Genomic DNA, 47,720 nt, shown 5'->3' on the forward strand with positions numbered 1-47,720 from the left:
GACCGATGTCGACCAGCGGCGACAGGCTGTCGCCGACGTCGTGGACGATGTCGACCCGCTCGACGCGGTAGCTCCCGGTGAACCCGTCGACGGAGACCTCGGCGGCGGCGACGCCGTACGCGAAGTACTTGAACGGCTCGCCCCGCACGGCGACCGGGTCCCACGACAGGCCCTCGGTCTTGTAGAAGCCGGCGGCCCAGAGCTGGACCCGGTCGAGGTACGCCGCGCGGACGACCTCCTCCCAGGTCGCGGTGGCCCCGAGCCGGTCCCGCACCGGCACGATCCGGGCGAGGATCTGCTCGCACGCGTCCTTGACCGCAGCGCCGTTGAGGTCGGCGCCGGCGCTGGCCGCGGTCGCAGAGGTGTTGGGCACCTTGTCGGTGCGGGTCGGCGCCAGCCGGATCCGCTCGATCGGCAGCCCCAGGGCGGTCGCGGCGACCTGCAGCATCTTGGTGTGGAGGCCCTGGCCCATCTCGGTGCCCCCGTGGTTGATCAGCACCGAGCCGTCCTTGTAGACGTGCACGAGCGCCCCGGCCTGGTTGAACGAGGTGAAGTTGAAGGAGATCCCGAACTTCACCGGCGTGATCGCCAGACCCCGCTTGCGGTGGGGGTTCTCGGCGTTGGCGCGCGCGATCTCGGCGCGGCGCCGCTCGAAGTCCGACGTCGCGAGCACCTGGTCCCAGGCGCGCCCGAGGCGCTCGGCGTGCCGCACCGGTTGGCCGTACGGCGTCGCCTGTCCCTCCGCGTAGAAGTTGCGGCGGCGCAGCTCGTGGGCCTCGATGCCCAGCGCCGGCGCGACCCGCCCGAGGATGTCCTCGATCACCAACATCCCCTGCGGCCCGCCGAACCCGCGGAACGCGGTCTGGGACGTCTTGTGGGTCTTCGCGACCCGGCCGTCGACGCGGAAGTGCGGGATCCAGTAGGCGTTGTCGACGTGGCAGAGCGCCCGCGACAGCACCGGTTCCGACAGGTCGAGGCTCCAACCGCCGTCGGAGGTGAGGGTCGCCTCGAGCGCCTGCAACAGCCCATCGTCGTCGAAGCCGACCTTCCACCTCGCGTGGAAGCCGTGCCGCTTGCCGGTGAGGGTCATGTCCTGCTGGCGGGTGAGCCGCACCCGCACCGGACGCCCGGTCACGCGGGCCCCGAGGGCGGCCACCGCCGCGAACCCGTGCGGCTGCATCTCCTTGCCGCCGAAGCCGCCGCCCATCCGCACGCACTGCACGGTGACCTGGTGGCTGGCCAGCCCGAGCACGTGCGCCACGATCTCCTGGGTCTCCGTCGGGTGCTGCGTGCTGGCTTGGATGAACACCTGGCCGTCGTCGTCGACGGTCGCGAGCGACGCGTGCGTCTCCAGGTAGAAGTGCTCCTGACCGGCGAAGTCGATCTCGCCCTCGAACACGTGGCTCGACGCCGCCAGCCCGGCCAGGACGTCTCCGCGCTCCAACCGCGGCCGCGCGCCCTGGAAGCTCTGCTGCTCGATCGCCTCGACCACGCTCACGATCGACGGCAGCGGCTCGTAGTCGACCTCGACCGCCGCCGCGCCGAGCCGCGCCGCCTCCAGCGACTCGCCCAGCACCCACGCGACCGCGTGACCGTGGTACATCACCTCGGTCGGGAACAGCGGCTCGTCGTGCTTGGTCCCGGCGTCGTTGACCCCCGGTACGTCGGCTCCGGTCAGCACCCGCACCACGCCGGGCACGTCGTAGGCCGGCTTCGGCTCGAGCCTGGTGACCATCGCGTGGGCGTGCGGCGCGCAGACCGGGTGCGCGTGCAGGAGGTACGGCGTGCGCAGGGCGATGTCGTCGGTGTAGAGCGCCCGACCCGTGACGTGGAGCGCCGCCGCCTCGTGGGGCCGGGCCTCGCCGACCACGGGCGTCTCGGGCCGCTCGGACAGGCGGCTCATGCGTCACCGCTCTCGAAGAACAGCTTCTCCAGCGACGTCTCGAGCATCGCCTCGCGATAGGCGGCACTCGCCCGATGGTCGTCGATCGGGGTGCCGGTGCGCGAGAGGATCGCGCCAGCCTCGGCCACGACGTCGGCCACCCAGCTGCGCCCGACCAGCGCCTCCTCGGCGGCCGTCGCCCGGATCGGCGTCGCCGCGACCCCGCCCAGCCCGATCGCCGCCCGGCTGACAACGCCGTCGACGACGTCGATCGCGAACGCGATCGCGACCGACGAGATGTCGTCGTACCGCCGCTTGGCGATCTTGTGGAAGCCGGTCAGCGACGCGAGCGGCAACGGGATCCGCACGCTCGCGATCAGCTCACCCGGCCGCAGCACGGTCTCGCGGTAGCCGGTGAAGTAGTCGACCAGCGGCACCGTCCGCTCCCCCGCGGCCGACACCAGGGTCAGCGTCGCGTCGAGCGCGAGCAGCGCCGGCGGCAGGTCGCCGATCGGCGAGGCCGTCCCGACGTTGCCGCCGATGGTGGCGCCGTTGCGGATCAGGCGGGAGGCGAACTGCGGGAACACCTCGTCCAGGAGCGGCACCGCGCCGTCCAGCCGGCGCTCGACCTCGGTCAGCGACAGGCCGGCGCCGATGTCGACGTACTCCTCGCCCCGGGTGAGCACGCGGAGCTCGGGCAGGTGGTCGACCGCGACCAGCAGGCCCGGCCGCGATCCCCGCAGGTTGACCTCGACGCCGAGGTCCGTCGCGCCGGCCAGGGGTACGGCGCCCGGCTCGCCCAGCAGCGCCAGCACCTCTGCGAGCTCGGCCGGCCGTGCGTATCCCGGCATCCGCACCGGCGTCACGGCGGGCGGCGGGGCGGTCGTCCGGAACGACAGGTGGTCACCGGGGGCCGGCGTGCGGAGCGCGTCGGCGGCGTCGACGATCGGGCGGTAGCCGGTGCAGCGGCACAGGTTGCCGGACAGGGCGTGCTCGTCGAAGACCCCGCTCTCGCAGCGCCCGGGACGGTAGTACTCGGCGGCCATGCTGCACACGAATCCCGGCGTGCAGTAGCCGCACTGCGAGCCGCCGCGGACGGCCAGCTCCTGCTGCACCGGGTGCAGGTTCTCCGGCCCTCCCAGCCCTTCGGACGTGACGACCTCCTGGTCGGCGAGCGCGGCGGCCGGGACCAGGCAGGCGTTGACGGCCGTCCACTCGGTCGGCGCATCGACGCCGGCGCGCGCCACCAGCACCGAGCAGGCACCGCACTCGCCCTCCGCGCAGCCCTCCTTGGCACCGGTCAGGCCGAGGCTGCGCAGCCAGTCGAGGGCCGACGTGGGCGGCTCGGCGCCGACCAGGCTGCGGGCCTCGCCGTTGACGGTGACCTGCGGCTGCTCCATGGGGTGAACGGTACGTCGCAGCGATCCCGCCGCGCAGCCGGTCAGGGTCGTCGGAATCTGCCTCGGCCGGTTTAACACGGCCGAAACCGGCGCCACCGAGTCACGAAACGGTCGTCTCCTAGCGTCCCTCGTCAGCAACACCCGTTGCGCCTCGGGACCGCCGCCCTCGCTCAGGAGAACGCATGTCACTCTCGTTCCAGCTCCGCCGTACCCGGCGGCCGGCCGCCGTCGCGCTGGCGGGCGCTCTCTCCCTCGGTCTGGCTGCGTGCGCCTCCGGCGACGATGACGACGAGGCCGCCGACGACGCGAGCCACGGCGAGCTGACCGTGCAGTACTCCTGGATCAAGAACGAGGAGTTCGCCGGCGAGTTCTACGCCGAGGAGCGCGGCTACTACGAGGACGCCGGCTTCTCCGAGGTGACGGCGGTGGCCGGGCCGAGCACCGGCGTGGCGGAGCTGCTCGAGGAGACCGTCGACGTCGCGCTCAGCGACGCCGCCTCGGTCGGTGCCGCGATCGCCGAGGAGGACGTGCCGCTGAAGATCATCGGCGCGACCTTCCAGAAGAACCCCTTCACGATCCTCTCGCTGAAGGACGGTGCCGACATCCAGACGCCGGAGGACCTCAAGGGCAAGAAGATCGGCGTCCAGTCGTCCAACGAGAACGTCTTCAACGCGCTGCTCAACGCCAACGGCATCTCGCGCGACGAGGTCGAGGTCGTGCCGGTGCAGTTCGACCCGACACCGCTCATCGAGGGCGAGGTCGACGGGTTCATGGCCTACCTCACCAACGAGGCGATCACCGTCGGCGCCCAGCAGGAGGTCACCAACCTGGCGTACGCCGAGAACGGCGTCCCCTACGTCGCGGAGACGTTCACCATCACCGACGCCTTCCTCGCCGAGAACCGCGAGGCGCTGAAGGACTTCCTCATCGCCGAGATCAAGGGCTGGACCGACGTCTTCCAGGAGCCGACCGCGGACACCGTCGACCTGGTCGAGAAGTTCTACAACGCGGGCGCGGAGGCCGGCGACATCAACAAGGACTTCGGGCCCCTGCCGCCGACGACCGGAGAGAGCCTGGAAGCGGAGAAGGAGCTGATCTCGACCGAGGAGACCGAGGCCAACGGCCTCTTCACGATCTCCGAGGACCTCCAGGCCGAGACCGTCGCGTCGCTGGCCGCTGCCGGTTGGGACGTGGCTGCGGACGACCTCTTCGACACCTCGCTCCTCGAGGAGATCTACGAGGAGAGCCCCGAGCTCAAGGACTACCTGCCGTGACCGATGGCTGCTGACCACCGGCTGGATGCCGGCGCCCCCGGCGCCCCTGGTGGCACCGGCATCCAGATCACCGGTCTCGGGAAGACGTTCCGGTCCCGCGGCCGCACCACGGTCGCCCTCGAGGACGCCCACCTGCACACCGATCGGGGCGAGTTCCTGGCGCTGCTCGGCCCCTCCGGCTGCGGCAAGTCCACGATCCTGCGCATCCTCGCCGATCTCGACGAGCCGACGACCGGTGAGGCGCTGGTCGACCTGAAGGCGCCCGCCGAGCTCCGGCGCAACAGCGAGCTGGGCATCGCCTTCCAGGACCACGCCCTCCTGCCGTGGCGCACGGTGCGGAGGAACATCCGGCTGCCGTTCGAGGTCGCGGGCCGCGACGTCGACAAGGCGTACGTCGAGGAGCTCATCGACCTCGTGGGCCTCCGCGGCTTCGAGGACGCCAAACCGGCGCAGCTCTCCGGCGGCATGCGGCAACGGGTCTCGATCGCTCGGGCCCTCGCCCTCAAGCCGTCGGTCCTGCTGCTCGACGAGCCGTTCGGTGCGCTCGACGACATGACCCGCCAGAACCTGAACCTCGAGCTGCTGCGGATCTGGACCGAGAAACCGGCCACCACGCTGCTGGTGACCCACGGCATCTCGGAGGCGATCTTCCTCGCCGACAGGGTCGCTGTGATGTCGCCGCGACCGGGGCGGATCAAGGCGATCATCGACGTCACCCTGCCTCGGCCGCGGACCCCCGAGATGATGCGGACACCGGAGTTCCACGCGCTGCAGGACCAGGCGGCCGAGCTGTTGTTCGGCGCCGACGGGCGCGCCGAGGCGGAGTCGTGACCCGGCGCCTCCCCGGCTGGCTCGCGAGCATCATCGGCGCGGTCGCCGTACTCGCGTTGTGGTGGGTGGTGTCGGCGGCCTTCTACCGCCCCGAGGTCGAGGGCGGCTACACGCCGCTGCCGTCACCGTGGGCGGTGTTCGGGACGTTGGCGCGCGACGGTCCCGGCGCGTACTGGACCTACTTCAACGTGACCATCACCGAGGCCTTCCGCGGCTTCCTCTGGGGCAACGGCCTCGCCCTGCTGCTCTCGTCGCTCGTCCTCGTCGTGCCGCGGTTGGAGCGACTGGTCGTCCAGGTCGCCGTGATCACCTACTGCCTGCCGATCGTCGCGATCGGCGGCATCGCGGTGATCGTGCTCGGCGGCGCGGAGAACCCGGGCGACCCGTCGTCGACGGCGATCTTCCTCGCCGCGATGTGCTGCTTCTTCACGACGGTCGTGGGCGCGCTGCTCGGCTTCAAGTCGGCCGACCAGGCGAGCCTCGACGTGGTCCGCGTGTACGGCGGCAACCGTCTCAGCCAGCTGACCAAGGTGCGCCTCGTGGCCGCCCTGCCCGCCATCCTCAACGCGCTGCAGATCGCCGTTCCCAGCGCGTTCCTGGGCGCCGTGCTGGGCGAGTACATGGGCAAGATCGACATCAGCGTCGGAACCCAGCTCATCAAGTTCCAGCAGGCGCTGGACTCCGAGCGGCTGTGGGCGCTGTTCCTCCTGAGCGCCCTCGTCGCGATGATCGGCTACGGGCTGGTCGGGCTGGTCGCCCGCTTCGTCACCCCGTGGGTCTCCGGGCGTCCGTCGTGAGCACCGTCGACGCGACCTCGACCAGGCGGGCCCTGCAGCGCCAGCGCCGCGCCACCGTCCTGAGGGTCATCGGTGAAGGGTCGCTGAATGCCGTCGTCACCCTGGTCGTGGTCGTGGCCCTCTGGGAGCTCCTGCTCCGGCTGGCCGACGTGTCCGACTTCGCGGCCAAGCGGCCCGGCGACGTCTGGAGCTTCCTGTTCGTCACCGAGCCAGGAGCCGCGGCCGACGACACCGCCGCGGCGCACCGCGAGCTGCTGGCGCCGCTGGTGATCGACACGATGCAGGACGCCGCGCTCGGCTTCGTCACCGGCATGGTGATCGCCACCGCGCTCGCGCTGGCATTCACCCTGTCCAAGACGGTCGAGGCCGGCGTACTGCCCTTTGCCCTGTTCCTCCGCAGCGTGCCCCTCGTCGCGATCGCGCCGGCGATCCTGCTGCTGACCGGCATCGGCACCACCCTGTCGGTCGCAGTCATCGGCTGCATCGTCGTGCTGTTCCCCGCGCTGGCATCGGTGATGTTCGGGCTCAGCAGGGCCAGCCGGGAGAGCCTCGACCTGGTCCACGTCTACGGTGGCGGCAGCCTCGCCGCGCTCGCCAAGGTCGCGATCCCGGGAGCGATGCCGTCGATCTTCGCGGCGGCACGGGTCTCGGTGCCGGGCGCGGTCACGGGCGCGATGCTCGCCGAGTGGCTCTCGACCGGCGCCGGGGTCGGCGGGAAGTTCGAAGCCTTCCGAGCCTCGGTGAAGTACGACGAGCTCTGGGCGGCGATCGCCCTCGTCACCTTCCTGACGCTCGTGCTCTACAACGTCGTACAACTGCTCGAGGGCCTGGTGCTCGCCCGGATGGGCATGGCAGACGCGCGGTAGCGACCTCGGTCAGACGCGGGCCAGGCGGCGCGTCACCCAGGCGACGAAGAGCTTCGCGTGCCGGACGTGCCACCCGATCGAGTGGTGCACCTTCTCCTGCTGTCGCACCGCGACCTCCCTCAGCCGAGCTGATATCTGTTACGACGCGCGAGCCGGACGATTGGTTGCATCGGACGGACTTATCGTCCCCGACGCTCGTTGCCCCGCCGGTAGTTGCCCGTCGCACGAGCGAGCAGCTCCTGGTCCTGGTCCTCGTCCTCCCCGAGCAACGAGACCAGCCGCTCCGCCCGCGTCCCGCCGACGGTGACCACCAGCCGTCCGCCCCGGCTGACCAGCACCCGCCCGTCCTTGGTCACGCGGTAGGAGAACGGGTCGTCTTCCAGTCCCATCCCCTGAGTCAACACCGCCGGCACAAGCACCCGCATGAGCCTCAGCGACCGGCGGGAGTCCGGTGGTCGAGGAGGTCGCGCAGCGACCGTCACGAGACCCCCGTCCCGTTGGTCGAGGAGGTCGCGCCGCGCCGGCCCTCCGGTGGTCGAGGAGGTCGCGCAGCGACCGTCACGAGACCCTGTCGCGGTGGTCGAGGAGGTCGCGCAGCGACCGTCACGAGACCCCCGTCCCGGTGGTCGAGGAGGTCGCGCCGCGCCGGCCCCCCCGCTGGTCGAGGAGGTCGCGCAGCGACCGTCACGAGACCCCCGGGCATGCCTGTGGCCCCGCCGGGGGGCGGGGTCCAGTGGTGTGGTGGTCAGGTTGGTGGTTCGGTCCAGCCGGGGTCGACCCAGTCGGGTGGATCCGGGTCGGGATCCACGGGTCGGGGTGGGTCGAGGGTTCGGGTGCCGGTGTGGCCGACGAGCCAGTGCTGTCCGTGGGGGCTGGACCACAGGTACGTCCCGGGTTGGACGACGACGTAGCGCCAGTAGCCGAAGGTCTTGGCCCGGTGATGTCGCCGACACAAAGGGACCAGGTTGCAGGGGCAGGTAGAGCCGCCGGTGGCGTGGGGATGCGCGTGGTCGAGGTCGCAGCGTTCGGCACGACGGACACAGTGCGGGGCGCGACAGGTGTGGTCGCGCAGCTCGACCCGGCGTCGGAGCCGGTCGGGGATCTCGTAGGAGTCGACCGGGACGTGATCGTTGAGGTCGATCACGGGTCGCACGATCACGGTGGTGCCGGGCTGTGCGCACCACAGGCGGATCTGCTCGGCCGGCACCGGGGTCTGGGTATTGCCCCACCGACCCACGGTGTTGCAGCCGGCGGCCGTACTGGCGGTGCCGGTGAGGGCGGTGTCGGTGAGGTGGACGAACAGCTCGACCTTCCGACCCGGCACGGTGCGCAGCTCACCGGTCTCCGGGTCGACGACCTCCAGGTCCAGTGACCGGTCGTGTCGTGCCAGCTCACCGGCGGCCATCGAGCGGCGCACGTCGAGGGACTCCGGGCAACCCAGCTGGCCCAGGACGGTGGCGTGGCGGGTGAGTGCCTGGTCGAGGTCCATCGCGTCGGCGGCATCGAGCACCCCGGAGATGTGGGTGACTCCCTGCCCGGCCTCGGGGGCGTGGATGGTGAAGTGCCGGTGATCGGCGCTCTCCTTGCGCCGTTCCTCCGCAGCCTCGGGGTCGAACCTGTCGATCGCCTCGGCCACGAGGCGTTCGACCTGGACCCAGGTGCAGGTCGGCAACGCGAAGGCCAGGTTACGGTCCACGAACCCCGCCGCGTCCGCGGAGAGGCTGCGGGTGAGCTCGGCGACCCGCAGCGCCTTCCACACCGGGACCTTCCCGGCGACGACGGCGTCGCGGACCCGCGGCAGGCGCCAGCCGCACTCGACGACCTTCCCGACATGGTCCCGGCCACCGTCCAACGACCGGCCCAGGGTCGCGACCAGCTCGGTCAACCCGAACTCGCTGACCAGCGGTGCCCCGGGGCCCGCGATCGGGATCCCGGTATCGACATAGGAGTCGCGGATCGTCGCCGCGCCCTCGAGATCGTCGACCACGTTCGCATCAGCCCACGCGATCACGTTGCGGAACTCCTCGACCTCGACCCGCTGCCGGGCCTGGACGCCGTCGGCGAGGTCGCGCAGCAGCTCGGCGGTGGACCGGCCGTCCGATCCTGCCACCCAAGCACCCCGTGTCTGTTCCATGGAGAACAGTGAACACGAGGGCTCCGACACAACCAAACGACCCGCGACTGCCTGTGGACAAGGCACGACGACCGACCTCGCGGGGTCTCGTGACGGTCGCTGCGCGACCTCCTCGACCACCGGAACGCAGCGACCTCCTCGACCACCGGCGCGAGGGGTCTCGTGACGGTCGCTGCGCGACCTCCTCGACCACCGAAGAGCAGCGTCCCTCCTCGACCGACCTCGCCGGGGGTCTCGTGACGGTCGCTGCGCGACCTCCTCGACCACCGATGGAGCGCAAGGTTCCGGCGCGGGGGTCTCGTGACGGTCGCTGCGCGACCTCCTCGACCACCGACCTCGCGGGTCTCGTGACGGTCGCTGCGCGACCTCCTCGACCACCGGCGGCGCGGGCGGCTATCGGACGACGGGGAGGGTGAGGGTCTGGCCCGGGCCGGAGGCGATGGTGACCGGGGTGGGCTCGAGTCCACCGCGGTAGTTGATCGAGCCTCCGGCGACGATCAACCGGATCCGGTGGCCGGGCTCGAACCGGTGCACGATCGCGGGCAGCCGCACGGTGAAGGGCTTGGTGACATCGGGGATCCGGACGGGCGCCTCGAGACCGCGGATCAGGCGGGCCTTGCCGTCGGGACCGACGTCGGCGACCTTCACGTAGACGACGAGCATGCCCGCCTCGCCGATCGCCTGGGTGACGGCGGCGCTCGGTGCGCTCACCTTCAGCCGCGCGACCGGCGTGCCGACGACGGAGACCGGAGCGGTGAGGGCCGGCGTCTGCCAGGAGGCGTACGTGCCGGGCAGGTCGGTGACCTCGTTGACGGGCTGGCTGCCGAGGTAGCCGCCCAGCACGTCGAGGGTGTTGATCCCGGTCGGCAACCCGGCCGCGGTCGTGAGGAACGACTGCGAGCCGGCCCGCGTCGTCGTACCGGTGACGAGGTCCCCACTCCCCGACAACCGGTAGACGCGGTCGCTGCCGACCGGGAAGGACGAGGCCGTTGCGTACGCCGGCGCGGCGTTGCCGTCGTAGCTCACCCAGTCGCGGAAGTAGGCGAACTCGGGTCCGGTCCCGACGTCGGAGTCCTTGAGGTAGTGGTCCATCCAGCGCACGATCCGCCCGGTCTCGTAGTGAGCCTTGGGGTCGAGGTCGGCGAGGTCGATCTCGCCGGGCGCAGCGGGACCGGAGTGACCCCACGAGTGCCAGATCATCTTGACGTCGGTGCCCTGCCTCTGCAGCGCCTGGTAGGTCGCGATCGCCTCGTTGAGGTTGAAGAGGGTGTCGTTCTCGCCCTGGGCGAGCAGCACGGGCACCTTGATCCGCGGGAGGTACGACGCGACCGACGCATGGCGGAGGGAAGCGACGTCACCGGCTTGCAGGTAGCCGGTGGCGCCGCCGGCCACGAGCGCGGGACACACGAAGTCCGCGAAGTTCGGGCAGGTCAGCAGGTCGGGCGGGACCTGTCCGTTCTGGAGGTCGCTGGTGAGCCCGACGGCCGACAGCCCGACGCCCCACCAGAGCTTGGCCGAGCCCGAGTGCGCGGTCGAGACGCCCCTGGTCTGGTCGGTGCCGTTCGGAGCCAGGCTGTAGCTGAGGTCGTTCCAGGTGATCAGCGGCACCAGGGTGTCGACCCGTGCGTCCATCGCCGCGGTCGCGAACTGGAACCCGCCGCCGTAGGAGCCGCCGAGCGTGCCGACCCGCGGATCGATCTTCCGCGCGATCCCGCGGTGGTCGACGCGGTCGTGCACGACGACGCCGAGGCGCGGGGCCGGCTGGGTGTAAGCTGCGTCGAGGTAGGCGATGCCACCGGCGCCGCCGAGATAGCTGACCAGCTGGCGGCCGGCCTTGCCGTCCCAGTCCGGGTCGTCGAGCGTGATCTTGCAGGAGGAGCCTCCGAAGCCGAGACCGGAGTACGACAGGACGACGTACCCACGACTGGCGAAGGCCTGCCCGATCCCCACCTGGTCGTCCTTGGACCCGCCGAACCCGTTGGTCGTGAGGATCGCGGGCACCCGGTTCGTCCTGGTCGCCCTGGTCGGCACGTAGACATCGCCGACGACGTCGCAGACCTGGTCGTCGTCGGGGCCGACGACCACCTTGAAGTGCAGCGTCGTGACCGTGTACGCCGGCGCGGCCGATGCCGGTCCGGAGCCGCTCGGGACCAGCGCCACCAGGGTCAGCAGCAGAACGAGCAGGACGGACAGCCGCAGATGACGCACGCAGGACAAACGACCCGGACGTGACCGCGGTTACGTCAGGTCGCGACGCATCAGCCAGCGCGGCCGGTGTCCGCTGTGCCCTGCGGTCTCGACGACGCGGGTGAAGCCGTGCTGCTCGAACAGCCGGGTCGTGCCGACGTAGCCCGAGATCACGTCGATGCGCTCGTCGCCGACCTCGGCCGGGTAGCCCTCGACCACCGCGGCCCCGTGGGTCGCGGCATGCGCCACCGCGCCGTCGAGCAGGTCGTGCATGAGGCCCCGTTTGCGGAAGCCCGCGCGGACGACGAAGCACACCGCCGACCACGGGTCGCGGTCGTCGACGTGCGGGATCGTGCGCGAGCGCATGAGTCGTCGGTACGACGTGCGCGGCGCGATCGAGCACCAGCCCGCAGGCTCGCCGTCGACGAATGCGAGCACGCCGGGCCCGGGCTCGCCGGCGCACTCCTCCTGCATGGCGCGGCGGCGGTCGTCCAGGCCGAGGGACGAGTTGCGGTAGGCCATGCAGAGGCAGCGGCTGCCCACAACAGCGGCGAAGTCGTCGTAGTGCCCGACGGCCGGGAGGATCTCCACGCTCACGTCTCTCACCGTAGGCAGCCGCGCCGACACCGGCGAGCGTCCGCACCCGCGGCACCGCGCGTCGTACGCTCCGCTCGTGACGTCCCGCACCCGAGCCGCGACGTACGCCCGCCGGCGCAAGCGGCGGATGGCCAGGGTCGAGCACGACCTGACCGACGTGCAGTGGGCGCAGCTGCGAGCCCAGTGGGGCGGCTGCGCCTACTGCGGCGCGGACGACCCGGCGCTCCAGAAGGACTGCGTCCTGCCGATCTCGCGCGGCGGCCGCTACACGCTGGCCAACGTGGTGCCGGCCTGCCGGTCGTGCAACGCCAGCAAGTGCAACCTGGAGGTCACCACCTGGATGCGCCGCAAGAAGCTGGACGAGCGCGCGTTCCTGGTGCGGCAGGCCGAGCTCGCCCGCCGGCTCATCGAGTAGCGCGGGGCTAGATGCTCAGCCCGACGTGCCGGTTGACGTCCTTGTAGAGCAGGTAGCGGAACCGCCCCGGCCCTCCGGCGTAGCAGGCCTGCGGGCAGAAGGCGCGCAGCCACATGAAGTCACCCGCCTCGACCTCGACCCAGTCCTGGTTGAGGAGGTACATCGCCTTGCCCTCGAGGACGTACAGGCCGTGCTCCATCACGTGCGTCTCCGGGAACGGGATCGTCCCGCCCGGCTCGAAGCTCACGATGTTGACGTGCATGTCGTGGCGCAGGTCCGAGGCGTCCACGAACCGCGTGGTCGACCACACGCCCCGGGTGTCGGGCATCGGGACCGCGGACACGTCCTGCTCCCGGGTGACGAAGGCGTCGGGGGCCTCGATCCCGTCGACACGTCGATAGCTCTTCCTGATCCAGTGGAAGGTCGCCGTGGTCTCCCCGGTGTTGCGCAGGGTCCAGAGGGCGCCGGGGGGCAGGTAGGCGTAGGAGCCCGGGCCCAGGGCGTGCGCCTCGCCGTCGATGGTCAGCGTCGGCGACCCGCCCACGACGAACAGCACCGCCTCGGCGTCGCTGTCGTCCTCCGGCCGGTCCGATCCGCCGCCCTCGGCGACCTCGACGACGTACTGGCTGAACGTCTCGGCGAACCCGGACAGCGGCCGCGCGAGCACCCACAGCCGGGTCTGCTCCCAGTGGGGGAGGTACGACGCGGTGATGTCACTGAGGGTCCGGGCCGGGATGACGGCGTACGCCTCGGTGAAGTGCGCCCGGTCGGTCGTGAGCGCGGACTGGGGCGGCAGTCCGCCTCGGGGAACGTAGTAGGTCATCGGACGCCTCTCCTCAGTAGCCGGCCCCGCGGAGCGTCGTCGGCTCCGAGCAGTATCGGTGCACCGCGCAGCCAGGTCTCGCGAACCACGCCGTCCAGCCGACGACCGGAGTACGCCGACACGGGGTTGCGGTGGTGCAGCGCGGCGACGTCGACCGTGAACTCGTCGTCCGGGGCGAAGCGCACGAGGTCGGCATCGGCACCGACCGCGATCCGTCCCTTGTGGCCCAGCCCCACGCGGTCGGCCGGCGCGGTGGCCATCCAGCGCACCACGTCGGCCAGGTCGTGGCCGCGGGCGCGGGCACCGGTCCACACCGCCGGGAGGCCGAGCTGGAGCGAGGCGATGCCGCCCCACGCGGCACCGAAGTCGCCGCCACCCCTGGCCTTGAGGTCGGCGGTGCACGGCGAGTGGTCGGAGACCACGAAGTCGATGTCGCCGGCGGCGAGCGCACCCCACAGCGCCTCGCGGTTGTCCGTCTCGCGGATGGGCGGACAGCACTTGAGCGCGGTCGCGCCGTCCGCGATCTCCTCGGCGGCGAAGGTCAGGTAGTGCGGACAGGTCTCGGCGGTCACGTCGACCCCGTCGGCACGCGCCGCCTGCAGCAGGGGCACCGCGTCGGAGCTGCTCAGGTGCACGACGTGCGCGCGGCCGCCGGTCGCCCTCGCCTGCTCGACGACCCAGTCGATCGCCACGTTCTCCGCGGCCCGCGGCCGCGAGGCCAGGAAGCCGGCGTAGCGCGGACCGTCGAGCGCGCTCTCGTCGATCAGGTCGCCGTCCTCGGCGTGCACGATCATCAACGCCCCCAGCTGCGCGGTCAGCTCCAGGTACTCCGCGAACTGGTCCAGCTCCAGGAACGGGAACTCCTCCACCCCGGACTCGATCAGGAAGCACTTGAAGCCGAAGACCCCTGCGTCGTGCAGGGCCTGCGCCTCCTGCCCGTTCCCCGGGACCGCGCCGCCCCAGAAGCCGACGTCGACCACGACCTGCCCCTCGGCCGCGGTCCGCTTCGCTTCCAGGCCGGCAAGGGTGGTCGTCGGCGGGATCGAGTTGAGCGGCATGTCCACGATCGTCGTCACGCCGCCGGCGGCGGCCGCCCTGGTCGCGCTGGCGAAGCCCTCCCACTCAGTGCGACCGGGCTCGTTGACGTGGACGTGGGTGTCGACCAGGCCCGGCAGCAGCACCTCGTCGTCGGCCAGGTCGACCGTGCGCAGCGCGTCGGGAGGCTCGTCGTACGGCGTGATCGCGGCGATCTGCTCCCCGCTCACCCCCACGCACGCGGCGGTCTCGGCCCCGTCGACGATCGCTCGTCGCGCCCGGAGGACCAGGTCGAGCATCAGCAGAAACCGGGCACGTGGAGCCACGCGTCGCCGGCCGGCGGGGCTCCGTCGCGGGTCACCTGCGCCTCGATGAGCCCGTAGGGCCGGTCCGCGGCGATGAAGACCTCGCCGTCGTTGGTCAGCCCGTCGACCTGGAAGCCGCTGAAGTCGACGAGGAAGTGGTGCTTGTTGGGGGCGGAGAACCTGATCTCGGCGATCTCCTCCCGGCTGTCGAGCACAGCGCTGCCCATCGCGTACAGCGTCTCCTGGAGGGCCCGCGAATAGGTGCCCGCGAAGGTCTCGAGGAGGGTCTGCAGCACCGCGGCATGGGAGGCGTTCCAGTCGATCCCGTCGACCACCGTGTGCCGCCACTTCGCGACGAGGGAGGTCGCCAGGATCCGGTCGTCGGCCTCCGGCAGCGTCGTGAACTCGTCCTTGAGGAAGCCTCGGAACTCCGAGTCCGTGGAGTTGAGCACCACCAGGTCCGAGATCCCGGAGAGGACCACCGTCCGCTCCCGACCGACGGTCACCACCGCGGTGCGGACCGCCCCGCCCCGGCGTACGAACGAGTGGTCGCCGATCCGGTCCCAGGCGTACTCCTCGATCCGCACCTGCGCGGTGTGCGCGGCGGGGCACGCGTCGAGGAGCCGCCGCCCCAGCGCCAGCCCGTAGTCCTCGATCGAGGAGATCCCGTGGAGCTTCGCGTAGGCGAACGCGGTGTTCTTCTGGGTGTCGGTCGGCAGCACGGCTGCCTGGTCGCCGGTGGCGTGTGCGTCCTCGAAGTCGCCGCGCAGCGAGGTCGACACGTTGAGGTCGCGGATCTCGTGGCGCGGGGTGTCGCGCACGATCCGGACCACGCGGTTCTCGGCCTTGCCGTACTGGTTGAGTCCCAGCTTGTTCGCCATCAGCTGCTCCTGGATCGGTTGAAGGACAGGGAGAAGAGCCGGTCGGCGTCGAGGCCGACGCCGTCGACGACCTCGGCTTCGTCGACGGCCCCGCTCTGCACGCCGCGCAGGAGGTACGACGCCAACGCGCGCGCAGTGGCCGGCTCGTCGGCGATCCCGTGCGTGGTGTTGTTCGTGTACGCCGCCAACCGCTGGAGCGCGCGGGGCAGGGCCTCCCGGTAGAAGGCGTACGTCGCGGCGTACCTGGTCGGCAGCTGACCCGGATGGAGGTCCCACCCCTGGTAGAAGCCCCGCTCCAGGGAGCGCCGCACCAGCCGGTGGTGGTTGGCCCACGCGGCGACCACGGCGTCCGCGTCGCCGACCGGCAGCAGGTTCGTCGAGCCGTCGCTCAGGTGGACGCCGGTGCCGGCGGCGGCTGCCTGCATCACCAGCTTCGCGTGGTCGGCCGCCGGGTGCTCCAGCGACTGGTGCTCGGCGACGATGCCGCAGGCGGCCGAGTAGTCGTAGGTGCCGAAGTGCAGACCCTTCAGCCGCGCTCCGCCGGCGTGCACCATCCGCGCCACCGTGGCGGTGCCGTCGGCCCCGAGCACCGACTGCGGCGTCTCGACCTGGATCTCGAACCGGAGCGCTCCCTCGGAGCGACCGAGCTCCTGCTCGAACCGTGCGCAGGTCTCGACCATCGCGTCGACCTGCTCGACGCGCGTCACCTTGGGAAGGGTGACCACCCAGTCCTCGAAGCTGACCCCCTGCTCGAGCAGGGTCGTGAGGAACGACGTCAGCGTCCGGACCGACCGGGTCCGGGTCGCCGCCTCGAAGCACTTGATCCGGATCCCACCGAAAGGCGCAGCGGTCCCGGCTCGCCGGCTCTCGGCCAGCGCCCGTGCGGCGCGCACCGCGTCGGCGTCCTCGTCGGCGTCGCTGCGGCCGACGTAGCCGTCCTCGAAGTCGATCCGGAGGTCCTCGACCGGCTCGCTGCCGAGCTTGAACCGGACCCGCTCCACGAGGCCGGCGTCGCCCACCAACGCGCCGAACCGGTCGGCGTGCTCGTCGACCAGCCGGAGCGCAGCCTCCCCGTACGACGGGACGAGGTCGGCGTCGTAGCGGTCAGCCGGCACGTAGACCGTGTGGACCGGCTGGCGTCCCGGCCGCTCGCCGGGGTACGACGCCGCCAGCTCGGCGTCGGTCGCGGCCAGCAGCTCGTCGAGCCGCGCCAGGAGGGTGCTCGCCAGGTCGTCGGCGGTCATGAGGCCTCGCGCTTCCGGGCCCGTCGACGCCGGTGCAGGATCGGCTCGGTGTAGCCGGACGGCTGGCCGAGCCCCTCGAACACGAGCTCGCGGGCGGCGAGGAACGCCTCGCCGTCGTACGACGGGCCCATCGGCTCGTAGCCCGGCCCCGCCTGCTGCTCGTCGACGACGTCGGCCATCCGGCGCAACGCCTCCTCGACCTGGTCCGGGGTCACGACGCCGTGGCGCAGCCAGTTGGCCACGTGCTGGCTGGAGATCCGGCAGGTCGCGCGGTCCTCCATCAGCGCGGTGCCGTGGATGTCGGGCACCTTCGAGCAGCCGACGCCCTCGTCGATCCACCGCTTCACGTAGCCGAGGATGCCCTGGAGGTTGTTGTCGATCTCCGCCAGCCGCTCCTCCTCCGACCACGAGGAGGCGTCGCCGATCGGCACCGTCAGCAGCTGCTCGAGCGTGGCACGGGACCGACCGGCCAGCTCGCGCTGCCGGGCCGCGACGTCGACCTCGTGGTAGTGGAGCGCGTGCAGGGTGGCGGCGGTGGGCGAGGGCACCCAGGCGCAGGTCGCGCCCGCCTTCGGGTGCCCCGACTTCTGCGCGACCATCGCGGCCATCTCGTCGGGCATCGCCCACATGCCCTTGCCGATCTGGGCGCGGCCGTGGAACCCGCACTCCAGGCCGATGTCGACGGAGCGGTCCTCGTAGGCCAGGATCCACGGCTGCGACTTCATGTCGCCCTTGCGGACCATCGGGCCGCCGAGCATCGACGTGTGCAGCTCGTCGCCCGTTCGGTCGAGGAAGCCGGTGTTGATGAACGCGACCCGGCCGCGCGCGGCATGGATGCAGGCCCTCAGGTTGGCGGAGGTACGCCGCTCCTCGTCCATGATGCCGAGCTTGATCGTGCCGCGGCCGAGCCCCAGCAGGTCCTCGGTGCGCGCGAACAGGTCGTCGGTGAACGCCACCTCGTCCGGCCCGTGCATCTTGGGCTTGACCGCGTACATCGAACCGGTCCGGGAGTTGCGGAGCGTGCCCCGGCCCTGCAGGTCGACCAGGCTGCACAGGGCGGTCACGATCGCGTCGAGGATCCCCTCGGGGACCTCCTCCCCCGCCTCGTCGAGCACTGCGTCGGTCGTCATCAGGTGCCCGACCTGCCGGACGAAGAGCAGCGACCGCCCGGGGAGCACCACCGGCCCGGCGGGTCCGTCGTACTCGCGGTCGGGGGCGAGCGTCCGGGTGAAGGTCTCACCGCTCTTCGCCACCTCGGCGCTGAGCGTGCCGCGGTTGACCAGGAGCCAGTTGCGGTAGGCCGCCACCTTGTCGGCGGCGTCGACCGCGGCGATCGAGTCCTCGAGGTCCAGGATCGTCGACACCGCCGCCTCGACCAGCAGGTCCTTGACCCCGGCGGCGTCGTCGGCGCCGATCGGGTGGTCGCGATCGACCTGGATCTCGACGTGCAGCCCGTGGTGGACGAGCAGGACGCCGTCGGGAGCCGCGGCACCGCCCCGGTGTCCGACGTACTGCCCCGGGTCGGCCAGGCCGGTCGTGCCGTCGGCGAGCTCGACCGAGAGCGCGCCGCTCTCGACGGAGTAGCGCCGCGCGTCGGCATGGCTCCCGGTCGCCAGCGGGAAGTGCGCGTCGAGGAACGCCCGCGCCCGCTTGATGACCTCGGCTCCGCGTCGCGGGTTGTACGACGCGCCGCGCTCGCACCCGTCGTCCTCCGACAGCACGTCGGTGCCGTACAGGGCGTCGTACAGCGAGCCCCACCGGGCGTTCGCCGCGTTGGCGGCGAACCGCGCGTTCAGCACCGGTACGACGAGCTGGGGGCCGGCGATCACCGCGACCTCGTCGTCGACGGGGCCGGTCTCGATCGTGAACGCGGGCGGCTCGTCGACCAGGTAGCCGATGTCGCGCAGCATCCGGAGGTAGGCCGCCTGGTCCCGGACCGGTCCGGGGTGGTCGGTGTGCCACTGGTCGAGGTGGCGCTGGAGCTCGTCGCGGTGGACCAACAGCTGCCGGTTGCGCGGAGTGAGGTCGGCGAGGATCTCCTCGACGCCGGCCCAGAAGACCCGCTCGTCGATGCCGGATCCGGGCAGCGCCTCGTCGCACACGAAGGCGTGGAGCTCCTCAGCGACCTGGAGCCCCCCGACCTGGATCCGATGCGGCATCAGCACAGACTAGGAGGTCCGGCCAGGCGGCGTCTCCGAACGGCGTCGCCGAACGGTCGGTCAGACCGGCTCGAGAGCAGGCTCCTCCGCGCGCTTCGGAAGGCGTTCGACCGAGATCACGATCGCGACGGCCACGACGATGATCAGCCCGCCGACCACCACGCTGCTCGTGATCGGCTCGGCGAGGATCAGCCAGCCGAGGAAGACCGCGACCACCGGGTTGATGTAGGCGTACGTCGCGACCAGGCCGATCGGGGCGTTGGACAGCAGCCACACGTAGGCGCTGAAGGCCAGCATCGAGCCGAAGATCACGAGGTAGGACCAGGCCAGCCAGGTCTGGGCGCCGTACTCCAGGGGTGCGGGGTCCTCACCGCGCGCGAGGCCGACCGCGATCATCATCACGCCGCCGGTCCACATCTCGTGGACGGTGAGCACGAAGGCGTTCTCGGGCAGGGTGAGCCGGGGCTGCACCCAGGACCCGAACGCCCAGAAGGCGCTCGCCGCGAGCACGAACGCCGCGCCGGTCAGCGTCCCGTGCCCCTCGTCACGGCCACCGAGCACCAGCCACGCCAGCCCGACGAACCCCAGCAGGACGCCGAGCACCGACCACATCCGCGGCCGGTCACCTCCGAGGAAGCGGTAGGCGACGACGAAGAGAGGTACGGCGGCGACGAGCAGCGCGGCCACCCCGCTGGGCGTGCCGATGCTCTCGCCGATCGCGACGAAGCCGTTGCCGAGCAGCGGCAGCATCAGCCCCAGCAGCGCGGCGCCCAGCAGCTCCGCGCGCGAGACCCGGACGTCGACGCCGCGCAGCGCGAGCAGCCCGCCGAGGAGCAGGCCCGCGAGGAGGAACCGGCTGCCCATCCCGGTCAGCGGCGGCATCTCCTCGACGACGACCCGGATCGCCAGGTAGGTGGAGCCCCACACGACGTACACGATCATGAGCGCGGCTGCGACCAGCCCGACCTTCGCCCCTGTGACCATCCGCTTCCCGCCTGCCGCCCGTGCCTGGATCCTCAAGGCCGCAACGGCGCTGCGCAATCCGATATTGCCGGCACCGGCCGGGTTGGCCGGGAGTCGACGGAATCTGGCAGTTCCTCGATCAAGCGTGGACGGCGGCCCGGGCTGCGAGCGCGAGGGTGCGGATCCGGTCGATGTCGGCGGGCGTGTAGACCCCGTTGACGCCCGAGATGGTGGCCAGCTTCATGCCGTGCTTGAGCCCGAGCCGGTAGATCTCCTTGACCTTCTCCCACTCGATGTTGCGGCCGACAGTGAAGCTCTCGTAGCGGCCTTCCAGCGCCAGGACGACGGTCTCCGCGAGGCACGCGTACGCGACGTTCTTCGGCAGCCCGATGTCGCGCATCTGCACGTCGCCGGGGAGCTCGATCTCACCGGACTCGATCACCAGCACGTCGGGGCGCTTGGCGACGTCCTCGGCGGACAGGTCGAGCGGCCGGGCGACGTCGGTGATGACGCACCCGGGCTTGACGGCCATGATGTCCAGGACCCGCTTCCCGGCTCCCGAGGTGGCCGTCACGATCAGGTCCATGTGGGGCAGCGCGTCGTCGGGCGTGGCCGAGATGTGCACCTCGGCGCCGGGGTGCTCCTGCTCGATCAGCATCTTGAGCGCCAGCAGCTTCGCGGACTCAGGAGACACCAACCAGAGCCTGGCCTCCGCGACCGCCAGCAGCCGGGCGCAGACCGAGCCGATCGCACCGGTGGCTCCGACGACCATCGCGTTGCCGCGGATCACGCCGCCGTCATCCACCTCGACGAGGCCGAGCTGGTGCAGCGCCTCGTGGGCCGCCCACAGGGCGCCCGACGCGCTGTAGCTGTTGCCGGTCGTGACGGGCAGCGGGGCTTGCCGCGCCACCGTCACGCCGGCGTCGCCGACGACCTTGGTGAAGGCGCCGAGGCCCATGATCTGTGCGCCGAGCTTGCGGGCGGTCTCGGCGGCTGCCAGCAGGCGCCGGTAGGTGAACTCGGGGCTGGGCGCCAGCATCTCGCGCGGGGTCCCCCCGACGGTGATCAGCCAGCCCTCGGCCTCCGCGCCGGTCGGCGAGGTGATGCCGGTGACGTGGCTGTAGGTGAACGGCGGGCTGTAGGCCACCGCCTTCTCCACCAGGTCCATCACGGGTCCGGGCGCGACCCGCGACACGGTGCGGAGCGGCTCGACGTTGCGCAGGTACTGCTGCGACAACGGGTGGATCACGAACGCGAAGCGGCTCTTGCGCTTGAAGCCGTTGGGGTAGAGCAGCCGCGGCTCCAGGCCCGCGGCGACGATCATGTCCAGCAGGTCGTCGTTGGTCAGCGTGCTGCCGCTCTGCACCGAGGCGATCATCAGGGCCTGCAGCGCGGCCGCGCTCACGGTGACGTCGAACGGCTGCGGCGTCATGTCCACGACCAGGTCGACGCCGCGGTCGCCGAGCTCGGACAACCGCTCCTCGGAGATCGCCGACGTGATCAGCGTCTTGCCGGCGAGGTCCTCGAGCCCGAAGCCGTCCAGCTCGTCGTACGTCGCCACCAGGACGTCGCACTCGCGGGCGGCTCGTCGCGCCAGGGCGCGGGAGGCCAGCCGTCCCGGTGTGCCGGCCTGGGTCCGGAGCCCGTCGGGGACCATCCGCAGGGGCAGCGCCGCCGCATCGCCGACGACGTCGGCGGCCAGCCCCAGGATCGGGTTGACGTGCAGCCGGCCCGGGAGGTCCAGCCGGAGCATCGGATCGGCGAACTCGATGTTCTGGGTGCGCTCGCGCAGGATGCGGGTGACCCGGTCGTGGTTCTGACCGCCCAGCACGACGGTCCTGGCATTGGTGAAGTAGCCCGGCATCTCGGTGTCCACCCGCCGGACCGCCCACTCCTGCAGCACCTCGAGCAGCTGGACGCCGTCGGTGACCGGGGTCGACCCGGCCACAGCCTGTGCGTCCCGCACGCCGGTGACCGCCAGCACGGCTGCCTCGGGCGCCCACTCCCGCACGAGCGTGCGGGCGGCGGCGACGTCGCCGCCGGTGCCGCGGCGGGCGATCCGGAACGGCTTCCCGAGGAAGGTGACCGTCGTGTCGTGGTCCCGTTCCGGGCCCATCAGGCTCACGTTGACGACCAGCTGCGTCGCGTCTGTCATGTCGCTCCCTCCGGTGTGCACGGCGCTAGACCATCGCCGCGGAGTCGAACTCGGGGTGCTCGACCATGAAGTCGAGCAGCCGGTCGGCGTACTCCTCGAAGCGCGGGCAGGAGACGCCCGTGCCGGCCAGGTCGGTCACCGTGTTGGTGGTGTCGTAGGTCGTGGGTGAGGCGAAGTAGTCGAGCGCCTCGACGGGCAGGCCCATCAGCCGCTCGGCCAGGGGCAGCGAGACCGCGGCGCGCGTGACCGACAACGGCAGCGGCACCCAGACCACCCGCTTGCCCAGTCGCCGGGCGAACGCGTCGACGAGCTCACGGGCCGTCGGCGGATCCGGGTCGGTGAGGGCGTAGGTCTTGCCCAGCGACTCCTCCAGCACCGACAACCGGTCCAGCGCGTCGATGACGAAGTCGCGCGGCACCAGGCAGAACCGCACCTGGTCCGGGTCGGCCACGGCCGGTACGACGGCGACCCGCGGCTGGCGCCGCAGGAACGTGGCCAGGAAGTACGGCCCGTCGTACTTCTGGGTCGCGCCGGTCGTGGAGTCACCGACCACGATGCCGGGCCGGTAGATCGTCGCCGGCAGTCCGTCCGCCATCGCCTTGCGCACGAGCAGCTCGGCGTCGTACTTGGTCGACTCGTAGTGGTTGCGGAAGTCCTGTCCGACGTCCAGCTCGTCCTCGCGGAACCTCCCGGCGTACCTCCCGCTGACGTAGCAGGTGCTGACGTAGTGCAGCCGTTCGAGGCGCGGGAGACCGCGGCAGAGGTCGAGGACCCGGTCCGTCCCGAGGACGTTCACCGAGCGCGCCGCCCGCTCACCCACGGCCAGGTCGTAGACCGCGGCCAGGTGCCACACCTCGGTGACGTCCGCGACCAGCGGCACGTCGGCCTCGTCCAGACCGAGCCCGGGGGCGGTGATGTCCCCCACCACGAGCCGAACCCGCCCGGCGACGTGCGGCTCGGCGGCCTCGATCTCCGCCAGCTTGTCCCTGGCCTGCGCCAGGTGCCGGTCCTGCACCACGCAGACCGCCTGCACTCCCGGCCGCCTGCCGAGCAGCCGGCCCAGCAGGGCCGAGCCCAGGAATCCGGGGAATCCGGTCATCAACAGCGCCGACATGGTCGCCCTCGCCTCCCTCGATCGCGTCCTTCCAGCCTTCCATCGCTGATCGTGGCGACCCAGGGCCGAACGTCCCGTCGGCTACCGACGAAAGACGCGGACCGGCTTCTCTTTCCGCCACCCCTTGACTACATACCCCTAGGGGGTATGGTGGAGCCATGACGAGCCACCACCACCACGCGCCGGCACCGACCGATCACCCGACCGATCACCACCCCGGCGGCGGCGCCGCCGCGCCCAGCCTCGACGGGGAGGCCGTGGAGTACACCTGCCCGATGCACCCCGAGATCCGGCGGCCCGGACCCGGTTCGTGCCCGATCTGTGGCATGGCGCTGGAGCCGGTCATGGTGACCGCCGACACCGGGCCGTCGCACGAGCTGGTCTCGATGACCCGCCGGTTCTGGGTCGGCGTCGTGCTCTCGATACCGGTCCTCGTGCTGGGCATGGGCGCGGACCTGCTGGAGTCGATCGAAGACCTGCTCTCCCCCGAGGCGTCGAGCTGGGCGCAGCTCGTGCTCGCCACCCCGGTGGTGCTGTGGGGCGGCTGGCCGTTCTTCCAACGCGGCTGGGCGTCGGTGCGCACCCGCAACCTCAACATGTTCACCCTGATCGCGATGGGCACCGGCGTGGCCTGGCTGTTCAGCGTGGTCGCGACGATCGCCCCCGACATCTTCCCGGACGCCTTCCGGATGGACGGCGCCGTCGACGTGTACTTCGAGGCCGCCGCCGTCATCACCACCCTCGTCCTGCTCGGACAGGTCCTCGAGCTGCGGGCACGGGAACAGACGTCGGGGGCGATCAAGGCGCTGCTCGACCTCAGCCCGAAGACCGCGCGACGGGTCCGCGACGACGGCAGCGACGAGGAGGTCTCCCTCGACGCGGTCCAGATCGGCGACCGGCTGCGGGTCCGTCCCGGCGAGAAGGTGCCGGTGGACGGCGTCGTCGAGGAGGGCAGGTCCTCCGTCGACGAGTCGCTGGTCACCGGGGAGTCCATGCCCGTGACCAAGACCGTGGGTGACGCCGTGATCGGCGGGGCCATCAACAGCACCGGTGGCTTCGTGATGCGCGCGGAGCGGGTCGGCCGCGACACGCTCCTGTCGCGGATCGTGGCCATGGTGGCGGAGGCACAACGATCTCGAGCCCCCATCCAGCGGGCGGCGGACCGGGTCGCAGGGGTCTTCGTGCCGGTCGTGATCGCCATCGCGGTGATCGCGTTCGTCGTGTGGGCCGTCGCGGGCCCCGACCCCCGACTCGCCCACGGCCTGGTGGTCGCCGTCGCGGTGCTCATCATCGCCTGCCCGTGCGCGCTCGGGCTGGCGACGCCGATGTCGATCATGGTCGGCGTCGGACGCGGTGCCCGGATGGGTGTGCTGATCAAGAACGCCGAGGCGCTCGAACAGCTGGAGAAGGTCGACACCCTGGTCGTGGACAAGACCGGGACGCTGACTGAGGGACGCCCGGCGGTGACCCAGGTCGTGCCGGCGATCGGCGCCGACGACGAGCCCTTCACGGACGCCGACGAGATCCTGCGCCTCGCAGCCGGCGTCGAGCGCGCCTCCGAGCACCCGCTCGCCGACGCGATCGTCGCCGCGGCGACCGAGAGAGGCATCCCGATCCCCGAGGTCAGCGACTTCGACTCCCCCGCGGGGCGCGGCGTCGTCGGCGTCGTCGAGGGCAAGCGGGTCCTGCTCGGCAACGCCACCTTCGCCGGAAGCCAGGGCGTCGACACGAGCGCGCTGGCCGACGAGGCGGATCGGCTGCGCAGCGACGGGGCGACCGCCATCTTCGTCGGCATCGACGGGCAGCCCGCCGGGATCGTCGCCATCGCCGACCCCGTGAAGGCCACCACCCTCGACGCGCTCACGGCGCTGCGCGAGGAGGGCGTCGAGGTCGTCATGCTCACCGGCGACAACCGGGTCACCGCCGACGCCGTCGCCCGCCGGCTCGGGGTCGACCGGGTCGAGGCCGAGGTCCTGCCCGACCACAAGGCCGACGTGGTCAAGCGGCTGCGCGCCGAGGGCCGCGTCGTGGCCATGGCCGGGGACGGCGTCAACGACGCGCCCGCGCTGGCTGCCGCCGACGTCGGCATCGCCATGGGCACCGGCACCGACGTGGCGATCGAGTCCGCCGAAGTCACCCTGCTCAACGGAGAGCTCACCGGCATCGTCCACGCCCGGCGCCTCTCGGCAAGGACGATGGCGAACATCCGGCAGAACCTGGTCTTCGCCTTCATGTACAACGCCGCCGGCATCCCCATCGCGGCCGGAGTGCTCTACCCGGTGACCGGGATGCTGCTCTCGCCGATGATCGCCGCCGCGGCGATGGCCCTGTCCTCGGTCAGCGTCATCGGCAACGCCCTACGGCTGCGCACCCAGAACATCGGCTGAGCCGGGCAGGGCAATTCGCCTGCAGCCCGGCCCTCGGATGCGGCATCGTGGTCAGCGACCCGATGCGATGAGGACTCGACGATGCTCCCACTCACCCGTCCTGCAGCACGAGCGGCGCTCGCCACGCTGGCCCTGACGACCGCCGTCACCGCGCTCACTGTCACCCAGCCCCGCCCAGATGCTGCCGCGGCAGCCTCACCGGTCGCGGGCACCAGCGCAGCGGCGGAGAACCGCGCCCGCCGCGCGTTCGCGACGATGCCGTTGTCGTTCGAGGCCAACCGCGGCCAGGTCGACGCCGAGGTGGACTACCTGGCCCGCGGCGACGGGTTCACCCTGTTCCTGACCCAGCAGGGAGCGGTGTTCGACCTGGGCGCTCCGGAGTCGCGGTCGGGCGCTGCGGAGCGGTCTGCGCCCGCCGCGGCCGTCGTCCTGGATCCGGTGGGCGCCCGCTCTCGGCCGCACCTCGAAGGGCGTCGCCAGCAGCGGGCGACCTCCAGCTACTTCCTCGGGGACGACCCCGGCCAGTGGCGCCGAGGGGTTCCCACCTTCGGCAGGGTCCGCTATCGCGACCTCTACCCCGGCATCGACATGGTGTTCCGCGGCAACCGCTCAGGGGCGGAGTACGACTTCGTCGTGGCTCCCGGCAGCGACCCCGCCCGGATCGGCTACCGCCTCCGCGGAGCGGACGCGCTGCGCCTGGACGACGGCGACCTGGTCGCGACGACGGCCGTCGGTGATTTCGTGCACCACGCCCCGATCACCTACCAGGTGGTCGACGGGCAACGGCGGGCGGTGGAGTCCCGGTTCCGGCTCGTCGACGGCGTGGTCGGCTTCGACCTCGGATCGTACGACCAGACCCTGCCCTTGGTGATCGACCCGGAGACCGACGTCGACTACGCGACGTACCTGGGTGGCAGCGGCCGGGAGAACGGCGCTGCGATCGCCGTCGACGGCGGCGACGTCTACGTCACCGGCTACACGGAATCGCCGGACTTCCCGACGACGGCGGGGGCCTACGACACCACACGGAGTGCAGCGAGCGACGTCTTCCTCACCCGCATCTCTCCCGACGGCGCCGGGTCGGCGGACCTGGTCTACTCGGCCCTGCTGGGCGGCGACGGACCCGCCCCGCTCGACGACGTGGGCCTCGGCCTCACCGTCGCCGGAGGCGACGCCTACCTGACAGGGAGTACGGCGTCCGCGGACTTCCCCACGACGGCCGGGGCCTTCGACACCTCGCTCGGCGGCGACCGTGACGCCTTCCTGGTCCGGATCTCCCCCGACGCTGCCGGGGCGGCCGACCTCGGGTACTCCACGTTCCTCGGCGGGAGCGGCTCCGAGACCGCCTCCGCGATCGCGGTGCAGGGCGGCGACGCCTACCTGACGGGCTCGACCAGCGGCGCGGGCTTCCCCCTCACCCCGGGGGCCTACGACACCACCGCGACGGGGGGCGACGCCTTCGTGACTCGGATCTCCCCCGACGGCGGCGGAGCGGCGGACCTCGTCTACTCCACGTTCCTCGGCGGGGGTGGCCAGGACACCGGCAGGTCGATCGCGGTGGCAGCCGGCGACGCGTACGTCACGGGCGAGACGACCTCGACGAACTTCCCGACCACCGCGGGCGCGTACGACCGCACCGCCAACGGTCTTGACGACGCTTTCGTGGCCCGGGTCTCCCCCGACGGGGCGGGGCCGGCCGACCTGGTCTACGCCACGCTTCTCGGCGGTGGTCGCAACGAGACCGGCCGCGGGATCGCCGTGGACGGGAGCGACGTCTATGTCACGGGCCGGACCAGCTCGACGGGGTTCCCCACCACGGACGGCGCCCAAGACCCGTCGTACAACGGCGACGGCGACGCCTACCTGGCCCGGATCTCGCCCGACGGAGCGGGCCAGGCCGACCTGACCTACGCCACGTTCCTGGGCGGTGGCCTGGGCGACGAGGGCCAGGGGATCGCTGTGGACGCGGGCGACGCCTACGTCCTCGCCACCGCCGGCATCGACTACAAGTACGGCGGGAGCAGTGTCCTCGTGGCTCGGATCTCGCCCGACGGCGGCGGGGCGTCGGACCTGCTCCACACCTCGAGCCTCGGCATCGAGGACACCAGAGCCGGAGGGATCGCGGTCACAGGAGGGACGGCCTACGTGACCGGCACGACGTACGACGAGTTCTTCGACCTCACACCCGGCGCCTACGACACCGTCCTCGGCGGGGCGTCCGACGCCTTCGTGTCGGTGATCGACCTCTCCACCGACGAATGGGTCTGGCCCGACGGGCTCATCCGGCGGGCGAACCGGCCCGACCGCGGAGACGACCTGTACTACGGCCAGGGAGACCAGACGGTGTCCGCCCCGGTCCGTCGGGGCGACCGGCGCGTCTTCTGGATCACCGCGCAGAACGACGACAACGCCCCCGACAGCCTCACGATCACGGCCGCAGGCGGGGCTGCCGCCAGGTGGGTCATCCGCTACTACCGCGCGGGCGTCGACATCACCGACCAGGTGAGTGCCGACGGCTACCAGACCCAGAACCTGGCTCCCGGCGAGCAGGAGCTGATCAAGCTCACCATCAAGGCGCGGGCCACCGCACGACTGAACCGGGTGAAGCGGGTGCCGGTCGTGCTCAGGTCGACCAGCGCCCCTGCGTTCTACGACAGGGTGGAGGCGGCCGTCACGGCCAAGCGGAGGTAGCGGATCGCGGCGCCTCGAGCAGAGGGGCGCGACGTCTCCTCAACCCGCGGGATGCGTCGGTGCCCAGTTGCCGTGGAACCCGGCCGGCACCCGGCCGGGCAGGTGCACGGTGGCGACGTCCTCGAGGGTCTGCGCGTCCAGCACCTGCAGGTCGCTGACCCCGCGTGCCTTGTCGAACACATAACCCATCAGCACGCCGTCGTCCTCGGCCGTGCCGCCGGGCGTCGGGACGAAGCAGAACTCACTGGCCTGTCGCCCCCTCCCGAGCGCGCGCGATTGCGTGGTGCCGGCCACGAGATCGTGCTTCACGACGGCGTCGCCCGGAGCGGGCCCGGAGAGCTCGATCGCATAGCCGAAGCGGTGCCGCCGCCCGGTCAGCCTCTCGTCGATGCGTGGGAACTCCTGTGACCGCTCGTCGAACCGGTCTTCTCGGACCTTGCCCGACGTGAGGTCGAGCACGAAGCGGGTGAGCGTGGCGGCACCCTCGTTGGGCCCGGTGAGGTCGGTGGCGAACATCCGGTCGTGCCGCACCACGTCGACGACGACGGTGTCGCCCTCCTCGTAGGCGTTCACGGTGTGGAAGACGTAGCAGGGGTCGATCTCGAACCAGCGGACGTCCGAGCCGTCGCCGTCCCGCGGGAGGAGGCCGATCCGCGCCGGGTAGGCGGGGTTCCAGGTGTACGGCAGCGTGCCCGCAGCAGCGAAGCGGCTCCGGGCCATGCGGGCGACGAGCGGCTCGGGAACGGGGTTCCGGCCGATGACCCGCGACAGCAGCGCTCCCGCCGGCCGACGGAGCATGCGGGGCAGCTCGGCCGCCACCATCGAGGCGTCGAAGGTGACCGGCAGATCGAGGACCACGGCGTACCGCTCGGTCAGCGCGAAGTCGTGGATCATCGGACTGCCGGTGACCTCGACAGGGACCGAGCGCCGGATGCGGCCCTCGACGTCGAGGACGGTGTAGTCGACCCGGTTCCCGCGGGTCCACGAGTACGACAGGGCGTGCAGCTCACCCGTCGCGGGGTCCTCGTGCGGGTGGGCGGAGTAGCCCCCGGCCAGGGTGCCCCGGAAGTCACAGGCACCGACGGTGTCGAGCTCGGCGGTGAGCTCGTACTGGGAGGCTCCGGCCTCGACCAGCGCGAAGGTGCGGCCGGCGTGCTCGATCACGTTGGTGTTGGCGGCGAAGTCGAAGCGACCGGGCGCGGAGCGCTGCTCCTCGCCGAGGGCTTCGCTGACGGCGGCAGACCGGACCCAGCGGTTGCGGTACCAGGCCGCACGGCCGTCGCGCAGCCGCACGCCGTGGACCATTCCGTCGCCCAGGAACCAGTGGTAGCGGTCGCCCGGGTCGATGACCGGGTTCGGCCCGATCCGCAGGTAGCGCCCGTCGAGGTGGTCGGGGAGAGCGCCGGTGATCGACAGGTCGGTGGCGGTCAGCTCCTCGTGGACGGGAGCGAAGTTGTCGGTGAGATAGCGGTTGGCCATGGCGTCTCCTCATAACGCTGTTATGGATGACCATAACGCCGTTATGGAAGAATGGCAACGTGCATCAGCAGGAGGCTGGAACCGAACTCACCGACGTACGACGGCGCCTGATCGAGGCCGCCGCCCGCCTCCTCGGCGAGGAGGGGCCGTCCGCGCTGTCCACCCGGCGGCTCGCCCGCGAGACCGGGACCTCGACGATGGCCGTCTACACCCACTTCGGGGGGATGGCCGCTCTGGTCAGCGCGGTCGCAGCCGAGGGCTTCCGGCGACTGATCGCACGCGTTGCCGAGGTCGAGCCGAGCGACGACCCGGTTGGCGACTTCAAGCGGATGGCGGTGGCGTACCGAGCCAACGCGCTGGACAACCGCTACCTCTACGCCGTCATGTTCGGGTCGGCGTCGCTGGGCGGCTACCGTCTCGACGCGACCGCCACGGAGGTCGGGGAGGAGGCATTCACCCAGCTCCGCGATGCCGTCGCCAGGGCGATGGACCTCGGAGCGCTGCGGGACGGCGACCCGTCGGCGGTAGCCGGCCAGTTCTGGAGCGCGCTGCACGGCTACGTGATGCTCGAGCTCGCCGGTTACCACCAGGTCACCGACGACCCGGAGCATGACGTTCTCTGGCCGATGCTCGCCCACCTGCTGACCGATCTCAGCCACTGACCCCTGCCGAGTCGTCCGGGCGGGCAGCCGTTGGTCAGGAACGGGCTCCGCGTGACTTCTTGCGGACCGCTGGACGGTCAAGGCTAGTCCGAGCTCCGACCTAGACCTTCGATCTTCGCGCATCTGGCGGACAGGTCGCGGATGCTCTGCCAGACAGCTGCTCGGGGCGCGTCGATTTTGAGTGCGTGGATGTATTCGTCGAGACGTTGTGGGCGATCTCGGAGGTAGGTGACTGCGTTGTTGAGGCTCTCGCCGACCGTCTTGCCGTAGGCATCGACTGCCTTGCGCGCGCCGGCCTTCAGGGCGGTGGTGTCGGGTTTCATCATGGCCAGGTCGATCAGGTCGCGGCTGAACGTCGACGTGTCTGCCCAGCGGTCGTCGTTGGCGAGCAGCTTGGTTGCGACCTGGTCGGTTCGCGTCAGGATCCGTAACCCGCAGATCTCATCGTCCGGGGCGGGAGTGTCGAGGTCGATGCGGCCTTCATGGATGATCTCGAACTTGATCGCAATCCCCGCAACGAGCACCGAGGTCCTGATGCCGTAACCGTCAACAGAGGGTGTTCGACCCAGGTCCAGTTCGCGGGTGGCCAGAGCGTCGAGCCCGTGGTCCCTGACCATCTGGCGCAGCGCGCGGTAGGACTGCGGGTCGGAGACCAGGAAGTCGATGTCAACCGATTCGCGGAACTCGCCGTTGGCAAGGACGATCGCGGTCCCGCCTCCGAACCAGCAGTTGTGCTCTGCCAGGAGCGGTGCGTCGAGGATCGACAGCGCCTCGGCCACCTGTTGATGGTGCAGACGCCTAAACAAGGAGCCTCCCGTTGCTGTAGGTGTCCGCGAGGTGCTGGATGAACGCCTTCTCGTGATCGGTGAGGGCTTCCTGGTTGAGGTGTCGCCAGCCGCGTTCGTAGAGGTTGAGTGCCTCCGTCTCGGTGATGGTGGTGCCGGCGTCGGTCTGCCATGCCAGCGTGCGCAGGCCGGGGTAGTCGCCGACCGTGATCGTCGCCGGTTCTGCTGCTGGAGCGTCGAGGATCGGGACGACGAGGTGAAGCCCGAGTGCGGCTGCAACGTTGACGTAGGCGCCGATCGTGACCGAGGGGTTGCCTGCCTCGATCCTGTGCATGGTGACACGCGAAACGCCAGCAGCTTCGGCACAGGCGACTACGGTGACGCCGAGGGCCTTTCGGCGGTCGCGCAGCCGGGCGCCTAGGCGTTCGAGGTCCGCCTGTTGCTCGGGGCTCGTGTACGGGCTAGGGGCTGGCATGTTTCTCATTTTAGTCATTCGGTCCATCAAGTCAATAATGAGAAACGCTTCACGCGATCTCACAGTCAAGCGGACCCGCCCAGCGCGCCGTGCCCGCTGACGATCTCGTCCACGCGGGACGAAGCCCCAGTGGTCCCGGTCGTGTCGACCGTGTCGCCATCGCGCATTCCGACCGTCTCGTGTAGCCGGATGGCGAAGCCCACTGCGCCGCCGGAGACACGCTCTCGGCTTGACCTCACTACCCCCAGAAGATCGGGTCGCCGCTGGTCTCGATGTGGTCGAGGAGCGCCTGGATGTTCTTGGTCGGGCGCTTGCGCTTGTACTCGTGGAACTTCAGGTTTCGATCGCGCCAGTAGATCGCCCATTGGCCGGTCGACTTCGTGTAGCGCAGGCGCGCGATCGGGAACCGCGTGTGCTCGCCGACGCCGTCCCACGGCGGGCGCACCTCCACGATGTCGACGTGGCGGTCGGAGACGTCCGCCTCGACCTTCAGCTCGTCCCACAGGTTCTCGGGCACCCGCTCCCGCGCCCAGGAGCGAATGCGGTGCAGGTCAGTCTCTGGAAGTGCCATCACACCAGTCCATAGCGCATAACCTACGAGGCATCATGAACCTCGGGGACGACGCCAACCGCCTTGCCGCGGAGGCGCGTGCCCGCGTGTTGATCGACCGCCAGCTCACCGACGCGGGCTGGTCGGTGCAGGACAGCAGGTCGCTCAACCTGTTCGCGGCCCAGGGCGTCGCGCGCCGCGAGACAACGATGGCGACCGGGCACGGTCGAGCCGACTACCTGCTCTACGTCGACCAACGGGTCGTCGGGGTGATCGAGGCCAAGCCAGAGGGCACTCCCCTGTCGGGTGTCGAGTGGCAGTCCGCGATGTACGCCGACGGGCTCCCGGCGGACGTCAGGTTGGCGGCCCAGACCAAGGACGGTCGGCTCCCCTTTGTCTTCGAGGCCAGCGGCACCGAGACCCACTTCACGAACGGCTTCGACCCCGAGCCGCGCGCCCGCCGGATCTTCAACTTCCCCAAGGCGGCCACCCTCGCCAAGACCCTGCGGGGAAAGGACGAGGAACACCCCACCTGGCGGGGCAAGGTCACCGCGATGCCACCGCTGGACACCACTCCCCTACGGCCAGCGCAGATCGAGGCGATCAACGGCGTCGAACAGAGCCTGCGCGAGCAGCGCTACGACCGGAGCCTCGTGCAGATGGCGACGGGCGCGGGCAAGACCTACGCGGCGGTGACGCTGTCCTACCGGCTGCTGAAGTTCGGCGGCTTCGACCGGATTCTCTTCCTTGTCGACCGCAACAACCTGGCCAAGCAGACGATGGCCGAGTTCGAGAACTACCGCACCCCCGACGACGGCCGCCGCTTCACCGAGCTCTACAACGTCAACCGCCTCAACCGCGGCCCCATGCCGGAGTCGACGGCTCTCGCGATCTCCACCATCCAGCGCGTCTTCAAGGCGCTGCGCAACGAGGAGGTCGGTGAGAGCGACGACCCCGGGCTGGACGGCTGGGTGCCAGACACCCCGGTCACCGTCGCCTACAACGCCGACATCCCGCCGGAGACGTTCGACCTGATCGTTGTCGACGAGGCCCATCGTTCGATCTACGGCCAGTGGCGTGGCGTCCTGGAGTACTTCGACGCCCATGTCGTCGGCCTCACCGCGACCCCCGGCAAGCAGACCTTCGGGTTCTTCAAGCAGAACCTCGTCTCGGAGTACACCTATCCCCAGTCGGTGGCCGACAACGTCAACGTCGACTTCGACATCTACCGGATCAAGACCCAGATCAGCGACCAGGGCTCGACGATCGAGGCCGGCACGGTCGTGCCGAAGGTCGACCGTCGCACCCGGGCCCAGCGCTACGAGGCGCTGGACGAGGACCTCGAGTACACCAGCGGCCAGCTCGACCGTGCGGTGACCGCGACCGACCAGATCCGCACCGTGCTGGAGACCTTCCGGGACAAGCTCTTCATCGAGATCTTCCCGGGACGGTCGACTGTGCCGAAGACCCTCATCTTCGCCAAGGACGACGCCCACGCCGAGGAGATCGTCACCCAGGTACGCGAAGTGTTCGGCAAGGGCAACGACTTCGCCGCCAAGATCACCTACACCGCCCGCAACGCAGACCAGCAGCTCGCCGCCTTCCGCACGAGCCCGGCTCTCCGGATCGCGGTCACCGTCGACATGATCGCCACCGGGACCGACGTGAAGCCACTGGAGTGCGTCTTCTTCATGCGCGATGTCCGCTCGCCGCAGTACTTCGAGCAGATGAAGGGGCGCGGCGCGCGCACCATCCCGTCAGCCGACTTCCAGGCAGTCACCCCCGACGCCAAGCAGAAGACCCGCTTCGTGCTCATCGACGCCATCGGGGTCACGGAGCACGACTTCGTCGAGCCGCCGCTCAACCGAGAGAAGTCCGTCAGCCTCCAGAAGCTCCTGGAGAAGGCCGCCAACCTCACCATCACCGAGGACGAGACGGCGACCCTCGCATCACGGCTCGCCGCCCTGGAGCACCAGTTGACTCCTGAGGAGCGCGTCGAGCTCGACGCCGTCGCCGGCGGGTCTGTGCGGAAGGTCGTGCGCCACCTCGTCGACGCCGTCGATCCCGACCATCAAGCCGAAGCAATCGAGGGTGCCGAGGACCCGGACGCGGTCCGTCAGCAGCTGATCATCGACGCCGTGAAGCCACTCGCATCGAACCCTGACCTGCGGGCTCGCATCCTCGAGCTCCGCCGCGTCCACGACCGGGTGGTCGACGAGGTCTCCGCCGACGTGCTGCTCGACGCGTACGGCGTGGTCGACACCAGCAAGGCCACATCCGTCGTCGAGTCCTGGCGCGCCTACCTCGACGAGCACCGCGCCGAGATCACCGCGATCCAGCTCCTCACCGAAGCCAAGGAACGGCGGATCTCCTTCAGCGACATCAAGGAGCTCGCGGACCGCATCGCCCGCCCGCCCTACAACTGGACGCCCGACATCATCTGGAACGCATACGTCGCCCTCAATCCCGATTACCGACCCTCGGTGGTCGAGGAGGGCGTGCAGCGCCCGCCTCGAGACCACCACCGCACGTTGACCGACCTCGTCTCTCTGGTCCGCTTCACCATCGGGGTCGACGACAAGCTCGTCCCCTACACGGAGCGGGTCCATGCGAGGTACGCCGCCTGGTTGGCGCAGCAGGAGCAGGCCGGCGTGACGTTCACGGAGGCGGAGCGCTGGTGGCTCGACAACGTGGTCGAGGTCATCGCCAACTCCGCCGGTATCCGCACCGAAGACCTGGACGACGCACCCTTTCTCGAGCGCGGTGGCACCGACGGCGCCCTTCGCGACCTCGGCGACCGCGCCGCCGACCTCATCGACGAACTGAACTCGGAGCTGACAGCATGACGTGGCCCACCATGCCACTCGGGACTCTCGCAGCCTTCGCGATGGGACAGGCGCCGCCCGGTGCAGAGACCAACACCGACGGCATTGGCACTCCCTTCTATCGGTCGGGCGAGTTCGGGGACCTCAGGCCGACAACACGCATCTGGACGACGAAGCCGCTACGGATGGGAAAGCGAGACGATGTCTTCATCTGCGTCGTCGGGGCAAACAGCGGCGAGGTGAATCTTGGCGTCAACGGAGCGATCGGCCGAAGTGTCGCTGCGATCAGTCCGGGTGATGGTCTCGATCAACGATTCCTGTATCACTTGCTGACATCTCTTACAGATGGCCTCCGCAAAGGCGCACAAGGCAGCGCCCAAGGCGTCATCACCAAGAGAACGCTTGCGGAGATTCCCGTACCACTGCCACCCCTCGACGAGCAGCGTCGCGTCGTCGATCTCCTCGAAGACCACCTCTCCCGCCTCGATGCTGCCGAGACCTCCGTACGGGACGGGCTTCGGCGCACGGCCACGCTGAGGAAGGCGCACCTTCGGGGGACCTTCGACGAAGAAGGTGCCGAAATGCGTCCGCTCCTCGATGTCGCGTCGATAGCAAACGGGCAAACGCCCAAGGGGCTCGCCGATGTCCTGACGTCCGGGCCGACCGACGATGCCGTGCCCTTCTTCAAGGTTGGTGACATGAACGCCGCCGACGGTCGGTGGATGAACGACGCGCGCTTCTTCGTCTCACGCGAATCAGCCGAGCATCTCGGGCTACATGTTCGTGGGGCAGGCACTGTGCTCATCCCGAAGCGGGGCGGCGCCATTGCCACGAACAAGAAGCGAATTCTGGCGTCCGCCGCAGCGTACGACCTAAATACGATGGGCCTGGTGCCCAACGACAGCCTCGACTCCTCGTACCTGTGGCACTGGCTCCAGACGGTTGATCTCGGCCGCATTGCGGATGGCTCGAACGTCCCGCAGATCAACGCGACGCAGATCCGTGAACTACGGCTTCCGGTGCCCGACCTGCAGACCCAGGTCGCCGCGGCCAGGCGCCTCGACGAGATTGACGAGAGCCTGTCGAGGCTAGCCGTGGAGTTGGAATCTGTCCGACTTCGCGGAAGGGGCTTGCGCCGAGCGTTGCTCTCCGCCGCATTCTCGGGGCGCCTCATCGGCGCCGAGTCCGATCTGTCGTCGGCCGAGGAGATGATCAACGCATGAGAGCCGGAGACGAGCTGCTCGGAGCAGTCTTCAACAAGGACCACCGATATGTGATCCCGATCTTCCAGCGCCCGTACGTATGGGACGAGGAGGAGAACTGGATTCCCCTGTGGGAGGACATCCGCAAGGCCGCCGAATCCGCGGAGACACAGTCCGAGGAGGGTGACGACGAGGACACTCAGGAGTACTTCCTTGGCGCCCTCGTGACCCAGCATCGCAGCCCCATCCCGCGACGCACGCCCACCTCAATGGTGATCGACGGGCAGCAGCGCATGACGACCTTCCAGGTGTTCCTGGCCGCCGCTCGGCGCGTGGCCTTGGAGTTCGGAGCAGTACATGCCGCCGACAGCTTCGCGGCCCTGGTGCGTAACCGTGTAAGCGCCGACAGCGACCATCCAGAGGACCAGCTCAAGGTCGCACCGCTCGCCCATGACTTGCGCGGCTTCGAATGGGCCGTGCGCGAACCCGACGACGTGTCTCCGCCGCCGAGCGCCGGCCACAAGCTCGTTCGAGCGTCTCTCTGGTTCGAGGACGCAGTCCGCGACTGGGTCAAGGAATCTTCGTCGGCCAACGACCGACTCGACTTCCTCCACTTCGCCGTCGAGAACCGCATCAAGGTGGTCAGCATCTTCCTCGACGCGAAAGACGACCCGCAGATCATCTTCGAAGCCCTCAACCACCGCGGCGTCCGCCTGGACGCTGCCGACCTCGTCAAGAACCTGCTCTTCCAGATGCTCGACCGCCAAGGTGATCACCACCTAGAGCATGAGCTGTTGAACGACCACTGGTCCGTGCTCGATAGCGGGCATTGGCGTGAGGAGGTGACCACAGGCCGCATCAAGCGAGTGCGGGTCGACATCCTCCTGGCCTACTGGCTGAGCGCGCAGCGCGGCGAAGAATCCTCGGTCGAGCACCTCTTCGAGGACTTCAAGCGCTGGATGCGTGCATCACAGGCGAGAGCCGCCGACGTCATCCGAGATATCCGCGTCTACGCCGACACGATGGACCGGTTGCAGCGACTTCCGATGAGTTCCCCGGTCGCACAGGCTCTCGACCGATTGGACGCCACGAAGACCACCACGCCCTGGCCTCTGATCCTGTTCCTGCATGCCTCGTCCGAGATCCCCGAGGATCAGGCCATCATCGGCACGCTCGCGATCGACTCGTTCCTCATGCGCCGTGCGATCTGTCGCATGACCACCAAGGACTACAACCGGTTGTTCGGCACCCTCCTGGGCGCGATCAAGGCCGGCGATGTCACCCGCGCCGGAGACCTGCTCGTCGCGGGTCTGGCGAGCCAGACAGCCGACAGCCGGATCTGGCCGGACGACGCAGCGTTCATCAGCGGGCTGATGAACAGCAACCTCTACAACGATCTCGTGCGAGCCCGCCTACGCACCCTGTTGGTAGGGCTGGAGAACCACCTGCTCACAAGCCGGGCGGAGCCCACCCTGCCTCACCGAGCAGCCAGCAAGGCCCTGACGATCGAACACGTCATGCCGGTGAAATGGGAGGAGAATTGGTCGCTGCCGGAGGGCGTTCCAGGATCGGGGATCGAGCGGCGCAACCACTCGATCCACCGTCTCGGCAACCTGACCCTGGCCACGCAGAGCCTGAACTCAACTCTGAGCAACCAGGCCTGGAGCAAGAAGCGGCATACGCTCCAGACCTATAGCCTCGCCCGGTTGACGACCGGGTCGATCCTGACCTTCCCCGACGGCGTCGACAACTTCACCCAGGACGAATGGGTCTCGGCCTGGGACGAGGACCGGATCGGTCTCCGGGAGCTGGCTCTGATCAGGTGCGCGCTCGCTGCCTGGCCCCGGCCGAGTGAGCCGGATGCCGACTTCGTCGACCTGGAGGCCTTCCATGCAACGGAGACGAGCCGGGCCGCGGAGGAACGGACACGAACGGACAACCTTGTGCACGGCGATCTGATGCCGCTGATCGTGCGCGGGCTCGTGGTCCCCGGAGACCGGCTGCGCCATAAGAAGGTGCGATCCGGCGCGGAGTTCCATGCCACAGTGACCGGCTCTGGCGGCCTGGACACCTCGGCAGGCCACTTCCGTGCCCCGTCATCTGCGCTGACCAAGCTTGTCGGCAGTTCTCGCAATGGCTGGACTGATTGGACGCATGTCCCCACCGGGAAGACGCTCGCCGAGCTTCGAGAGATGCTGCGCGACTCCCTACGGGATGGAGCAAGGAATGACGGAGGCGCTAATGGATGAAACGACGTTCGCCATGGAGGGATACACGATCGACCTGGATGAACTCTATCGAGCGATGTACGCGCAATCCGTACTCGAGGGCGGCATCCGCGTCTTCCACGGCAACAGCAACGACGTACGCGCAGTAAAGCGGCTTCTCCATGACCTCTTCGATGTCCCGGTGCGCGACACGATGCATCCCGTGAACAACCGCATCCGCAAAGAGGCGGAGATCCGGATGGCGGCTCTGGGCTGGGCGACCAAGGACCCCGGGCATTCGGCCCGCTACGAGCTCCACCGAAAGCTGTGACCGTGACGATGTCAGACTCTCGCCGCCTCGTCGACAAGCTCTGGTCCTACTGCAACGTCCTGCGCGATGACGGCGTGGGCGTCATCGAGTACACCGAGCAGCTGACCTACCTGCTGTTCCTCAAGATGGCCCACGAGCGGGCCACCCGGAGGCTGAACCCGCAACAGATCGTGCCGCCGGAGTACTCGTGGCAGAAGCTCCTCGACGCCGAAGGTACCGAGCTGGAGGTCACCTACACCCAGATCCTCGTCGGGCTCGCGCAGCAGCCGGGGACGCTCGGGACGATCTTCCGGAAGGCCCAGAACCGGATCCAGGACCCGGCCAAGCTCAAGCGACTCATCGTCGACCTCATCGACCAGGAGAACTGGTCGGCTTCCGGCACCGACCTCAAGGGAGACGCCTACGAGGAACTGCTCTCCAAGGGCGCTTCCGATAAGGGATCTGGCGCAGGCCAATACTTCACACCCCGCGAGTTGATCCGGGCGATCGTCGACGTCATCGACCCCAGGCCCACTGACACGGTCGTCGACCCTGCCTGCGGCACCGGTGGCTTTCTTTTGGTCGCCCATGAGCACGCCTCCCGCGACGCCGCGAGCCTTACGCCGACCGAGCGCGAGCACCTCCGCGATGAATTCGTCTCCGGCTACGAACTGGTCGACGGCACCGCTCGGCTGGCTGCGATGAACCTGCTGCTGCACGGTATCGGGACGCCGGACGGCGAATCTCTCATCGACGTACGCGACTCCCTGATCGCCGACCCCGGCCAGCGCTGGTCCGTGGTGCTCACGAACCCGCCCTTCGGCCGCAAGTCGTCGCTCACCATGGTCGGCGCGGACGGACGGGCCGTGCGTGAAGATCGCGACATCGAGCGCCAGGACTTCGTCGTGACGACGTCCAACAAGCAGCTCAACTTCCTGCAGCACATCATGACCGTCCTGGACATTAACGGTCGCGCAGCGGTCGTCCTGCCCGACAACGTGCTGTTCGAGGGTGGTGCCGGCGAGACGCTACGCCGCAAGCTGCTCGCGGACTTCGATCTGCACACGATGATCCGGCTCCCCACCGGCATCTGGTACGCACCCGGGGTGAAGGCGAACGTGCTCTTCTTCGACAAGAAGCCGGCGGCCGAGCAGCCTTGGACCCAGAAGCTGTGGGTCTACGACTTCCGGACCAACATGCACTTCACTCTCAAGCAGAACCCGCTGCGCCGGGCAGACCTCGATGACTTCGTGACGTCGTACCTGTCCGGCAAGGACCGCGCGGAGCGGGTGGAGTCCGAGCGGTGGAAGTCCTTTGACTACGACGAGCTCGTTGCGCGCGACAAGGCCAACCTCGACATCACCTGGCTGCGAGACGAATCACTCGAGGACACCGACAACCTGCCGGCACCCGAGGTCATCGCCCGCGAGATCGTCGAGGACCTGACCGCTGCGCTCGTCGAGTTCGAGGCCGTCGCCGCCGCACTCGAAGCCTCTACCGCCGACCCCTGATCTACTGCTACTGCCCGATCCCGCGGCTGTACCGGTCACACGTTGAAGCGGAACTCCACCACGTCGCCGTCCTGCATGACGTAGTCCTTGCCCTCCATCCGGACCTTGCCGGCTTCGCGGGCCTTGAGGACCGAGCCCATCTCCATGAGGTCGTCGAAGGAGATGATCTCGGCCTTGATGAACCCCTTCTGGAAGTCGGTGTGGATCACACCGGCGGCCTCAGGGGCAGTCGCGCCCTTCTTGATCTCCCACGCGCGGACCTCCTTGGGGCCGGCGGTGAGGTAGGTCTGCAGGCCGAGGGTGTCGAAGCCGACCCGGGCCAGTACGTCGAGACCGGGCTCGGTGATGCCGACCTCGGTCAGCAGCTCGCGGGCCTCGTCGTCGTCGAGCTCGACCAGCTCGGACTCCAGCTTGGCGTCCAGGAAGATCGCCTCGGCCGGGGCGACGAGGGCGCGCATCCGGTCCTTGAGCTCCTCGTCCGCGAGCTCGTCGGTGTCGCAGTTGAAGACGTAGATGTAGGGCTTCGCGGTCAGCAGCGAGAGCTCACGGATCAGGTGGCGGTCGATCGAGGTCGCGGTGACCGGCGTACCGGCCTCCAGCGCGGTCTTCGCCTCCCGCGCGGCCGCCAGCACCGGCACCAGGTCCTTGTCCTTGCGCGACTCCTTCTCGAGCCGCGTGATCGCCTTGTCGACGGTCTCGAGGTCGGCCAGGATCAGCTCGGTCTGGATGGTGGAGATGTCGCTGCCGGGGTCGACCTTGCCGTCGACGTGGGTGACGTCGTCGTCGCGGAAGACCCGGGTCACCTGGCAGATCGCGTGCGACTCGCGGATGTGGGCGAGGAACTTGTTGCCCAGGCCCTCTCCCTGCGAGGCGCCGCGGACGATGCCGGCGATGTCGACGAACTGCACCGTCGCGGGCAGCAGCTTCTGCGAGCCGTAGATCTTCGCGAGCCGCGGAAGCCGGTCGTCAGGAACCCCGACCACGCCGACGTTGGGCTCGATCGTCGCGAACGGGTAGTTCGCCGCGAGCACGTCGTTCTTGGTCAACGCGTTGAAAAGGGTCGACTTGCCCGCATTGGGGAGACCGACGATGCCGATGGTGAGAGCCACGGGCGGGCAGTCTACGAGGGAGTACGGCGCTGCCGTGAATCACTGACCACCCGTAATGCGGTCGCCCGGCTTCGGTCCGCGGGGCAGAGTGGGCCCATGGCGATGAGAGTCAACAACATGACCTTCGACTGCGGCGACGCCCGCGCGCTCGCGGAGTTCTGGGCCCAGCTCTTCGGTTGGATCGTCTTCTACGACGACGACCCCGAGGTGCTGGTCGCGCCGCACTTCCCGAGCGAGGGCCCGGCACTGCTCTTCATCCCGGTCCCGGAGGGCAAGACGGCGAAGAACCGGCTGCACCTCGACGTCCAGCCGACCGATCGCACGCGGGACGAGGCGGTCGACCAGGCGCTGTCTCTCGGCGCCACTCTCGTCGGTGACTTCCGGAAGGACGACGGGAGCGGCTGGGTGACGCTGGCCGACCCGGAGGGCAACGAGTTCTGCGTCGAGCGGGGACCGTCCGAACGCGGCGAGCCACAGGGAGTCCGCAGCTACCGCATCGGCACCTAGGGCCGATGCGGCAGCCGCGGAACTAGCCCGGTTGGCCGGAGCGGTCGGTCAGGACCCGTAGAGCGCCCGCACGCCGGCTGCGTCGGAGGCCTGGAACTCCAGGTCGCTCGAGCCGCCGTTGCACTGCGGGTAGTGCATGATCGACTTGTTGTCGTACGGCGTCAGCGGCCGCCAGTTGTTGTCCTCGAAGCAGGTGCCGGACTCGGGCCGGGTGTGCTCGTGCCGGAAGCCCAGGGCGTGGCCGAGCTCGTGGGCCAGGATGTCGATCGGCTCCCAGCTGCCCGAGGTCCAGATCGAGTCGTCGATCAGGACGTTGCGCGAGCGCTTCGAGGTGCTCGGGAAGAACGCCCGGGCGATGTACTGCGTGGTGTTCACCGGCTCGACCGAGAACAGGACGTTGTTGTTGCGCGTGTTGCAGCTGGCGTTCTGCGCCGGCACGTAGACGAAGTTGACCTTGGTGGTCGCGGACTCCCAGAGTCCCGCGCCGCCTGCCATCGCGTTCACGACGTCGGTGTGGCGGGTGCCGAACTTGGTGCTGACGCAGTAGGTCAGGTTCAGCGCCTGGCTGGCCGACCACTTGTCGTCGCGGCCGCTGACCGTGTTGACGACCAAGCCGTTGTCGACGGTCTTGGCGTTCTTCTTGCCGACCATCGACGTGTAGAACTGCTTGAGCCCGCCGTCGGTGCTGATCGGCTCGTCGCCGTTGACGATGTACTGCCCGTCGAAGTCGACGTACGTGTCTGCCTTGAACTCCTTGTAGGTCGGTACGTCGCCCTCGGAGGCGGTCGCTGCGGATCCGGCCAACGCAGCGGCCAAGCAGGCCGTGACCCCGACGGAAATCCTGCTGATACGTGAGAACTTCATTGAAAACCTTCCTGATTAAGGGTGGTAACCCAGGCTCATAGAAGCGGCGCCGGCCACCACCGACAAGAGTTCTTCCGGCTCAGAAATCGGCAGCCCCGCCGACTGCACTGATCTGCACCGCCGCTACCGTGGCGCAGGTGCGGATCGCGACCTGGAACGTCAACTCCCTGCGCTCACGGATCGACCGGGTCGAGGCCCTCCTCGACCGTCACGAGATCGACGTGCTCGCCCTCCAGGAGACGAAGGCGCGCGAGGACCAGTTGCCGTTGATGGGCCTCCAGGCCCGGGGGTACGACGTCGCCGCCGCCGGCGTGAGCCAGTGGAACGGAGTCGCGCTCATCAGCCGGGTCGGGCTCGAGGACGTGCAGATCGGCTTCCCCGGCATGCCCGGCTGGGGCGACCCGGTCGAGCCGGAAGCGCGGGCGATCGGCGCGACCTGCGGCGGGTTGAGGATCTGGAGCCTCTACGTCCCGAACGGCCGCAAGCCCGACGACCCGCACTACGTCTACAAGCTCGACTGGCTGGCCCGGCTCCGCGAGGCAGCCGGCAGCTGGCGGGACACCCCGACCGCTCTGGTCGGCGACTGGAACATCTGCCCGACCGACGACGACGTCTTCGACGTCGCCCAGTTCCGCAGCTCGACCCACGTCACGCCCGCCGAGCGCAGCGCGTTCCAGGCGTTCCTCGACGACGGGTGGGCGGAGGTGACCCGTGCCCACGACCCGGGCTACACCTACTGGGACTACTACCGGCAGCGGTTCGAGCGCGACCGTGGGCTGAAGATCGACTTCGTGGTCGCGTCGCCGTCGTTCGCCGAGCGGGTCACCGGCGCGTTCGTCGACCGGGAGGAGCGGGCCGGGAAGGGCGCTTCCGACCATGCGCCGGTGATCGTCGATCTCTCGGCGTAGGGTGCGAGCACACCCCGCGCACGAACCGGAGGCACCCGATGCGACTCAAGATGGCGGCGACGGTGGCCGCCCTCGCCCTGTTCCTCCCCCTGGCCGGAGCACAGGCAGCTGCCGCGAGGCCGGTCGAGGAGATCGACTTCCCGGAGGTCCCCGAGGTGGCGGCCATCTACCCGTTCTACGCGGGTGGCTGGCGGCAGTTCGTCAATGATCCCGAGGTCATCGTGACCACCCGAGACTGCCTCTACTCGCGGGTCGGGGTCACGGCTCCGTCCGGCGGCTACGCGTTGTACTGGGGCCCAGACCCGGACCCGTCACCCTGGGAGGAAGGCGGGGCCGAGCCGCAGGTCGAGGTCTACCGCTTCAACAGCAAGGCGCGCGCCCATCGGGTCCTCGACCGGATCCGGGAGACGGTCACCCGGTGCTACGGCCGGTTCGCCGAGGGCCAGCGAGTGCGGGTGCGCCGCGCTGCGCCGGTGCCCGACCTCGGCGCGGAGACGCCGCTGGCGTGGCGGACCCACGTCAAGAACCGACCCGAGCGCGAGGCGACCCCGGAGTACTACGGCATCGACATCTGGATGCGGCGGGGACGGTTCCTGATCCTGGCCGATGTCTACCAGCTCACCCCACCGGTCAAGGCCGATGCCGTCCTGCTCGCGCGCGAGGCGTTGAGATCGATCGGGTGACGGGGAGCCGTCAGCGCTGCACCCGGTCGTGAACCAGGCGGCCACCGACGATCGTCGCGACCACCCGGAGCTCCGGGTCGACCAACGTCAGGTCGCCCCGGGCGCCGGGCACGATGCGCCCCCGCTCCCGGTCGCCGACGACGTCGGCTGCGGTCGAGGTGCAGGTGGCGACCGCCTCGACCAGCGAGCAGCCGGTGGCGGCCAGCAAGGTCCGTAGGCACTCCGGCAGCGACGCGGCCGAGCCGGCCAGGGTCCCGTCAGCCAGGGTCCCGTCGGCCAGGGTCCCGTTGGCCAGCCGGACCGTGCCGCCCTCGACCACGACGTGCTGGTCGCCGAGGCGCGCCGGACCGTCCGGCATGCCCAGCGCGGCGGTGCAGTCCGTCACCGTGAGCATCCGCTCCGGACCCAGCGCCTGCCACAGCGCGGCCAGGGTGACGGCGTCGAGGTGATGGCCGTCGGCGATCACCCCTGCGACCAGCCGCGGGTCGGCGAGCGCGGCGCCGACCGGGCCCGGCGCCCGGGCGCCGAGAGGCGGCATCGCGTTGCCCAGGTGGGTGGCCGCCCGGGCGCCTCGCNCGACCGGGCCCGGCGCCCGGGCGCCGAGAGGCGGCATCGCGTTGCCCAGGTGGGTGACCGCCCGGGCGCCTCGCGCCACTGCCGCGGCGACCTGCCCGGCCGTGGCCTCGGTGTGGCCGACGGCGACCACGACGCCGCCGGCGACGAGAGCGACGATCACGTCCAGCGCTCCCGGGAGCTCGGGCGCGATCGTCACCATCACCACCCCGGCCTCGCGGTTCCACTCGGCGACGAGCTCCGCGGCCGGCGGCCGGAGCCACTGGACCGGGTGGGCACCCGCGCGTGCCGGGGAGATCATCGGTCCCTCGAAGTGCCACCCGAGCGGGACCGCCCCGCTCCATCCGGCCGGCGGACCGGCCTGGAGCGTGGCGAGCGCCCGGTCGCGGGCTTCGGGTGCCGAGCTGATCACGGTCGGCAGGAACGCCGTCACGCCGTACGCCGGAAGCGCGGCCGCAGCCTCCCACAGCTGCTCCGGGTCCGAGGTCAGGTCGATGCCCGCGACTCCGTTGACCTGGAGGTCGACCAGGCCGGGAAGCACGACCAGCCCGCGGGCGTCGTACGTCGGACCGGCGGCGCCGGAGGCGACGATCCGTCCGTCGGCGATCACCACGTCGCACGGCTCCCCGTCGGCACCGTGGCCGCCGAGCACCCGCACCGCCGTCACCTGAGCCATCCTGCCGTACGGCGTGCCGCACCCGCCCTGCCTCGTCGCCGATCTAGCGTGAGGACGTGACGAGCGCATCGCGCACGCTCTGGGAGCAAGGCGAGGAGCCCGGCCATGAGGTGGCCGCGCTGGTCGTCGCCCTGCTCCTGACCGCCACCACGATCGACCTCGCCCTGGGCGACCGGCTCGGCCTGCTCTTCGACCTGACCTTCGTCACCGTGTGTGCGCGCGCCGCACTGATGGTCCGGCCGGCCGACTTCTTCACCGTCGGGGTGCTGCCGCCGCTCGCGATGCTCACCGCCGTGCTCCTGCTCGCCATCGCCGAGCCGGGCGCCGTCGCCCACGCCCAGGACGGCGCCGTGCAGGCCACCGTCTCCGGGCTGTCCGGGCATGCCGTCGCCCTGGTGATCGGCTACCTGCTGTGCCTCGGCGTGCTCGCGGTCCGCAACCAGGTGCTCCGCACCCACGCCCCGACGGGCAGCTGACGGCTCAGGCGAACCGGTCGGGGTCGCCGGCCCCGCGGCGCACCACCTCGGGGACGCCCTCCGACCAGTCGACGACGGTGGTCGGCTCGGCGGGCGTCTCCCCCGCCTCGACGACGATGTCGACCTGGTGGTCGAGCTCCTCCTTGATCTCCCACCCCAGCGTCCGCGGCTCGGTCTCGCCCGGGAGGATCAGCGAGCTCGACAGCAGCGGCTCGCCCAGCAGGTCGAGGATGGCGCGGACCACGGTGTGGTCGGGGATCCGGACGCCCACGGTGCGCTTCTTGGGGTGCATCAGCCGGCGGGGCACCTCCGGCATCGCGGGCAGGATGAAGGTGTAGGGCCCGGGCGTCGCCGACCGGATCGTCCGGAACGCGGAGTTGTCGATGTGCACCAGCTGGCCGAGCTGGGAGAAGTCGCGGCACACGAGGGTCAGGTGGTGACGCTCGTCGAGTCCGCGGATCCGCAGGATCCGGTCGCGTCCGTCGCGGTTGCCGATCCGGCACCCGAGGGCGTAGCCGGAGTCGGTGGGATAGGCGATCAGGGCGTCGTCGTGGAGCGCGTCGACGATCTGCTGCACCAACCGCGGCTGCGGGTTGACCGGGTGGACGTCGAGATACTTCGCCATCAGGAGGCAGCCATCGGAACGGGGCGGGTCAGCCGCGGCCGGCGGCCTTGAGGTCGCGTGCCTTCAGGTCGCGGTGCAGCTCCTTGGGGAGCGAGAACACCAGTGACTCCTCGGCCGTCTGCACGGGGCGGGCGTCGGGGAATCCCCGCTCGGCCAGGAAGCCCAGCACGCCCTGAACGAGGTCGTCGGGCACGGACGCACCCGAGGTCACACTGACCGTGCGGGCACCCTCGAGCCAGGCCTCGTCGATCTCGGACACGTCGTCCACGCGGTACGACGCCTTCGCGCCCGCCTCGAGGGCGACCTCGACCAGACGCACCGAGTTGGAGGAGTTGGCCGAACCCACCACGATCACCAGGTCGGCCGTCGCGCCGATCTCCTTGACCGCCACCTGACGGTTCTGGGTGGCGTAGCAGATGTCGTCGCTCGGCGGGTCCTCGAGCTGCGGGAACTTCGCCCGGAGCCGGCGTACGGTCTCCATCGTCTCGTCGACGCTGAGGGTGGTCTGGGAGAGCCAGGCGAGCTTCGCATCGGCCGGGAAGTCCAGGTTGTCGACGTCGTCGGGGTGCTCGACCAGGACGGTCTGGTCGGGCGCCTCTCCGGCGGTGCCCTCGACCTCCTCGTGACCGGCGTGGCCGATCAGCAAGATGGTGTAGCCCTCGCGGGCGAAGCGGACGGCCTCGCGGTGGACCTTGGTGACCAACGGGCAGGTGGCGTCGATGGTCTTGAGCTCGCGCTCCGCAGCCTGCCGGTGGACGGCCGGCGAGACGCCGTGGGCGGAGAACACGACGGTGGCGCCGGGCGGGACCTCGTCGAGCTCCTCGACGAAGATCGCTCCGCGCTTCTCGAGGTTCGACACGACGTGCTTGTTGTGCACGATCTGCTTGCGGACGTAGACGGGCGCGCCGTACAGGTCGAGCGCTTCCTCCACCGTCACCACCGCGCGATCGACGCCCGCGCAGTAGCCCCGCGGGTCGGCCAGCAGCACCTGCCGGTCGGCGTCGTCAGGCCCCAGGACGCGCGGATTGCCGAGGTCGATCGTCATGCCAGCCAGTCTACGGGCGGTCCGACCAGGCCCGAAAATGCGCGACCCGGCTCTCATGTGCACCAAAAATGCGCCGAGTCGGCTCTTGTGAACAAGAGCCGACTCGGC

Annotated in this window: 40 protein-coding genes; 17 read left to right on the top strand and 23 right to left on the bottom strand. The window is 70.1% G+C overall.

Going from position 1 to position 47,720, the window contains the following annotated elements:
• Positions 1–1,903: xanthine dehydrogenase molybdopterin binding subunit (locus H0488_RS04425; RefSeq protein WP_183098076.1), on the bottom strand; the 1,903-nt coding region annotated here is incomplete at its 3' end.
• Positions 1,900–3,282, bottom strand: coding sequence for a xanthine dehydrogenase small subunit (locus H0488_RS04430; RefSeq protein WP_183098077.1), 1,383 nt, complete (start codon positions 3,280–3,282; stop codon positions 1,900–1,902). The genes H0488_RS04425 and H0488_RS04430, both read right to left, overlap by 4 nt.
• Positions 3,283–3,464: 182 nt before the next feature.
• Between H0488_RS04430 and H0488_RS04435 the strand changes: the two genes are divergently transcribed.
• Genes H0488_RS04435 through H0488_RS04450 form a run of 4 tightly spaced genes read left to right on the top strand, consistent with a single transcriptional unit; the run spans position 3,465 to position 7,050 of the window.
• Positions 3,465–4,556 carry an ABC transporter substrate-binding protein gene (locus tag H0488_RS04435; protein WP_183098078.1) on the top strand — a complete coding sequence of 364 codons (1,092 nt, stop codon included), beginning with the start codon at positions 3,465–3,467 and terminating at the stop codon, positions 4,554–4,556.
• A 3-nt stretch (positions 4,557–4,559) separates the two neighbouring features.
• A complete protein-coding gene (locus H0488_RS04440; RefSeq protein WP_183098079.1) occupies positions 4,560–5,387 on the top strand; it encodes an ABC transporter ATP-binding protein in 828 nt (275 codons plus the stop codon).
• Positions 5,384–6,184 (top strand): ABC transporter permease, encoded by an 801-nt coding sequence (locus tag H0488_RS04445; protein WP_183098080.1) that lies wholly within the window; start codon positions 5,384–5,386, stop codon positions 6,182–6,184. The genes H0488_RS04440 and H0488_RS04445 overlap by 4 nt, the downstream gene beginning before the upstream one ends.
• Positions 6,181–7,050, top strand: coding sequence for an ABC transporter permease (locus H0488_RS04450; protein WP_312856214.1), 870 nt, complete (start codon positions 6,181–6,183; stop codon positions 7,048–7,050). The genes H0488_RS04445 and H0488_RS04450 overlap by 4 nt, the downstream gene beginning before the upstream one ends.
• Before the next feature lie 179 nt (positions 7,051–7,229).
• Here the strand turns inward: H0488_RS04450 and H0488_RS04455 are convergent, their stop codons facing one another.
• The 4 genes from H0488_RS04455 to H0488_RS04470 all read right to left on the bottom strand — a co-directional run bounded on the left by H0488_RS04455 (position 7,230) and on the right by H0488_RS04470 (position 11,968).
• A complete protein-coding gene (locus H0488_RS04455; RefSeq protein WP_183098082.1) occupies positions 7,230–7,439 on the bottom strand; it encodes a hypothetical protein in 210 nt (69 codons plus the stop codon).
• 356 nt (positions 7,440–7,795) lie between these two features.
• Entirely contained in the window at positions 7,796–9,184 is a 1,389-nt protein-coding gene (locus H0488_RS04460) for an HNH endonuclease signature motif containing protein (protein ID WP_183098083.1), read from the bottom strand.
• Positions 9,185–9,577: 393 nt separating this feature from the next.
• Positions 9,578–11,392: a CocE/NonD family hydrolase gene (locus H0488_RS04465; protein WP_312856215.1), complete on the bottom strand. Its 1,815-nt coding sequence runs from the start codon at positions 11,390–11,392 to the stop codon at positions 9,578–9,580.
• Positions 11,393–11,422: 30 nt separating this feature from the next.
• Complete coding sequence (locus H0488_RS04470; protein ID WP_183098084.1) at positions 11,423–11,968, bottom strand: GNAT family N-acetyltransferase; 546 nt, start codon at positions 11,966–11,968, stop codon at positions 11,423–11,425.
• 76 nt (positions 11,969–12,044) lie between these two features.
• On the opposite strand from H0488_RS04470, the gene H0488_RS04475 reads away from it, so the two are divergent.
• Complete coding sequence (locus tag H0488_RS04475; RefSeq protein ID WP_312856216.1) at positions 12,045–12,383, top strand: HNH endonuclease; 339 nt, start codon at positions 12,045–12,047, stop codon at positions 12,381–12,383.
• Positions 12,384–12,390: 7 nt separating this feature from the next.
• Here H0488_RS04475 and H0488_RS04480 read toward each other — a convergent pair whose 3' ends face one another.
• The 8 genes from H0488_RS04480 to H0488_RS04515 all read right to left on the bottom strand — a co-directional run bounded on the left by H0488_RS04480 (position 12,391) and on the right by H0488_RS04515 (position 23,062).
• Positions 12,391–13,206, bottom strand: a complete 816-nt coding sequence (locus tag H0488_RS04480; RefSeq protein ID WP_183098085.1) for a bifunctional allantoicase/(S)-ureidoglycine aminohydrolase — start codon at positions 13,204–13,206, stop codon at positions 12,391–12,393.
• On the bottom strand, positions 13,203–14,540 hold the full coding sequence (gene allB / locus H0488_RS04485) for an allantoinase AllB (RefSeq protein WP_183098086.1): 1,338 nt from the start codon (positions 14,538–14,540) through the stop codon (positions 13,203–13,205). The genes H0488_RS04480 and allB overlap by 4 nt, the downstream gene beginning before the upstream one ends.
• Complete coding sequence (gene pucL, locus H0488_RS04490) at positions 14,540–15,427, bottom strand: factor-independent urate hydroxylase (protein ID WP_183098087.1); 888 nt, start codon at positions 15,425–15,427, stop codon at positions 14,540–14,542. Before pucL ends, allB begins: the two co-directional genes overlap by 1 nt.
• Positions 15,427–16,671 (bottom strand): DUF6986 family protein, encoded by a 1,245-nt coding sequence (locus tag H0488_RS04495; RefSeq protein ID WP_183098088.1) that lies wholly within the window; start codon positions 16,669–16,671, stop codon positions 15,427–15,429. The genes pucL and H0488_RS04495 overlap by 1 nt, the downstream gene beginning before the upstream one ends.
• Positions 16,668–18,830 (bottom strand): malate synthase G, encoded by a 2,163-nt coding sequence (locus tag H0488_RS04500; RefSeq protein WP_183098089.1) that lies wholly within the window; start codon positions 18,828–18,830, stop codon positions 16,668–16,670. Before H0488_RS04500 ends, H0488_RS04495 begins: the two co-directional genes overlap by 4 nt.
• A gap of 60 nt (positions 18,831–18,890) precedes the next feature.
• Positions 18,891–19,814, bottom strand: coding sequence for an EamA family transporter (locus H0488_RS04505; RefSeq protein ID WP_183098090.1), 924 nt, complete (start codon positions 19,812–19,814; stop codon positions 18,891–18,893).
• A gap of 118 nt (positions 19,815–19,932) precedes the next feature.
• Positions 19,933–21,948, bottom strand: coding sequence for a DUF8754 domain-containing protein (locus H0488_RS04510; protein ID WP_183098091.1), 2,016 nt, complete (start codon positions 21,946–21,948; stop codon positions 19,933–19,935).
• Positions 21,949–21,973: 25 nt separating this feature from the next.
• Positions 21,974–23,062, bottom strand: coding sequence for an SDR family oxidoreductase (locus H0488_RS04515; RefSeq protein WP_246371457.1), 1,089 nt, complete (start codon positions 23,060–23,062; stop codon positions 21,974–21,976).
• Between the two features lie 158 nt (positions 23,063–23,220).
• On the opposite strand from H0488_RS04515, the gene H0488_RS04520 reads away from it, so the two are divergent.
• Both H0488_RS04520 and H0488_RS04525 read left to right on the top strand, forming a co-directional pair.
• Positions 23,221–25,449: a copper-transporting P-type ATPase gene (locus H0488_RS04520; protein WP_183098092.1), complete on the top strand. Its 2,229-nt coding sequence runs from the start codon at positions 23,221–23,223 to the stop codon at positions 25,447–25,449.
• 81 nt (positions 25,450–25,530) lie between these two features.
• Positions 25,531–28,140: a DUF7948 domain-containing protein gene (locus tag H0488_RS04525; protein ID WP_183098093.1), complete on the top strand. Its 2,610-nt coding sequence runs from the start codon at positions 25,531–25,533 to the stop codon at positions 28,138–28,140.
• Between the two features lie 39 nt (positions 28,141–28,179).
• On the opposite strand, the gene H0488_RS04530 is transcribed toward H0488_RS04525, so the two are convergent.
• Positions 28,180–29,619: a carotenoid oxygenase family protein gene (locus H0488_RS04530; protein ID WP_183098094.1), complete on the bottom strand. Its 1,440-nt coding sequence runs from the start codon at positions 29,617–29,619 to the stop codon at positions 28,180–28,182.
• Between the two features lie 59 nt (positions 29,620–29,678).
• Between H0488_RS04530 and H0488_RS04535 the strand changes: the two genes are divergently transcribed.
• A complete protein-coding gene (locus tag H0488_RS04535; protein ID WP_183098095.1) occupies positions 29,679–30,281 on the top strand; it encodes a TetR/AcrR family transcriptional regulator in 603 nt (200 codons plus the stop codon).
• Between the two features lie 83 nt (positions 30,282–30,364).
• Here H0488_RS04535 and H0488_RS04540 read toward each other — a convergent pair whose 3' ends face one another.
• The 3 genes from H0488_RS04540 to H0488_RS04550 form a co-directional block, all read right to left on the bottom strand.
• Entirely contained in the window at positions 30,365–31,060 is a 696-nt protein-coding gene (locus tag H0488_RS04540) for a nucleotidyl transferase AbiEii/AbiGii toxin family protein (RefSeq protein WP_220794193.1), read from the bottom strand.
• Positions 31,061–31,079: 19 nt separating this feature from the next.
• Positions 31,080–31,541 carry a helix-turn-helix domain-containing protein gene (locus tag H0488_RS04545; RefSeq protein WP_220794194.1) on the bottom strand — a complete coding sequence of 154 codons (462 nt, stop codon included), beginning with the start codon at positions 31,539–31,541 and terminating at the stop codon, positions 31,080–31,082.
• Between the two features lie 238 nt (positions 31,542–31,779).
• Positions 31,780–32,112 carry a DUF3024 domain-containing protein gene (locus H0488_RS04550; protein WP_183098097.1) on the bottom strand — a complete coding sequence of 111 codons (333 nt, stop codon included), beginning with the start codon at positions 32,110–32,112 and terminating at the stop codon, positions 31,780–31,782.
• A 35-nt stretch (positions 32,113–32,147) separates the two neighbouring features.
• Between H0488_RS04550 and H0488_RS04555 the strand changes: the two genes are divergently transcribed.
• The 5 genes from H0488_RS04555 to H0488_RS04575 are packed head-to-tail and all read left to right on the top strand — an operon-like array spanning position 32,148 to position 40,146.
• Positions 32,148–34,937, top strand: a complete 2,790-nt coding sequence (locus tag H0488_RS04555) for a type I restriction endonuclease subunit R (protein ID WP_183098098.1) — start codon at positions 32,148–32,150, stop codon at positions 34,935–34,937.
• A complete protein-coding gene (locus tag H0488_RS04560) occupies positions 34,934–36,139 on the top strand; it encodes a restriction endonuclease subunit S (RefSeq protein WP_183098099.1) in 1,206 nt (401 codons plus the stop codon). Before H0488_RS04555 ends, H0488_RS04560 begins: the two co-directional genes overlap by 4 nt.
• Positions 36,136–38,367 carry a GmrSD restriction endonuclease domain-containing protein gene (locus tag H0488_RS04565; RefSeq protein WP_183098100.1) on the top strand — a complete coding sequence of 744 codons (2,232 nt, stop codon included), beginning with the start codon at positions 36,136–36,138 and terminating at the stop codon, positions 38,365–38,367. Before H0488_RS04560 ends, H0488_RS04565 begins: the two co-directional genes overlap by 4 nt.
• Complete coding sequence (locus tag H0488_RS04570; protein WP_220794195.1) at positions 38,360–38,656, top strand: hypothetical protein; 297 nt, start codon at positions 38,360–38,362, stop codon at positions 38,654–38,656. Before H0488_RS04565 ends, H0488_RS04570 begins: the two co-directional genes overlap by 8 nt.
• A gap of 8 nt (positions 38,657–38,664) precedes the next feature.
• Positions 38,665–40,146, top strand: a complete 1,482-nt coding sequence (locus H0488_RS04575; protein WP_183098115.1) for a type I restriction-modification system subunit M — start codon at positions 38,665–38,667, stop codon at positions 40,144–40,146.
• A gap of 35 nt (positions 40,147–40,181) precedes the next feature.
• Here the strand turns inward: H0488_RS04575 and ychF are convergent, their stop codons facing one another.
• Positions 40,182–41,255, bottom strand: a complete 1,074-nt coding sequence (gene ychF / locus H0488_RS04580) for a redox-regulated ATPase YchF (RefSeq protein WP_183098102.1) — start codon at positions 41,253–41,255, stop codon at positions 40,182–40,184.
• 96 nt (positions 41,256–41,351) lie between these two features.
• On the opposite strand from ychF, the gene H0488_RS04585 reads away from it, so the two are divergent.
• Positions 41,352–41,762: a VOC family protein gene (locus H0488_RS04585; protein ID WP_183098103.1), complete on the top strand. Its 411-nt coding sequence runs from the start codon at positions 41,352–41,354 to the stop codon at positions 41,760–41,762.
• A gap of 48 nt (positions 41,763–41,810) precedes the next feature.
• Here the strand turns inward: H0488_RS04585 and H0488_RS04590 are convergent, their stop codons facing one another.
• A complete protein-coding gene (locus tag H0488_RS04590; RefSeq protein ID WP_183098104.1) occupies positions 41,811–42,626 on the bottom strand; it encodes a M57 family metalloprotease in 816 nt (271 codons plus the stop codon).
• Between the two features lie 137 nt (positions 42,627–42,763).
• Here H0488_RS04590 and H0488_RS04595 point away from each other — a divergent pair, with 137 nt between their 5' ends.
• A complete protein-coding gene (locus H0488_RS04595; RefSeq protein ID WP_183098105.1) occupies positions 42,764–43,534 on the top strand; it encodes an exodeoxyribonuclease III in 771 nt (256 codons plus the stop codon).
• Between the two features lie 38 nt (positions 43,535–43,572).
• Complete coding sequence (locus H0488_RS04600; RefSeq protein WP_183098106.1) at positions 43,573–44,217, top strand: hypothetical protein; 645 nt, start codon at positions 43,573–43,575, stop codon at positions 44,215–44,217.
• A 10-nt stretch (positions 44,218–44,227) separates the two neighbouring features.
• On the opposite strand, the gene H0488_RS04605 is transcribed toward H0488_RS04600, so the two are convergent.
• Positions 44,228–45,535 carry an N-acetylglucosamine-6-phosphate deacetylase gene (locus H0488_RS04605; RefSeq protein ID WP_446685601.1) on the bottom strand — a complete coding sequence of 436 codons (1,308 nt, stop codon included), beginning with the start codon at positions 45,533–45,535 and terminating at the stop codon, positions 44,228–44,230.
• On the opposite strand from H0488_RS04605, the gene H0488_RS04610 reads away from it, so the two are divergent.
• The gene (locus tag H0488_RS04610) at positions 45,523–45,942 is read left to right on the top strand and encodes a DUF6542 domain-containing protein (RefSeq protein ID WP_183098108.1); all 420 of its coding nucleotides are present in this window, start codon (positions 45,523–45,525) and stop codon (positions 45,940–45,942) included. The two genes, H0488_RS04605 and H0488_RS04610, sit on opposite strands and share 13 nt — an antisense overlap.
• A 4-nt stretch (positions 45,943–45,946) precedes the next feature.
• Here the strand turns inward: H0488_RS04610 and H0488_RS04615 are convergent, their stop codons facing one another.
• Positions 45,947–46,567, bottom strand: coding sequence for an L-threonylcarbamoyladenylate synthase (locus H0488_RS04615; protein ID WP_183098109.1), 621 nt, complete (start codon positions 46,565–46,567; stop codon positions 45,947–45,949).
• A gap of 28 nt (positions 46,568–46,595) precedes the next feature.
• Complete coding sequence (locus tag H0488_RS04620; RefSeq protein WP_183098110.1) at positions 46,596–47,612, bottom strand: 4-hydroxy-3-methylbut-2-enyl diphosphate reductase; 1,017 nt, start codon at positions 47,610–47,612, stop codon at positions 46,596–46,598.
• Between the last annotated feature and the right edge of the window lie 108 nt (positions 47,613–47,720).

Source organism: Nocardioides pelophilus (assembly GCF_014180685.1).
Lineage (GTDB): Bacteria > Actinomycetota > Actinomycetes > Propionibacteriales > Nocardioidaceae > Nocardioides > Nocardioides pelophilus.

Bases quoted from the DNA above. Each gene is read 5' to 3' on its own strand.
- H0488_RS04600 (WP_183098106.1), top strand. From the start codon at position 43,573: ATGCGACTCAAGATGGCGGCGACGGTGGCCGCCCTCGCCCTGTTCCTC.
- H0488_RS04560 (WP_183098099.1), top strand. From the start codon at position 34,934: ATGACGTGGCCCACCATGCCACTCGGGACTCTCGCAGCCTTCGCGATG.
- H0488_RS04520 (WP_183098092.1), top strand. From the start codon at position 23,221: ATGACGAGCCACCACCACCACGCGCCGGCACCGACCGATCACCCGACC.
- H0488_RS04430 (WP_183098077.1), bottom strand. From the start codon at position 3,282: ATGGAGCAGCCGCAGGTCACCGTCAACGGCGAGGCCCGCAGCCTGGTC.
- H0488_RS04585 (WP_183098103.1), top strand. From the start codon at position 41,352: ATGGCGATGAGAGTCAACAACATGACCTTCGACTGCGGCGACGCCCGC.
- H0488_RS04555 (WP_183098098.1), top strand. From the start codon at position 32,148: ATGAACCTCGGGGACGACGCCAACCGCCTTGCCGCGGAGGCGCGTGCC.
- H0488_RS04515 (WP_246371457.1), bottom strand. From the start codon at position 23,062: ATGTCGGCGCTGTTGATGACCGGATTCCCCGGATTCCTGGGCTCGGCC.
- H0488_RS04460 (WP_183098083.1), bottom strand. From the start codon at position 9,184: ATGGAACAGACACGGGGTGCTTGGGTGGCAGGATCGGACGGCCGGTCC.
- H0488_RS04500 (WP_183098089.1), bottom strand. From the start codon at position 18,830: ATGCCGCATCGGATCCAGGTCGGGGGGCTCCAGGTCGCTGAGGAGCTC.
- H0488_RS04590 (WP_183098104.1), bottom strand. From the start codon at position 42,626: ATGAAGTTCTCACGTATCAGCAGGATTTCCGTCGGGGTCACGGCCTGC.
- H0488_RS04565 (WP_183098100.1), top strand. From the start codon at position 36,136: ATGAGAGCCGGAGACGAGCTGCTCGGAGCAGTCTTCAACAAGGACCAC.
- H0488_RS04570 (WP_220794195.1), top strand. From the start codon at position 38,360: ATGGATGAAACGACGTTCGCCATGGAGGGATACACGATCGACCTGGAT.
- pucL (WP_183098087.1), bottom strand. From the start codon at position 15,427: ATGGCGAACAAGCTGGGACTCAACCAGTACGGCAAGGCCGAGAACCGC.
- H0488_RS04510 (WP_183098091.1), bottom strand. From the start codon at position 21,948: ATGACAGACGCGACGCAGCTGGTCGTCAACGTGAGCCTGATGGGCCCG.
- H0488_RS04480 (WP_183098085.1), bottom strand. From the start codon at position 13,206: ATGACCTACTACGTTCCCCGAGGCGGACTGCCGCCCCAGTCCGCGCTC.
- H0488_RS04615 (WP_183098109.1), bottom strand. From the start codon at position 46,567: ATGGCGAAGTATCTCGACGTCCACCCGGTCAACCCGCAGCCGCGGTTG.
- H0488_RS04440 (WP_183098079.1), top strand. From the start codon at position 4,560: ATGGCTGCTGACCACCGGCTGGATGCCGGCGCCCCCGGCGCCCCTGGT.
- H0488_RS04575 (WP_183098115.1), top strand. From the start codon at position 38,665: ATGTCAGACTCTCGCCGCCTCGTCGACAAGCTCTGGTCCTACTGCAAC.
- H0488_RS04530 (WP_183098094.1), bottom strand. From the start codon at position 29,619: ATGGCCAACCGCTATCTCACCGACAACTTCGCTCCCGTCCACGAGGAG.
- H0488_RS04620 (WP_183098110.1), bottom strand. From the start codon at position 47,612: ATGACGATCGACCTCGGCAATCCGCGCGTCCTGGGGCCTGACGACGCC.
- H0488_RS04545 (WP_220794194.1), bottom strand. From the start codon at position 31,541: ATGCCAGCCCCTAGCCCGTACACGAGCCCCGAGCAACAGGCGGACCTC.
- H0488_RS04495 (WP_183098088.1), bottom strand. From the start codon at position 16,671: ATGACCGCCGACGACCTGGCGAGCACCCTCCTGGCGCGGCTCGACGAG.
- H0488_RS04435 (WP_183098078.1), top strand. From the start codon at position 3,465: ATGTCACTCTCGTTCCAGCTCCGCCGTACCCGGCGGCCGGCCGCCGTC.
- H0488_RS04455 (WP_183098082.1), bottom strand. From the start codon at position 7,439: ATGGGACTGGAAGACGACCCGTTCTCCTACCGCGTGACCAAGGACGGG.
- H0488_RS04505 (WP_183098090.1), bottom strand. From the start codon at position 19,814: ATGGTCACAGGGGCGAAGGTCGGGCTGGTCGCAGCCGCGCTCATGATC.
- allB (WP_183098086.1), bottom strand. From the start codon at position 14,540: ATGCTCGACCTGGTCCTCCGGGCGCGACGAGCGATCGTCGACGGGGCC.
- H0488_RS04525 (WP_183098093.1), top strand. From the start codon at position 25,531: ATGCTCCCACTCACCCGTCCTGCAGCACGAGCGGCGCTCGCCACGCTG.
- H0488_RS04550 (WP_183098097.1), bottom strand. From the start codon at position 32,112: ATGGCACTTCCAGAGACTGACCTGCACCGCATTCGCTCCTGGGCGCGG.